Annotated in this window: 53 protein-coding genes and 3 tRNA genes (2 of these 56 running past the window's edge); 33 read left to right on the top strand and 23 right to left on the bottom strand. The window is 37.7% G+C overall.

All coding sequences use genetic code 11. From position 1 onward, the window contains the following. From IPP32_06890 to IPP32_06880, 3 genes are all read left to right on the top strand, one after another. Positions 1-111 carry the final stretch of a 2-oxoacid:acceptor oxidoreductase subunit alpha gene (locus tag IPP32_06890; protein MBL0047804.1) on the top strand. It extends 1,740 nt beyond the left edge of the window, so 111 of the gene's 1,851 nt are visible here — the last part of the coding sequence; the start codon falls outside the window, past its left edge; its stop codon occupies positions 109-111. 3 nt (positions 112-114) lie between these two features. Continuing rightward, positions 115-1,140 carry a 2-oxoacid:ferredoxin oxidoreductase subunit beta gene (locus IPP32_06885; protein ID MBL0047803.1) on the top strand — a complete coding sequence of 342 codons (1,026 nt, stop codon included), beginning with the start codon at positions 115-117 and terminating at the stop codon, positions 1,138-1,140. A gap of 67 nt (positions 1,141-1,207) precedes the next feature. Continuing rightward, a complete protein-coding gene (locus IPP32_06880; protein ID MBL0047802.1) occupies positions 1,208-1,597 on the top strand; it encodes a VOC family protein in 390 nt (129 codons plus the stop codon). A gap of 2 nt (positions 1,598-1,599) precedes the next feature. On the opposite strand, the gene IPP32_06875 is transcribed toward IPP32_06880, so the two are convergent. Beyond that, on the bottom strand, positions 1,600-2,217 hold the full coding sequence (locus IPP32_06875; protein MBL0047801.1) for an NUDIX domain-containing protein: 618 nt from the start codon (positions 2,215-2,217) through the stop codon (positions 1,600-1,602). A gap of 53 nt (positions 2,218-2,270) precedes the next feature. Between IPP32_06875 and IPP32_06870 the strand changes: the two genes are divergently transcribed. After that, the gene (locus tag IPP32_06870; GenBank protein ID MBL0047800.1) at positions 2,271-2,912 is read left to right on the top strand and encodes an orotate phosphoribosyltransferase; all 642 of its coding nucleotides are present in this window, start codon (positions 2,271-2,273) and stop codon (positions 2,910-2,912) included. A 47-nt stretch (positions 2,913-2,959) separates the two neighbouring features. Then, positions 2,960-3,364: an SRPBCC family protein gene (locus IPP32_06865; protein ID MBL0047799.1), complete on the top strand. Its 405-nt coding sequence runs from the start codon at positions 2,960-2,962 to the stop codon at positions 3,362-3,364. Between the two features lie 20 nt (positions 3,365-3,384). Here the strand turns inward: IPP32_06865 and IPP32_06860 are convergent, their stop codons facing one another. After that, the gene (locus IPP32_06860; protein ID MBL0047798.1) at positions 3,385-4,140 is read right to left on the bottom strand and encodes a biotin--[acetyl-CoA-carboxylase] ligase; all 756 of its coding nucleotides are present in this window, start codon (positions 4,138-4,140) and stop codon (positions 3,385-3,387) included. 142 nt (positions 4,141-4,282) lie between these two features. Between IPP32_06860 and rsfS the strand changes: the two genes are divergently transcribed. From rsfS to IPP32_06810, 10 genes are all read left to right on the top strand, one after another. Then, entirely contained in the window at positions 4,283-4,660 is a 378-nt protein-coding gene (rsfS, locus tag IPP32_06855; GenBank protein MBL0047797.1) for a ribosome silencing factor, read from the top strand. 32 nt (positions 4,661-4,692) lie between these two features. After that, on the top strand, positions 4,693-6,789 hold the full coding sequence (gene ftsH / locus IPP32_06850; protein MBL0047796.1) for an ATP-dependent zinc metalloprotease FtsH: 2,097 nt from the start codon (positions 4,693-4,695) through the stop codon (positions 6,787-6,789). 106 nt (positions 6,790-6,895) lie between these two features. Beyond that, positions 6,896-7,546 (top strand): LUD domain-containing protein, encoded by a 651-nt coding sequence (locus IPP32_06845; GenBank protein MBL0047795.1) that lies wholly within the window; start codon positions 6,896-6,898, stop codon positions 7,544-7,546. Then, positions 7,546-7,767 (top strand): DUF2007 domain-containing protein, encoded by a 222-nt coding sequence (locus tag IPP32_06840; protein ID MBL0047794.1) that lies wholly within the window; start codon positions 7,546-7,548, stop codon positions 7,765-7,767. Before IPP32_06845 ends, IPP32_06840 begins: the two co-directional genes overlap by 1 nt. Next, positions 7,754-8,578 carry a phosphatidate cytidylyltransferase gene (locus IPP32_06835; protein MBL0047793.1) on the top strand — a complete coding sequence of 275 codons (825 nt, stop codon included), beginning with the start codon at positions 7,754-7,756 and terminating at the stop codon, positions 8,576-8,578. The genes IPP32_06840 and IPP32_06835 overlap by 14 nt, the downstream gene beginning before the upstream one ends. Positions 8,579-8,642: 64 nt before the next feature. Then, a complete protein-coding gene (locus tag IPP32_06830) occupies positions 8,643-9,917 on the top strand; it encodes a Glu/Leu/Phe/Val dehydrogenase (protein ID MBL0047792.1) in 1,275 nt (424 codons plus the stop codon). Between the two features lie 84 nt (positions 9,918-10,001). Further along, on the top strand, positions 10,002-10,658 hold the full coding sequence (locus tag IPP32_06825) for a phosphatidylserine decarboxylase family protein (protein MBL0047791.1): 657 nt from the start codon (positions 10,002-10,004) through the stop codon (positions 10,656-10,658). A gap of 94 nt (positions 10,659-10,752) precedes the next feature. Continuing rightward, the gene (locus tag IPP32_06820) at positions 10,753-10,992 is read left to right on the top strand and encodes a hypothetical protein (GenBank protein MBL0047790.1); all 240 of its coding nucleotides are present in this window, start codon (positions 10,753-10,755) and stop codon (positions 10,990-10,992) included. 250 nt (positions 10,993-11,242) lie between these two features. Further along, entirely contained in the window at positions 11,243-11,593 is a 351-nt protein-coding gene (locus tag IPP32_06815) for a C40 family peptidase (protein ID MBL0047789.1), read from the top strand. A gap of 10 nt (positions 11,594-11,603) precedes the next feature. Further along, positions 11,604-12,104 carry a phosphoribosyltransferase gene (locus IPP32_06810; protein MBL0047788.1) on the top strand — a complete coding sequence of 167 codons (501 nt, stop codon included), beginning with the start codon at positions 11,604-11,606 and terminating at the stop codon, positions 12,102-12,104. Here IPP32_06810 and IPP32_06805 read toward each other — a convergent pair. Further along, positions 12,096-12,611 (bottom strand): shikimate kinase, encoded by a 516-nt coding sequence (locus IPP32_06805; protein MBL0047787.1) that lies wholly within the window; start codon positions 12,609-12,611, stop codon positions 12,096-12,098. The two genes, IPP32_06810 and IPP32_06805, sit on opposite strands and share 9 nt — an antisense overlap. Positions 12,612-12,775: 164 nt before the next feature. Between IPP32_06805 and IPP32_06800 the strand changes: the two genes are divergently transcribed. The 3 genes from IPP32_06800 (at position 12,776) to IPP32_06790 (ending at position 13,087) form a co-directional block, all read left to right on the top strand. Next, positions 12,776-12,848, top strand: a tRNA-Lys gene (locus tag IPP32_06800). 44 nt (positions 12,849-12,892) lie between these two features. Next, positions 12,893-12,972 (top strand) — tRNA-Leu (locus tag IPP32_06795). Between the two features lie 31 nt (positions 12,973-13,003). Continuing rightward, positions 13,004-13,087, top strand: a tRNA-Leu gene (locus IPP32_06790). 132 nt (positions 13,088-13,219) lie between these two features. Here IPP32_06790 and rlmD read toward each other — a convergent pair. Then, a complete protein-coding gene (gene rlmD / locus IPP32_06785; GenBank protein MBL0047786.1) occupies positions 13,220-14,626 on the bottom strand; it encodes a 23S rRNA (uracil(1939)-C(5))-methyltransferase RlmD in 1,407 nt (468 codons plus the stop codon). A 186-nt stretch (positions 14,627-14,812) separates the two neighbouring features. Between rlmD and rocD the strand changes: the two genes are divergently transcribed. Then, positions 14,813-16,003: an ornithine--oxo-acid transaminase gene (rocD, locus tag IPP32_06780; GenBank protein MBL0047785.1), complete on the top strand. Its 1,191-nt coding sequence runs from the start codon at positions 14,813-14,815 to the stop codon at positions 16,001-16,003. Positions 16,004-16,207: 204 nt separating this feature from the next. Here rocD and IPP32_06775 read toward each other — a convergent pair whose 3' ends face one another. Then, positions 16,208-16,453: a hypothetical protein gene (locus tag IPP32_06775; protein ID MBL0047784.1), complete on the bottom strand. Its 246-nt coding sequence runs from the start codon at positions 16,451-16,453 to the stop codon at positions 16,208-16,210. 46 nt (positions 16,454-16,499) lie between these two features. After that, positions 16,500-17,342, bottom strand: a complete 843-nt coding sequence (locus IPP32_06770) for an MBL fold metallo-hydrolase (GenBank protein MBL0047783.1) — start codon at positions 17,340-17,342, stop codon at positions 16,500-16,502. A gap of 98 nt (positions 17,343-17,440) precedes the next feature. On the opposite strand from IPP32_06770, the gene IPP32_06765 reads away from it, so the two are divergent. Continuing rightward, positions 17,441-18,805: a peptidoglycan synthetase gene (locus IPP32_06765; GenBank protein MBL0047782.1), complete on the top strand. Its 1,365-nt coding sequence runs from the start codon at positions 17,441-17,443 to the stop codon at positions 18,803-18,805. A gap of 234 nt (positions 18,806-19,039) precedes the next feature. On the opposite strand, the gene IPP32_06760 is transcribed toward IPP32_06765, so the two are convergent. Together IPP32_06760 and IPP32_06755 are read right to left on the bottom strand one after the other, a co-directional pair. Then, positions 19,040-20,605, bottom strand: a complete 1,566-nt coding sequence (locus IPP32_06760; protein MBL0047781.1) for a polysaccharide deacetylase family protein — start codon at positions 20,603-20,605, stop codon at positions 19,040-19,042. Between the two features lie 127 nt (positions 20,606-20,732). Continuing rightward, the gene (locus tag IPP32_06755) at positions 20,733-21,983 is read right to left on the bottom strand and encodes a glycosyltransferase (protein MBL0047780.1); all 1,251 of its coding nucleotides are present in this window, start codon (positions 21,981-21,983) and stop codon (positions 20,733-20,735) included. A 130-nt stretch (positions 21,984-22,113) separates the two neighbouring features. Between IPP32_06755 and IPP32_06750 the strand changes: the two genes are divergently transcribed. Next, a complete protein-coding gene (locus IPP32_06750) occupies positions 22,114-24,501 on the top strand; it encodes a glycoside hydrolase family 31 protein (GenBank protein MBL0047779.1) in 2,388 nt (795 codons plus the stop codon). A 160-nt stretch (positions 24,502-24,661) separates the two neighbouring features. Here IPP32_06750 and IPP32_06745 read toward each other — a convergent pair whose 3' ends face one another. From IPP32_06745 to IPP32_06720, 6 genes are all read right to left on the bottom strand, one after another. Further along, positions 24,662-25,273: a NeuD/PglB/VioB family sugar acetyltransferase gene (locus tag IPP32_06745; GenBank protein ID MBL0047778.1), complete on the bottom strand. Its 612-nt coding sequence runs from the start codon at positions 25,271-25,273 to the stop codon at positions 24,662-24,664. Further along, positions 25,270-26,373 (bottom strand): hypothetical protein, encoded by a 1,104-nt coding sequence (locus IPP32_06740; protein MBL0047777.1) that lies wholly within the window; start codon positions 26,371-26,373, stop codon positions 25,270-25,272. Before IPP32_06740 ends, IPP32_06745 begins: the two co-directional genes overlap by 4 nt. Positions 26,374-26,565: 192 nt before the next feature. Beyond that, the gene (locus IPP32_06735) at positions 26,566-27,642 is read right to left on the bottom strand and encodes a hypothetical protein (GenBank protein MBL0047776.1); all 1,077 of its coding nucleotides are present in this window, start codon (positions 27,640-27,642) and stop codon (positions 26,566-26,568) included. 4 nt (positions 27,643-27,646) lie between these two features. Then, a complete protein-coding gene (locus tag IPP32_06730; GenBank protein ID MBL0047775.1) occupies positions 27,647-28,390 on the bottom strand; it encodes a L,D-transpeptidase family protein in 744 nt (247 codons plus the stop codon). Continuing rightward, positions 28,384-29,349, bottom strand: coding sequence for a pirin family protein (locus IPP32_06725; GenBank protein MBL0047774.1), 966 nt, complete (start codon positions 29,347-29,349; stop codon positions 28,384-28,386). Before IPP32_06725 ends, IPP32_06730 begins: the two co-directional genes overlap by 7 nt. A 182-nt stretch (positions 29,350-29,531) precedes the next feature. After that, positions 29,532-31,316, bottom strand: coding sequence for a carboxypeptidase regulatory-like domain-containing protein (locus IPP32_06720; protein ID MBL0047773.1), 1,785 nt, complete (start codon positions 31,314-31,316; stop codon positions 29,532-29,534). A gap of 322 nt (positions 31,317-31,638) precedes the next feature. On the opposite strand from IPP32_06720, the gene IPP32_06715 reads away from it, so the two are divergent. After that, on the top strand, positions 31,639-32,016 hold the full coding sequence (locus IPP32_06715) for a VOC family protein (protein MBL0047772.1): 378 nt from the start codon (positions 31,639-31,641) through the stop codon (positions 32,014-32,016). 24 nt (positions 32,017-32,040) lie between these two features. Continuing rightward, a complete protein-coding gene (locus IPP32_06710; protein MBL0047771.1) occupies positions 32,041-32,757 on the top strand; it encodes a DNA alkylation repair protein in 717 nt (238 codons plus the stop codon). A gap of 16 nt (positions 32,758-32,773) precedes the next feature. Here the strand turns inward: IPP32_06710 and IPP32_06705 are convergent, their stop codons facing one another. From IPP32_06705 to IPP32_06695, 3 genes are read right to left on the bottom strand one after another with little or no spacing between them, the layout of a single operon-like run. After that, the gene (locus tag IPP32_06705; protein MBL0047770.1) at positions 32,774-33,655 is read right to left on the bottom strand and encodes a DMT family transporter; all 882 of its coding nucleotides are present in this window, start codon (positions 33,653-33,655) and stop codon (positions 32,774-32,776) included. Positions 33,656-33,663: 8 nt separating this feature from the next. Then, positions 33,664-34,365 (bottom strand): VIT1/CCC1 transporter family protein, encoded by a 702-nt coding sequence (locus tag IPP32_06700; protein MBL0047769.1) that lies wholly within the window; start codon positions 34,363-34,365, stop codon positions 33,664-33,666. A gap of 23 nt (positions 34,366-34,388) precedes the next feature. After that, positions 34,389-35,885 (bottom strand): SpoIIE family protein phosphatase, encoded by a 1,497-nt coding sequence (locus IPP32_06695; protein ID MBL0047768.1) that lies wholly within the window; start codon positions 35,883-35,885, stop codon positions 34,389-34,391. A gap of 172 nt (positions 35,886-36,057) precedes the next feature. On the opposite strand from IPP32_06695, the gene trmB reads away from it, so the two are divergent. The 3 genes from trmB (at position 36,058) to IPP32_06680 (ending at position 37,826) form a co-directional block, all read left to right on the top strand. Then, positions 36,058-36,753: a tRNA (guanosine(46)-N7)-methyltransferase TrmB gene (trmB, locus tag IPP32_06690; GenBank protein ID MBL0047767.1), complete on the top strand. Its 696-nt coding sequence runs from the start codon at positions 36,058-36,060 to the stop codon at positions 36,751-36,753. A 153-nt stretch (positions 36,754-36,906) separates the two neighbouring features. Then, positions 36,907-37,476, top strand: coding sequence for a pentapeptide repeat-containing protein (locus IPP32_06685; protein MBL0047766.1), 570 nt, complete (start codon positions 36,907-36,909; stop codon positions 37,474-37,476). Between the two features lie 11 nt (positions 37,477-37,487). Next, a complete protein-coding gene (locus IPP32_06680) occupies positions 37,488-37,826 on the top strand; it encodes an MGMT family protein (protein MBL0047765.1) in 339 nt (112 codons plus the stop codon). Positions 37,827-37,879: 53 nt separating this feature from the next. On the opposite strand, the gene IPP32_06675 is transcribed toward IPP32_06680, so the two are convergent. Then, entirely contained in the window at positions 37,880-38,254 is a 375-nt protein-coding gene (locus IPP32_06675) for a DUF1987 domain-containing protein (protein MBL0047764.1), read from the bottom strand. Between the two features lie 243 nt (positions 38,255-38,497). Here IPP32_06675 and IPP32_06670 point away from each other — a divergent pair, with 243 nt between their 5' ends. The 3 genes from IPP32_06670 (at position 38,498) to tsaB (ending at position 42,178) form a co-directional block, all read left to right on the top strand. Then, on the top strand, positions 38,498-39,928 hold the full coding sequence (locus IPP32_06670; GenBank protein ID MBL0047763.1) for a TolC family protein: 1,431 nt from the start codon (positions 38,498-38,500) through the stop codon (positions 39,926-39,928). 156 nt (positions 39,929-40,084) lie between these two features. Next, on the top strand, positions 40,085-41,476 hold the full coding sequence (locus IPP32_06665; protein MBL0047762.1) for an efflux RND transporter periplasmic adaptor subunit: 1,392 nt from the start codon (positions 40,085-40,087) through the stop codon (positions 41,474-41,476). A gap of 18 nt (positions 41,477-41,494) precedes the next feature. Next, positions 41,495-42,178, top strand: coding sequence for a tRNA (adenosine(37)-N6)-threonylcarbamoyltransferase complex dimerization subunit type 1 TsaB (gene tsaB, locus IPP32_06660; GenBank protein MBL0047761.1), 684 nt, complete (start codon positions 41,495-41,497; stop codon positions 42,176-42,178). Here tsaB and fabD read toward each other — a convergent pair whose 3' ends face one another. After that, positions 42,179-43,057: an ACP S-malonyltransferase gene (gene fabD, locus IPP32_06655; GenBank protein ID MBL0047760.1), complete on the bottom strand. Its 879-nt coding sequence runs from the start codon at positions 43,055-43,057 to the stop codon at positions 42,179-42,181. Between the two features lie 27 nt (positions 43,058-43,084). After that, positions 43,085-43,648, bottom strand: coding sequence for a ribosome recycling factor (gene frr / locus IPP32_06650; protein MBL0047759.1), 564 nt, complete (start codon positions 43,646-43,648; stop codon positions 43,085-43,087). A gap of 113 nt (positions 43,649-43,761) precedes the next feature. Between frr and IPP32_06645 the strand changes: the two genes are divergently transcribed. Next, complete coding sequence (locus tag IPP32_06645) at positions 43,762-44,100, top strand: hypothetical protein (protein MBL0047758.1); 339 nt, start codon at positions 43,762-43,764, stop codon at positions 44,098-44,100. Between the two features lies 1 nt (position 44,101). On the opposite strand, the gene nadB is transcribed toward IPP32_06645, so the two are convergent. Next, on the bottom strand, positions 44,102-45,667 hold the full coding sequence (nadB, locus tag IPP32_06640) for an L-aspartate oxidase (GenBank protein MBL0047757.1): 1,566 nt from the start codon (positions 45,665-45,667) through the stop codon (positions 44,102-44,104). Between the two features lie 98 nt (positions 45,668-45,765). After that, positions 45,766-47,211: a hypothetical protein gene (locus tag IPP32_06635; GenBank protein ID MBL0047756.1), complete on the bottom strand. Its 1,446-nt coding sequence runs from the start codon at positions 47,209-47,211 to the stop codon at positions 45,766-45,768. 324 nt (positions 47,212-47,535) lie between these two features. On the opposite strand from IPP32_06635, the gene IPP32_06630 reads away from it, so the two are divergent. The 3 genes from IPP32_06630 (at position 47,536) to IPP32_06620 (ending at position 57,050) form a co-directional block, all read left to right on the top strand. Beyond that, positions 47,536-51,933 (top strand): T9SS type A sorting domain-containing protein, encoded by a 4,398-nt coding sequence (locus tag IPP32_06630; GenBank protein MBL0047755.1) that lies wholly within the window; start codon positions 47,536-47,538, stop codon positions 51,931-51,933. 317 nt (positions 51,934-52,250) lie between these two features. Beyond that, positions 52,251-56,312 carry a T9SS type A sorting domain-containing protein gene (locus IPP32_06625; protein ID MBL0047754.1) on the top strand — a complete coding sequence of 1,354 codons (4,062 nt, stop codon included), beginning with the start codon at positions 52,251-52,253 and terminating at the stop codon, positions 56,310-56,312. A 228-nt stretch (positions 56,313-56,540) separates the two neighbouring features. After that, positions 56,541-57,050 carry an ankyrin repeat domain-containing protein gene (locus tag IPP32_06620; GenBank protein MBL0047753.1) on the top strand — a complete coding sequence of 170 codons (510 nt, stop codon included), beginning with the start codon at positions 56,541-56,543 and terminating at the stop codon, positions 57,048-57,050. 14 nt (positions 57,051-57,064) lie between these two features. On the opposite strand, the gene IPP32_06615 is transcribed toward IPP32_06620, so the two are convergent. Continuing rightward, positions 57,065-57,671, bottom strand: the 3' end of a protein-coding gene (locus tag IPP32_06615; protein ID MBL0047752.1) for a dipeptidase. Its footprint extends 767 nt past the window's final position; 607 of the gene's 1,374 nt are visible here — the last part of the coding sequence; its start codon lies off the right edge, out of view; the stop codon is at positions 57,065-57,067.

Raw genomic sequence — 57,671 nt, 5'->3', positions numbered from 1 at the left:
CTGGTGCGCGATAAATATTTAGTTCCTGCAATAGGATTTAATAAAGTAAAAGGAATGCCATTTACCAGCACTGAAATCAAAGAAAAAATTGTTGAACTTTTGAAAAAATAAATTATGGAAAGTACACTCGCTCCTTTAACTGCTAAAGATTTTGTAACCGACCAGGATGTGCGTTGGTGCCCGGGTTGTGGCGATTATTCAATACTTAAACAAGTTCAAACTGTATTACCCGAATTGGGTATTGCACGCGAAAATATTGTTTTCGTTTCAGGTATAGGTTGCTCCTCCCGCTTTCCGTATTACATGGAAACATTTGGAATGCATAGTATTCACGGTCGTGCGGCTGCTGTTGCCAGCGGATTAAAAGCTGCCCGCCCCGAATTAAGTGTATGGATTGTGAGTGGCGACGGTGACTCTATGAGCATTGGCGGAAATCACTTAATACATTTATTGCGTAGAAATTTTAATGTGAACCTGCTCATCTTCAACAATGAGATTTATGGTTTAACCAAGGGACAATATTCACCGGCCTCTCCTGCTGGAAAAATTACAAAGTCATCCCCCATGGGAAGTATTGATCATCCATTTAACCCGGCTGCTTTAGCTTTGGGTGCTGATGCTACTTTCTTTGCACGCAGCATGGACCGCGACCCGATTCACATGCGCGAAATTTTAAAAAGAAGTAATTCTCACAAAGGAAGTTCGGTAGTGGAGATTTATCAAAACTGCAATGTGTTTAATGACGGAGCATTTGAAGTGTTTACTGAAAAAGGCACTAAAAAAATGGAAACCCTTTTTGTAGAAACCGGAAAGCCATTAGTATTTGGCGATGGTGGAAACAAAGGCATCAAGCTGGATGGATTTACCCCAACAATAGTAGATTTAACAGCCGGAGCAAGTGCAAATGACCTATGGATTCACGATGAAACCGATAGAGTAAAAGCGCAAATTCTTTCCCGCTTTTTTGATGATCCAAAAATGGAAAATCATTTGCCGCGTCCATTCGGTGTGTTTTATGAAGAGAAGCGCTTTTGTTATGAAGATGCGATGCTGGCACAAATTGCTGAATCCATCAAAACAAAAGGCGATGGCGATTTAGATGCCCTTTTAAGAGGAAAAAATACTTGGAAGATTAATTAGTTTACTCACTTAACTACTAAAAAAGCGGCTTCCAAAGGAATGCCGCTTTTTTTATATAGCTCTCAATATGCTTTCATTCAATAAAATCCATCACATCTCTCTCATTTGCTCCGATTATCAAAAATCGAAAAGCTTTTATACTGAAGTGCTTGGATTAAGTATTGTACACGAAACCTACCGCAAAGAAAGGAATTCCTATAAACTAGATTTAGCATTGAATGGGGAGTATGTGCTTGAACTTTTTTCATTTCCAAATCCGCCAAAAAGAATTTCACAACCCGAAGCCTGCGGATTAAGGCATTTAGCTTTTGAAGTGACAAATTTAGAGGAAACTGTTCATAAACTTAGCGCTAAGCATATTGCTGTAGAACCTGTGCGCGTAGACGAATGGACGAAAAAAAAATTTACATTTTTTAGTGACCCGGATGGTTTGCCAATTGAATTGTATGAAAAGTAAGTCTAATTTTCAGCAGCATACAGTTTCATCACTTCAAAAATAGATGAAAAAGTATTTTTCATAGCCGCTTCTATCTCAGGCTTATTCATCCATCGCGCATCGGTAATTCCTTCTTCTAATTGAGGTATTAGCAGCATGGAATTGCCGCTGTATTTCATTTTGTACCAATGCGAAATTTTTAAGCAGGTTTCACCCTTCAAGTGATACGTATGGTAGGTAATAGTGAACTTCTCTTCCAAACTTAAATCACCAATCCCGCACTCCTCCTCTACTTCACGCAATGCTGCTTCTTTTTCCTTTTCGCCCTTTTCAATCTTTCCTTTCGGAAGATCCCATTTGCCATGTCTAAAAATAAAAAGGATTTTACCTTCCTTGTTTTTCACAATGCCGCCCGCAGCCTCAATTACCTTAAAGATTGAGAAAAGCGCCGTTTCCTTTTGCTTTTCAGTTTCGAATAAAATCCCCATACTTTTCAAGGTCTCATCCGCTTCAAATAAGGCGATTGATTTCTTTAATTCTTCTTTGGTGGAGTAAGCCGTAAAAAAATCGAAATCAGTTGCTTGACGGCTTTTATCGCAAAACAAATAGAGCGGGCGATCCATAATGAAAACTTTGTTCATCGTTTTTGAGAGTATATTGCGAAAGAAATGCGATTAAAAAATATATTTGCCGTATGAAGATGAATGATGATTCAGCCTTAAAAATAGCCGAGTTTCTGCTGCAAATTAAAGCAATAAAATTAAATCCTGCACATCCTTATACCTGGGCTTCGGGATGGAAATCGCCCATATACTGCGATAACCGCGTAACCCTTTCACATCCAAAGATTCGCACCTATATCCGCCAACAATTGGTGCAAAGCATTCAAACCAATTATGGCAATCCGGACGTAATTGCAGGTGTTGCAACAGGTGCAATTGCCCAAGGAGCACTGGTTGCCGAAGCAATGGGCTTACCCTTTGTTTATGTACGTTCTTCCGCCAAAGAGCATGGAATGGGAAATTTAATAGAAGGAAAAATTGAAAAAGGCCAATCGGTAGTGGTGGTTGAAGATTTAATTTCAACAGGAATGAGTAGCTTAAAAGCCGTAGATGCGCTGCGAGCAGCCGATTGTGATGTGAAAGGAATGGTTGCTATCTTTACCTATGGTTTTAAAAATGCAGCAGATAATTTTAAGAAATCAAAATGTAAAATACATACCTTAAGCGATTACGAAACGCTTATTAAACAAGCGCTGCAATCGAATTACATAAGTGAAAAAGATTTAAAATCATTAAAAGCCTGGAGAGAAAATCCGGCCGAATGGATGAAATAACAGTGGGAAGGAACCCATTAAACAACTTAATTTAATAGCAACAGCTTATGACTCGAATTGAAAGTGATACCGTAGAAGTGAACAAAACAGCTGAAGGAATTTTTTCTTACCTCAGCAATTTCAACAATTTTAAATCGTTGATGCCACATCAAGTTACCGAATGGGAATCGAGCGAAAATGAATGCACATTTAACCTTAACGGGATGGCCAAAATTGGGATGCGCATTGTGGATAAAACACCCAATTCAAACATAAAAATTACATCCTTCGGTAAAGTTCCTTTCGAGTTTACTTTAAATGTAAATATTACCGAAACTGCTTCCAATGCGTGTAAAGGACAACTTGTTTTTGAAAGTGATATTAATCCGTTTATGAAAATGATGGTGGAAAAACCACTTACGCATTTCTTCAATGGATTGGCGCAAAAAATGAAAGATATTCCAGTTGAGTAATGCCTAATATGGAATTGAAATCACAAATTAAATTTCACTTCTTTTAAATCCAGCTCCAACACATTAAAATCTTCTTTTAGGGCGAGCAAGAGTTTGCCTTCCTTGTTTACTCCGATAATTTTTCCTTCTGCCTGCTTATTATAAATCGTATAGTGATGATATTGATTTAAACGATACAACTTCATGTGGTAATCGGCTTTAATTGCGGCAAAATTGCTGCTTTTAAGTTGAAGGTAGCGGGCTTCAATACACGAACACAGCTGTGTAAAAAGCTCATTCAAATTGTAGTCTATTTGTGTTTCAATTTTTAAAGAAGTAGCATGCAAAAGTTCAAACGTCTCCTGATTCACATTCAAGCCAATGCCAACTATACTGGAGCTAATACTATTGTTGCGCCAAGCATTTTCAATGAGCACACCTGCAATTTTTTTATCGTTTACAAAAATGTCGTTCGGCCATTTTATTTTTACCGAATGCTGCACAGCCAGCACCTGCTCAATGCATTCTGCAATTCCAAGCGATACGAGTTGGGTGAGTATAAATTGATTTTCACTTCCAATGCTAGGAGGGTATAAAATTAAACTAAAGGTGAGGTTCTTTCCCGCTTCACTCAACCAAGTATTTCCCCTTTGTCCGCGACCCAATGATTGTTGATCGGTAATTACAATGGTACCTTCGGGAGCAGTACTATCCTTCAATAACTCTTGGGCATAAGTATTCGTACTTTCAACAATTGGCAACCTTATTGTGTTAGTACCTATAAACAGCGTTGACATGTTTAATTTTTTGAAAAGCAAAGAAACGCTAAAATGCTTGATTAATAGGAATTGTGTCCAACTATTTTTATACTTTTGTTACACATCCGCGTGAATCGAACTAAAAAATGCCTAAGGGCAATAACAACAAAACACGAACATTTTGGCAAGAAAGAAAAAAGTAACTGACACTTCTGCACAATTGGCAGAAATAATTATTGAAGCTATCAAAGAAAAAAAGGGCAATGAAATAGTTCAATTGAATTTAAAAAATGTTGCCAATTCAGTGTGTGAGTACTTTATTGTTTGCAGCGGAGACTCCTCCACACAAGTAGCAGCAATAGCAAACTCAATAGATGCAGAGGTTAAGAAAAAACTAAATGAAGATGCTTGGCACAAAGAAGGATTCCAAAACTCGGAATGGATATTGTTGGATTATGTAACCGTTGTGGTACACATCTTTCAACCCGAAGCACGAAACTTTTACCGCATCGAAAAATTATGGTCAGATGCTGAAATCAAAGTGGTTTCAGCAGTTTAAAATCAGCATACAAAAAATCAAATTCAAAAACCGTGAATCAATTAAATTTCGCAGAAGAAAATCCTAAAAATTTAGGAAAAGAAAAAAAGCCGGTCGATAAACTTAAAGACAAGCTTCCCAAAAAAGGAAAACTCCCTAAAAATTCATTTAATTTTTATTGGGTGTATGCCATCATACTTGTATTGTTTTTGGCTATGTCGTTCTTCGATTTTAATACCAGCAGCACCAAAACCAATTGGCAAGAATTCGAAACCAAAATGTTGCACAGTGGCGATGTTGAAAAACTGGTGGTGGTAAATAAAGAAAATGCTGAAGTATATATTAAGCAAACAGCATTAAGTAAAGCACAATACAAAGATGTGCCTAAAAAATCGTGGGGTAGCAACAAAAATTTAGGCCCGCACTACACTTTCGAAATTGGACCACCTGAGGCATTCGAAAAAAAACTGCAAGATGCTCAAGTAGGCGTTGCCGATGGGGACCGAATAAGTGCCGAATACATTACACAAAAAAATTGGGGCGGTGATATTTTAGGTTGGATACTTCCAATTGTAGTGATGATTGCCATTTGGGTATTTATTATGCGCCGTATGACCGGCGGTTCGGGAGGTGGCAATGCTATTTTCAATATTGGTAAATCACGTGCAGCCTTGTTTGATCCTGAAGATAAAATCAAGATTACCTTTGCCGATGTAGCCGGTTTGGAAGAAGCAAAAGAAGAAGTGATGGAGATTGTTGACTTCCTTAAAAATCCACAAAAATTTACAACTCTAGGTGGTAAAATCCCCAAAGGTGCTTTATTGGTAGGCCCTCCGGGAACTGGTAAAACTCTATTGGCAAAAGCCGTTGCAGGCGAAGCAGGAGTTCCATTTTTCTCTCTTTCCGGTTCCGATTTCGTTGAAATGTTTGTGGGTGTTGGTGCTGCGCGTGTGCGTGACTTATTTAACCAAGCCAAACAAAAAGCGCCTTCCATTATTTTTATTGATGAAATTGATGCCATTGGCCGCAGCCGCAGCCGCAACCAATTGCAAGGCGGAAACGATGAGCGTGAAAATACTTTGAATTCATTACTCGTGGAAATGGATGGTTTTGGAACCAACTCAGGAGTCATCATTTTAGCTGCAACCAACCGTCCTGATGTGCTGGATTCAGCCTTGATGCGTCCGGGTCGTTTCGACCGTCAAATCAGTATCGACAAACCGGATATTATTGGACGCGAGGCCATCTTTAAAGTGCATTTAAAACCACTTACAAAGATAGATGCTGATGTAAACCCACATAAACTTGCTTTGCAAACTCCCGGATTTGCGGGTGCCGAAATTGCCAACGTGTGTAATGAAGCTGCATTAATTGCCGCACGTAAAAACAAAACGATGGTAGACATGCAAGATTTTCACGATGCCATTGACCGTGTGATTGGCGGATTGGAAAAGAAAAATAAAATCATCAACGAAGACGAGAAAAAAATTGTTGCCTATCATGAAGCGGGACATGCCGTTGCGGGTTGGTTTCTCGAACACTCCCATCCGCTAGTAAAAGTGAGTATCGTACCACGAGGTATTGCCGCTTTGGGTTATGCACAATATTTACCTAAAGAACAATTTTTATATACCACCGAGCAATTGATGGATGATATTTGTATGACCCTTGGCGGGAGAGTTGCAGAAGATATAACCTTTAATAGAATTTCGACCGGTGCATTAAGCGATTTAGAGCGTACTACAAAAGTGGCCTACAACATGGTAACCGTGTATGGTATGAACGATAAAATTGGTAACATTTCATTTTATGACCGTGGACAAGGAGATTATGGAAGCGGGTTTACAAAACCTTATTCCGATACTACGGCTAAAATTATTGATGAAGAAGTAAAAAAGATAATTGACTCTGCTTACTATACCACTAAAAATTTGTTGCTCGAAAAACGTGTGCAGCTGGAAGCAGTGGCCCAAGAATTATTAAAAAAGGAAGTGTTGTTTCAATCAGATTTAGAACGTTTAATTGGTAAGCGTCCATTTAACAAAGATGTTCCGGTAATTGAATTGAACCAACAAAAAACGGAACTTGCACCAACAACGGATAATACCAGTACAACCGGTAATCCGCCTGCCGCAAATACCGCTAATTAATTGAATCTTTAACTAAAAAAGCAGCCACGTGTATATTCATGTGGCTGTTTTTTTTAGCAGACTTTCAATTCATTTTATTTTAACTTTGCCGTAATAAAAAGCAGGAATGGAAGAGAGTACCTCCAAAGAAAAAGTTTTAAAACGCATACGTAAAGCCTTAATAAATAAATCAACTGAAGCAATTGCCAATGTTGATTTTGAAAGCCCCATTTATGCTACCAACGGGGAATCTTTGGAAATAAATTTTGCTCAAAACTTTAGCGAAGTAGGTGGAAAATTTGTGTTTTGCTTGGATTACAATGAGTGTATTGACAACCTCCAATATTTGGCCAAAGAAAATAACTGGACCGAAATTTTTTGTTTGGAAGAACCCTTGCAAGAATTGCTCGATATTGGTCAATTGCCGCATTCGGCAAAACCTGAGGATATTGATCGCTTGCAAGCATGTATCACTACTTGTGAGTTTTTAATTGCTCAAACGGGCGGGGTGGTTATTTCTTCAAAGCAAAGCTCCGGAAGAAAAACGCCATTCGCATTTCCTTTGCATTTAGTAGTTGCTTTCACTTCCCAATTAATGGGCGAAACAAAAGAAGCATTAAAAAATATGAAGGTGAAATATCCGACACAATTCCCCTCCTTCATCAGCATTATTACAGGCCCAAGTAAAACAATCGGAATCGACAATACAACTGTTATTGGTGCACTCGGCCCAAAAGAAATATATGTGTTTTTAATCGACGACTTACAAGCAGAATAATGGATGAAAATTGGGTAAAAGTTTTTAGCAGTTCTTTTCTGGCACAAGCCGAAATCAACAAAGCTATGCTTATTGAAAATGATGTTGCTGCAGTGGTGTTGAATAAACTCGATTCATCCTACTTAGCTTTCGGTCAAGCCGAGATATATGTGCATCCCGATAATGAACTACGTGCCAAACAGCTTTTAGAACAAGAAGTATCACTCGATGACGAACTTTAGCAAACGCGCTTTAACCGCACTTTTTTTTGTGCTGGCATTGATTGGAAGCATCGCTTTTAATCACCTTACATTTTCAATTTTGTTTTTATTCTTTACTGTAGTTGGTTTATGGGAATTTTATACCATTTCACATCTCGGACAAAATAACCCACAAAAGTACTTTGGTATTTTGCTTGGAGCGGCAGTATTTATTGCCTTTTCGCTTATTTCGATGGGAAAACAAAACGGCATGATCCTATTGCTTTTTTTACCCCTTGTATATTTCATTTTTGTGCTCGAATTATTTCGAAAAAAGGCGAACCCTTTTCGCAACATTGGCTTCACTCTCTTGGGAATAATTTACATTGCTGTTCCTTTTGGTTTGCTTAATTTTATTTCAATAAGTTACCTCACAAACGAGTATGAACCCCGCATTTTAATTGGCATTTTACTCATTTTATGGGCCAGCGATACAGGCGCTTACTTGGTTGGTTCCCGTATTGGGAAACGAAAATTATTCGAACGTATTTCTCCCAAAAAATCTTGGGAAGGCAGCTTTGGTGGTGCTTTACTTAGTCTTATTGCAGCTTATATTGATTCCAAATTATTTGATGTATTGCCGCTTGGGCATTGGTTTGCAATTGCATTTATTATTGTTGTGATGGGAACCTTAGGCGACTTGGTAGAATCGCTATACAAACGGAGCAAAAACGTGAAAGATAGCGGAACCCTTCTTCCCGGCCACGGTGGTATTTTGGATCGTTTTGATAGCCTGCTTTTGGCGGCACCCTTTATTTATACTTACCTCGAATGGACTAAAAATTTTTCATAAGCTACAGAATTTGCCATCCGACTATCTTTTTCTAATTTCGCAACCCGTATCATTAATCTAAACTATGTCAAAAACAAAAGAAATTACAAAGGACTCTCACAATCCTTTTGAAGCAATGCTGGCGCGCTTTGATCAAGCCGCTAAAATTTTAAATTTAGATGACGAAACCTATAACATTTTAAAAAACCCGCAACGTCAGGTAATCGTGAGTTTGCCGGTGCACATGGACAATGGAAAGGTGAAAGTATTTGAAGGATTTAGAATTGTACACTCTACTGTACTTGGACCTTCAAAAGGTGGAATTCGTTATTCGATGGATGTGAATGTGGATGAAGTAAAAGCACTTGCATCTTGGATGACCTGGAAATGTGCCATTGCTGATATTCCTTATGGAGGAGCCAAAGGTGGAATTACCTGTGACCCAAGTACCATGAGCAAAGCCGAATTGGAGCGTTTAACCCGTGCGTATACTAAATCGATGGTGAATGTATTTGGCGTAGACCGCGATATTCCTGCACCCGATATGAACACAGGGCCACAAGAAATGGCTTGGATTGTGGATGAATATTCCAAATTAAAAGGAGAATTTACTCCGGGTGTGGTTACCGGTAAACCCTTATTGTTAGGCGGTTCCCTTGGTCGCGCAGAAGCTACCGGTTTAGGCGTAATGGTATCGGCAATGGAGGCAATGAAAAAAATGAAAATTGATCCTTCAAAATCAACTGCCGCCGTGCAGGGTTTTGGAAATGTGGGTTCAATTACGGCAAAACAATTAAACAGCAAAGGCGTTAAAATTGTAGCCATATCCGACCATACCGGAGCTTATTATAATGCCGATGGTTTTGACGTTATGGATGCCATTGCTTTCCGTGACAATTCCGAAAAAAGAGTGTTAGAAGGATACACCAAAGGCAAAAAAATTACGAATGAGGAATTATTAACCTTAGCGGTGGATGTGCTTGCGCCTTGCGCCATGGAAAATCAAATAACCGGTGATAATGCCAACGATATTAAAGCGAAACTGATTGTGGAAGGTGCAAACGGGCCGACTACTGCCGGTGCAGATGAAATTTTAAATAACAAAGGCATTATTGTGGTACCGGATGTATTGGCAAATGGTGGTGGTGTTACAGTTTCTTATTTTGAGTGGGTACAAAACCGTTTTGGCTTTTACTGGACCGAAGAAGATGTGAATACCAAAGCTGAACAATACATGAAAAAAGCATTTGAGCACATTTGGAAAGTTGCTGAAAAATATAAGATTTCATTACGTATTGCTGCGTATGTGTTTGCGATGAACAAATTATCGAAAACCATTAAATACCGCGGAAATCAATAAGTTTGTTTTGTTTATTTTTAAAAGTGAGATGCATACCTGTCATCTCACTTTTTTTTTGACCTTTGCAGGGCTAAATTTTAAACTATGAAGTTTCACAAAGAAGGAATCCCCTCCCTTATTTTAACACTTATTTTTATTGCGCTGATAAATGCGATTGGCCATTATTTTTTTCCGGAATATGCTTTGGTTAAATGGTTCATTTATTTGTTGTCGGCTTTTGTGTTGATTACCATTCTGCAATTTTTCAGAAACCCGGTCCGCACACTTGTTATTGACGACAACAAAATTATTGCTCCTGCGGATGGAAAAGTGGTAGTGATTGAAGAGGTGATGGAAAGCGAGTATTTTAAAGACAAGCGCCGACAAATTTCTATTTTTATGTCGCCCATTAATGTGCACATTAATCGCTTTCCTATTACCGGTATAGTGAAATATGTAAAATACCATCCGGGATTATTTTTAGTGGCCTGGCATCCCAAATCCAGTACCGATAACGAGCGTACAACGGTTGTAGTGGAACATAAAAACAAGGAGCAAGTTTTATTTCGTCAAATTGCAGGAGCCATGGCCCGCCGTATTGTTTACTACTGCAAAGAAAATGATAGTGCACAACAGGGTAACGAATTTGGTTTTATTAAGTTTGGTTCGCGTGTAGATATCTTCCTTCCCTTGTCGTGTAAGGTTCACGTGAAGTTAAATGAAGTAACTGTTGGTGGGCAAAGTGTGATTGCAGAGTTTTAACAAATTTTGCCGGCAAGTTGTTAAGTATCAATTCCTTTTTTGGTACATTTGTTGAACAATTAAAGAAAGTACTAATTCAAAAAAAAATAAAACAATGAAAAAATTAATGTTATTGGTTGCTGTTGCATCCTTTGCAATTGGAACTGCTGCTTATGCAGGTGGAGAAAAAGCTGAGAAAAAATCTTGCTGCAAAGGTGGAGGAGCAAAAGCTTGTGCTAAAACAAGTGAATCAAAAGCTTGCCATGGTAAAGATGACAAAGCAGATGCAAAATCAACAAATACAGATGCAAAAGCTGAGAAGTCAACAACAACCAAATCAGAAAGCGCTAAGTAATTTTTGAAGGATTGAATAAAAACCCGTTCTATAACAGGACGGGTTTTTGTTTTTATACAGGAGTAGATCATTTATGTTGAAACATATCATTTTTCTTACGTTCATTCTTTTAACTAACTGTTGTTTCGCGCAAATCGACAGCAGTAGCCGCGCTATATATGATCCGCAAGTCGTACATTTTTTTGAGCAGCATCAATTGTGCATTGACACCTGTGTTTCGCCTGTTTTGTATAAAATTAGCTACGATTGGATGGGTACACATTACAAATATTCCGGCAAATCAGCCAAAGGAATTGATTGTTCCGGCTTTGCAAAAATTATATACAGAGAAGCGTTTCACGATACTTTATCAGGAGGCTCTGCAGATATTGCGAAACGTGTTACCTTAATTCCAAAAGATAATTTAAAAACCGGGGACTTAGTGTTTTTTAAAATTAAAAGAAAACGTGTTTCACATGTTGGGGTTTATTTAGGAAATAATAAATTTGTTCATGCGGCAGTAAAAGGGGGAGTACAAATTAATGATTTGAATGAAGCCTATTACAAACGTTACTTTTACAAAGGTGGCCGAAGTTTGTTAGAACGAAAGGGAGGTCAATAATTTTTAGCACATGAAAAAAACACTCATACTCAATCACCTTCAAATAGCGCAAAAAATCAATCGCATTGCGCATGAAATATATGAATACAACTTTGAAGAAAAAGAAATTGTAATTGCAGGAATTGCCGATAGAGGTTATGTTTTAGCCATGCGTATCGATGAAGTATTGAAAAGTATTTCGCCCTTAAAAACGAAATTGGTTGAATTAAAAATAAATAAAGACGATTTAAAAAATGAGCGGGTAAGCCTCTCGCTTAGCGCAGATGAATTAAAAAACAAAGTAGTGTTATTGGTGGACGATGTGTTGAATACCGGCAAAACTTTGATATATGCTTTGCACCCCTTTTTAGAATATGAAGTAAAAAAAATTGCCACGATTGTTTTAGTTGATCGCAATCACAATTTATTTCCGGTACGCGCCGATTATGTTGGTCTATCAATGGCCACAACGCTGCAAGAACATGTTTCAGTAGAATTTAAGGATGGGAATGATGCAGCTTATTTATGCTGATTTTTTCGCTTCCAAAACAATATCAAATAACTCCTTGGTGCGCAAGCCTAGTGCTTCAACAGTGTAAGTGGCCTTCTGATACACAGTCGCACGCTCAGTTAATTTCGCTTCAATAAAACGCAGTAGTTCTTCGGCATTCAAATTCTCAATCAAGGGCCTTTTCTTCTTTGATTCAAGCAAACGTTCGCGTAAAAATGCAGGACTTCCTTTGAGGTAAATGCTAATGCCATTTTCGTTCATTTTATCTATAGCATTAAAATAGCAGGGACTTCCTCCACCGGTAGAAACGACCACATTCGATTTTTGCGAAATTTTAAGCAAGGCTTCGAATTCGAGTGTTCGAAAATAATCCTCCCCCATTTCCTGAAAAATTTGCGGAATACTTTTGCCGGCCTGCTTCTCCACCCATTCGTCCATATCCACAAATTCGAATCCCAACTGTGTAGCGAGTTTGCGGCCCTTTTTGCTTTTGCCGCTTCCCATAAATCCAATTAAAAACACTCTCATGGAGTAAAAATAAACTATTTCATTTTGATTTGAATTCACAACTTGTAAACAGCTGCTAAATAAAGCATTAGCGACAGATATTAAATATTATTCGAAAAAAATAAAATTCGGTTTGCATTACTAAAATTAGATACTATCTTTGCACCCTCAAATTTTAAAAGTAAGATTCCGTAGCTCAGCTGGTAGAGCATAACACTTTTAATGTTAGGGTCCTGGGTTCGAATCCCAGCGGGATCACAAGTGGGGCGGTAATTATTTACCGCCTTTCTTTTTTTAAGAATGCCCAGGTGGCGAAATTGGCAGACGCACCATCTTGAGGGGGTGGCGAGCAATCGTGTGAGTTCGAATCTCATCCTGGGCACTTTTTAACTTCTTTCAAAAGCTTTCCCAATGCCCGGATGGCGAAATTGGTAAACGTTGCGGTCTCAGAAGCCGTTGGATTCAGTTCCTTGAGAGTTCGAGTCTCTCTTCGGGCACTTCGCGATTAAACACATCTACTGCAATCTAATTTTGCTTATAGAACGCTGATGACGCGGATTATTATGATTTGCGCTGATTTGTTGCCGTTAAAAACGTACTCCCTTTTAAATAAAAACGCTTGCTTAATTTTATTTTAATTCAAGTAAAACAACATTCTCCACATGGTGGGTATGAGGGAACATATCTACAGGCTGCACTTTAGTGACTTTGTATTTACTATCCATTAAAGCAAGGTCGCGCGCCTGGGTGGCGGCGTTGCAACTTACATACACAATTTTTGACGCTTCGAGTTGCAGCAACTTTTCCACTACATCGGGGCTCATTCCTGCACGTGGTGGATCGGTGATTATACAATCAGGATTCCCGTTTTCGGCTATGAATGCATCATTAAGCACTTTACTCATATCGCCGGCATAAAAAACAGTGTTGCTAATGTTATTCAAACTTGAATTTACTTTAGCATCTTCAATTGCTTCCGGTACGTACTCTATGCCAACCACTTTCTTTACTTTATTTGCAATAAAATTTGCAATGGTTCCTGTTCCGGTATACAAATCATAAACAAGCTCATGGCCTTTAAAATCTGCAAACTCACGTGCTATTTTATACAGCTCATAGGCTTGCGCAGAATTGGTTTGGTAAAATGATTTAGGTCCTATGCGAAAACTCAGTTCTTCCATTTGTTCCGTAATAAACGGCGCACCATAAAAGCAAATCACTTCTTGGTCTTGAATGGTATCGTTTCCTTTAGAGTTTATAACATACATCAAAGAAGTTACTTGTGGAAAGTGCGATTTCACAAAATTCAATAATGCAATTCTAGACTCTTCCTCCTCTCTAAAAAAAGTAAGGATCACCATGAGTTCCCCGTTTGAACTGCTTCGAATGATTAGGGTGCGTAAAAATCCTTGTTGGGATTTCAAATCAAAGAAACTAAGATTCCTTTCAATTGCATAATCACGAATAGCATTTCTAATATCATTTGAAGGTGCAGCTTGAAGATGACAATGTTCAATATCCAAAATTTTATCAAAACGCTGCGGAATATGAAATCCCAAAGCATTCATGTCTATGCCTTCATCATTTTCATTTAAATTGGTTAACCATTTTTTATTTGAAAATGTATATTCCAATTTGTTGCGGTAATATTGCGTTTGAGCAGAAGGAAGAATTGGTGTAATGGTTGGAAGTTCAATCTTACCAATGCGTGTAAGGTTATCAGTAACTTGCTTTTGCTTATAAAACAGTTGCCATTCATAACTCATGTTTTGCCATTTACAACCACCACATAATCCAAAATGTTGGCATATTGGTACAACACGCTTTTCAGAATAGTGGTGAAATTTTACAGCCCTTGCTTCTGCAAAATTTTTCTTTTTCATCACTAGTTGCAAGTCAGCCACATCACCGGGAACTGCATTTTGAACAAAGACAACCAATTCATCAATTTTTGCTACTGCTTTACCTTCAGAACCGGCATCGGTAATTGAAACATTTTCGATTAAGGGCAATTGCTTTTTTACAAATCTTCTCATGGGGTAAAGTTAGAATTTATTGTGTGAAGCACTATCGGGGAATATTGCCAATTCCCTGCAAAGGCTGATACTTGGGCGATACAGCCATTTTGAATTATGCTTTCTGGACCAAAAGTAGTACATTTGCACATTAATTTTTTTATTATGCCAACATCAATAAATGTGAATACCCTCTCCAATCGTGCTATGCAATTGGAAGAACGCTATGGGGCGCATAACTATCATTCGATTCCTGTGGTAATTGAACGGGGAGAAGGCGTATTTTTATGGGATGTAGAGGGAAAAAGATATTATGATTTTCTTTCTGCGTATTCAGCCGTAAATCAAGGACACTGCCACCCTAAAATAATTGCTGCATTGGTAAAGCAAGCGCATAAAGTTACGCTCACTTCGCGTGCCTTTTACAACGATTGCTTAGGCGAATATGAAAAATATATCACAACCTATTTTGGCTACGACAAAGTATTGCCTATGAATACCGGAGTGGAAGGTGGCGAAACCGCGGTGAAGCTTTGCCGTAAATGGGGTTACACTGTAAAAGGAATTCCGGAAAATCAGGCAAAAATAATTTTTGTAGCAGGAAATTTTTGGGGGCGCACGTTGGCAGCCATTTCTTCGTCTGTTGATCCCTCCAGTACCAATGGATTTGGGCCATTTATGCCGGGCTTTGAAATTATTCCTTACAACGATTTAGCTGCTTTGGAAAAAGCGGTTCAAGATAAAAATGTTGCCGGGTTTATGTTGGAACCCATTCAAGGTGAAGCAGGAGTGGTGATTCCGGATGAAGGCTATTTGAAAAAGGCATTTGAAATTTGTAGAGCAAACCGCGTTTTATTTATTGCAGATGAAGTTCAAACAGGACTTTGTCGCACCGGTAAAATGTTGGCTTGTGATCACGAAGGAGTGAAACCGGATATCTTAATTTTAGGCAAAGCATTATCGGGAGGAGTTTTACCTGTTGCTGCTGTTTTGTGTAGAGATGAAGTTATGCTAACTATAAAGCCGGGTGAACACGGAAGCACTTACGGGGGAAACCCATTAGCGTGTCGTGTTGCCATTGCTGCATTGGAAGTATTGAAAGAGGAAAAGATGGCCGAAAATGCGGATCGTTTGGGTAAAATTTTACGCGATGAATTATCGAAAATAAAATCAGATAGAATTACAGCTATTCGAGGGAAAGGATTGTTAAATGCAATTGTTATAGAACCACGAAATGGAAAGGATGCTTGGGATGTATGCATTGCACTAAAAGACAATGGGCTTTTGGCAAAACCTACTCATGGAGACATTATTCGATTTGCCCCTCCTCTTACGATTACCGAAGAGCAGATAATGGAATGTGTAGGAATTATTAAAAAAACCTTGGAGGAATTTTAATACTGCTTGAGTGTTAGCTAGCCCTTTGAAGCCGATGCTATTATTTAATACTGAAATGCACATATTTGCTAAGTACATTCTGCAGTTCGGTGTTCTTTAAAATAAGCCAATATTTTTATTTGTGTTGAGAAAGAGAACACGGATGACGCGGATGATTATGATTTTGGCGGATTTGATTTCGTTATGCTAAATCAATCTCTCTTATTAAAATTCTTTTAAGGCTGATTTTATATCCAACTCCATCTGCGTAAAGCGCAATAAAACGGAGGTGATGAAAGAATCGTTTATTACTTTTTTAATGTCTTCTATTCCGGTGATGACATAATCGAGTTCACTGATTTTATAGCTTTGCTCGCAATTGCCTTTTTCGAATTTTACGATGTATTTTTGGTTCATGTAAAAGACAGATATTTTGCAGGCTGGGTGTGGAACTTCGGCTATGATGCGCATTTTTTAGTACAAAGATTTTAGTAGTAAGTACAAAGACGAACTTGAATTATAGAATTTCTTTTAAGGAAAAGCATTCTTTAAGCCTCACTCCTTTTTCAGTTTGTTGCACGGTGCAGCATTCATTGTAATTATCATGCTCTAAGAAGAGCACATAATTTTTTTCGGCTGCTTCATTCATAAATTTTTCCTTTTCGCTGAGTGTTATAAGCGGACGCGTGTCATATCCCATCACGTAAGCCAAGGGAATATGTCCGGTGCTGGGTAATAAATCGGCCATAAAAACAATTGTTCTATCCTTATACTGAATATGCGGAATCATCATGGCATCCGTATGTCCGCGTGTATACATTACTTTTAAAAAAGGAAATAATTCAGCTCCCTCTGCGGTAAATTTCAATTGACCGGATTCCTGAATAGGCAAAATATTTTCTTTTAAAAAAGATGCCTTTTCACGCGGATTAGGTTTTGTGGCCCATTCCCAATGTTCAGCATTACTCCAATACGTTGCATTTTTAAAAGCCGGCACGAAGCCGCTTTTATCTGAATTAAATTTTATGCTGCCTCCACAATGATCGAAATGCAAATGTGTAAGAAACATATCTGTTATATCATCACTAGAAAACCCTAATTGATTTAAAGATTTTTCAAGACTATCCTCACCATGCAAATCAAAATGGCTAAAGAATTTTACATCTTGTTTGTTGCCAATTCCGTTATCGATTAAAATCAATTTATTGCCTTCTTCGATGAGCAAACAGCGCATAGCCCAGGAGCATAAATTTTTATCATCCGCAGGGTTGGTTTTGTTCCAGATACTTTTAGGAACCACGCCAAACATGGCACCTCCGTCGAGTTTAAAATTTCCGGTATTGATGGTATGAAGTTTCATATTTTTTAATTCACTTAAAAGTGTTCTTAACTCTGCAAGTTTTGCACTGAGTCACAAATTTAAAATTATACTTTTGAAAACAGTTTTTATTTTAACATATGAAAGTACATTTTATAGCCATTGGCGGCAGTGCGATGCATAACCTAGCCATTGCCCTGCACAAAAAAGGTTTTGCCGTGAGCGGCTCAGATGACGAAATTTTGGAACCCTCTAAAAGCAGGTTAGAAAAGTACAACTTATTACCAACCGAAATAGGCTGGTTTCCCGGTAAACTGAACGATTCGATGGAAGCCATTATCCTTGGAATGCATGCGCGTGCCGATAATCCTGAATTGTTGCGCGCTCAAGAATTAGGGCTCAAAATTTTTTCGTATCCGGAATATATTTACGAGCAAACAAAAGATAAAACACGCATTGTTATTGGAGGTAGTCACGGCAAAACGACTATCACCTCCATGATTTTACATGTGTTGAACTTTCATCAAATTGACTGCGATTACATGGTGGGCGCTCAGCTCGAAGGATTCGAAACCATGGTAAAATTGAGCAAAGAAGTTAAAATTGCAGTGATTGAAGGGGATGAATATCTGTCATCGCCCATCGACAGAAGGCCAAAATTTCATTTGTATTTCCCTGACATTGCAATCATCAGCGGAATAGCTTGGGACCACATCAATGTTTTTCCCACATTTGAAATGTATGTGGAGCAATTTAAAATTTTCACCGATTTTATTTCGAAAAATGGTTCGCTCATTTATTGTGAAAATGATGCTGAGGTAAATAAAATAGGCCTTTCAGCACGAAGCGACATTCAGAAACATGCATACAGCATTCCGGAATATAAAATTGAAAATGGTACCACGACACTTATTTGTAAAGCACCACTTGCCGATTGCAAATTGAAAATTTTTGGAGAGCACAACCTCTTGAATTTAACTGCTGCACGTTTGGCATGCAATGAAGTGGGTGTTAACGATGCAAAATTCTATGAAGCCATTTCTTCCTTTAAAGGTGCAAGCAAGCGGCTAGAACTAGTAGCTCAAAATGAAAACACAGTCGTTTATAAAGATTTTGCACATTCGCCATCTAAATTAAAAGCAACTACAGCCGCCGTTAAACAGCAGTTTCCTAATCGCGATTTAATTGCATGCATGGAATTGCACACCTTTAGCAGTTTGAATGAAGATTTTTTAAAGCAATATGATGGAGCCATGCATGCGGCAGACAAAGCCTTTGTGTATTTTAATCCGCACACTATTGCGCATAAAAAATTAAAACCCATTTCGATTGAGCAAGTGCATGCTGCCTTTGGTGGCAACAACATTAAAGTGTATACCAATTCCCTTGAACTATTAAAGGATTTAAAAGCCATAAACTGGAAAAATAAAAATTTGCTGATGATGAGTTCAGGGAATTTTGACGGGATTGATTTTAAGGTTTTAGGGGAGGAATTGGTGAAATAAAAACTTAATGTATTTGTAAATAGTTGGGTGTATTTACATACTCGCAGAGTGTAATTATTTTCGTTTCAAAATTATAAGCATAAGCGCAATTGCAAACTATGCTTAGTGTCGGAAAAGAGCATATAAAATAGTGAATTGAACATTGTTTTGAGAGTTGCAAACAATACTGAGGAATTTTCAGACACAAAAAAAGCTGTGAGTTTTTCACAGCTTTTTTTGATATAGAATTAATGCTTAAGCCTTTTTCTTTGGTGCTACCTTCGCTGACTTCTTTTTTTCAATCACCGCAATCTTTGTTTTAGCCACTTTCGCCTTCGCAGTGGATTTTGCTATGGGTTTCTTAATGGGTGCTTTCTTTGTTGATTTTGGTTTTGTTGCAACCATTTTTTTAGCGAGTGATTTAACCTTTTTCAAAACGTCTTCCTTAATGGTAGACGGATTGTTGCTTGGTTCTATTGCAGCTAAAATATCCTTTGACAGTGAAGGTTTTTTAGTGACTTCTACTTGTAACTTGGTGGAAAGCTTCTCTTTGTTTACGGGGGTGGCTGTAAGTGCATTAATTTCCAGTTCCTGCACTGAAATTGATTTTGCTTTTTGTGTGGACTTAGGAAGTTTATTAATTTCATTTAAAACATATTCCATATCGGTTAATGCATTCATGTAAAATATGTACGCATCATAAGGAGACTGATAGGGACTAAAATATTTATGTACATCGCCATCTGCCCAGTATTTAGTAGACATGTAATAAAAATGATCGCTGGTTAAAAGTTTTGCCCAAGTATCAATTATATCTTGACGACCGGTTGCAAATACTTTTTCTTTGAAGGAATAAATGCGCTCGATGGATTCATTTTGTAAAGAATTTCCTAACCAAGCAGATAAATCTCTTTCTGTATCGGCCCATGAAATTAGGTGGTGCGCATCGTAATCATCACGAATCGGATAGGTTGCTGCCACTTCACTTGGTGTTTTAAAATTAAAATCCTTATGCTTTAAAATTTCGTCCGGAAGGTGTTTCAAAAAATCAAAAATACCCGATGAAGCCCATTGATGTTCACCAAAGGTTTCGTAATCCATAAATAAATTAATTACCTCTCCAACTCCGGCAACCGAGTGAACCCAATCCGCAAATTTAGGAGCAGTTAAAGGTTGTTCTGACCAATTGGGATCACTGAATCGAAATGCAATATCATCACTGAGTCGGTAATTTTTTAGTAAGGATTTTATTTTGTGACAATTGGGAGCCCTGTAAATAAAATTAGGAGAGCGATCTTTTAAGAGGCGGTCCACACCTTCGCACAAGATAGCGGTGTAACCCATATCCTCAATAGTTTTAGCTATTTCATTGTTATATATTAATTCGGTATTACGGAAAACTTTTGGGGTCTGATTAAAATATTTCTTAATCAATTCACGGTGTTTTTCGACTTGTCTTTTGAACTCCACTTTATCGTAAATATAGCTGAGCGAGTGATAATAAGTTTCGCTAAGAAATTCAACGCAACCTGTTTTAGACAGTTCCACAAATGATTTCAGCACATCCGGCCGATATTTTTCGAATTGCTCCATTGCAGTACCGCTGATGGAATAGGAAATCCGAAACTTTCCTTTGTGCTTTTTAATGAGTTCCAACATCATGGTATTTGTTGGGATGTAGCATTTATCAGCCACTTTATTCATTACCTCTCGATTGAGTTTTTCATCCTCATAATAATGGTCATGTCCGATATCAAAGAAAGTATATTCTCTTAAACGAAAGGGCTGGTGAACCTGGAAATAAAAGCAAATTGAAGGCATATTTTTAGTATTGAGAGATGATTATTGAGTATTGAGATATTAGATGTTAGACGTTAGACGTTAGTTGTTAGATATTAGATGTTAGATTTTTGATTTTTGATGCTCTTTGGTTTTAATAGCTTAGAAATTATTTTAATAATTGATTGTACACCTTTAACACTTGTTTTGCGGTGGTGGTCCAGCTGATTTTTTTAAGATCAATAAATGCTTCGTCTACTAATTCCTTGCGCAAGGTGGGATACTCCAGTAAAGAAATAATATAACTTGCCAATTTATCAACTTCCCAAAAATCCATTTTTAAAGAGCCATGAATCACTTCAGATGCACCGGATTGCTTGCTCATGATGGTTGGTACTCCATACTGAACAGCTTCCACTACACTTAGTCCAAAGGGCTCAGAAACGCTGGGCATGCAATATACATCGGCCACTGCTAGTAAATCGTTTACTTTATCCTTTGTTAAAAATCCGGTGGTATGAAATTTATTACCGATACGCGCTTCTGCAGCTCTTTCCATAATTCCACGCATTAACTCACCGGTGCCGGCCATTACAAATCGTACGTTTGGATAGTGTTTTAAAACTTTCTTTGCAGCCTCAAAATAATATTCAGGACCCTTTTGCATAGTCAGTCTTCCAAAGAAAATTACAATCTTTTCGGAAGTAATGCGCTTTAATTTTGAATGATTTACTGCTTCAATACCATTGTGTACAGGAAATATTTTATCTCTTGAGATTCCGTAATTATTTTCAATTATGGAACCGGTGTAGCGACTTACAGGAATTATTGCATCAGCATATTCCATAGCTCTTTTCTCGAGTTGATATACCCAACTTTTGTTTTCCGGTCCACTGCGGTCGTATTCGAGCGAGTGCACATGCAATACCAATGGCTTACCGGTTGCGGCTTTTATTTCCATGCCAGGTAAAAAGGTCATCCAATCATGCGCATGAATAATATCGAATTCTTTGGTTGCTGCGAGCTTTACACTAATTTTAGAAAACTCCAGTACTTTACGAATTACGTCTCCACCATACAGCTCATCGATTTCGAAATTTTGCAAATCGCTGTTGTGCACTTCATATTGAATTTTATTAATGGCTTCCTCACCGGCAAAATTAATATAGGGAGTGAGTGAAATATTGAAATAATTTGGCTTTGAAAAGCGTTTGTAATATTTCCTTTTGCTTTCCTTTTTGAGTTTGTTGATGTCGATGGAATTTAATCCGATTAGCTCCATGTAATTTACATCATAATCGGGGGTGCTTTTTGGTATTACCATTTTGAGGTTAACCATGGGAGCCATGGCTTTGCAGAGGCCGAGACAGGCAACACCCAGTCCGCCATTTATTACCGGAGGAAATTCCCATCCGAACATTAATACCTTCGGTTTTGTTTTCAATTGTGTTATCTTGTACGAGTAAGTTTGATATCTAATATAAAAAATTATTTTTGCAGGCTTGCTTTCATTAATTTCCACAAATTTAAAAATTAATTTCTGATTTTAAATGCAACCTAAAACCGACAAATATTCTATAAAGTACTTTCCGGATATAATCAAAAACCATCGCAAACACGGTAATTATTTTTATTTTGATACTACCGAAACCATTTTGGAAATCAGAGTTCAATCCGACAAAATAATTAGATTCCGTTATGCTGCGGATGGATTCTTTGAAAAAGATTTTTCTTATGCCGTTCAAGAAAACATTCAAGATAACATCATAAGCCTTGATTTTGTAGAGTATGAGGACTGTTTTGAAATCATAACATCGTGCATTACTTGTCAGATAAATAAAAGTGATTGCAAAATAAAAATGTTTGACAACGACAGCAATTTAATTTTGGATGATGAGCTTGGATTCCACTGGCAGCATTATTTGTGGAAGGGTGGAAAAATTGTGTATTGCAGTAAAAAAATTCAAGAAGGAGAAAGTTTTTATGGCATGGGCGATAAACCAACCGAGTTTAACCTTCGCGGAAAGCGCCTCGAAAATTATGGTGCAGATGTGTATGGTTTTAAAAAAGATCAGGACCCTCTTTATAAGAATGTGCCATTTTACATGGGATTGCACCATGGTATAGGCTATGGAATATTTTTTGATAATTCGTATCGGACAATATTTGATTTCGGAAAAGAACAAAATGAAACGGTGAGTTTTTGGTCGCGTGGGGGGGAAATGAATTACTATTTTATTTACGGACCGGAGTTGATGGAAGTGGTAAAAAATTATGCTTCCCTTACCGGAAAACCTGAATTACCGCCACTTTGGTCTCTAGGCTATCATCAATGCAAATGGAGCTATTTTCCCGAAAGCAAAGTGAAAGAAATTACTCAGGAATTTCGTACACGCAAAATTCCATGCGATGCCATTTATCTCGACATAGATTACATGGATGGCTTTCGCTGTTTTACTTGGAATAAAAATTATTTTCCGGATCCAAAACGCATGGTGAAAGAGCTTGCAGACGAGGGTTTCAAGACCATTGTAATAATTGATCCGGGCATAAAAGTCGACAATGATTATCCGGTATATCAACAAGCAATTGCGAAAGATTTTTTTTGCAAGCGTGCTGATGGAGCTTTAATGATTGGAGATGTTTGGCCGGGCAAATGTGCTTTTCCCGATTTCACTAAACCCGCTGTGCGCGAATGGTGGGCCGAACTTTTTGAAGGTCTTGTTGAATCAGGTGTGCGAGGTGTGTGGAACGATATGAATGAACCTGCGGTATTTGAAATTGGAACCTTTCCGGAAGACGTACGTCACGATTATGATGGAAATCCTTGCAGCCATCGTAAAGCGCATAATGTATATGGAATGCAGATGGCACGTGCCACACATGCGGGAATTAAAAAATTTCTGATGCCGCATCGTCCGTTTGTAATTACACGGTCATTGTTTAGCGGAGCACAGCGCTATTCATCTGTTTGGACAGGTGATAACCAGGCTACTTGGGAACATTTGTGGATTGCGAATGTGCAAATGCAGCGATTAAGTGTTTCAGGAATTTCTTTTGCAGGATCGGATATTGGCGGATTTATTGGTGAGCCGGATGCGGAGTTGTATACGCGTTGGATTCAGCTTGCTGTTTTTCATCCTTTTTTCAGAACCCATTCGGCCGGTAATGAAACGACTTTTGAGCAGGCGCCCTGGGTGTTTGGTTCAAAATATGAATTCATAAACCGCAAATTTATTCAACTGCGTTATCATTTACTGCCCTACATTTATACTACCTTTTGGCAACATGCAACCGAAGGCACGCCGATGATTCGTCCCTTGTGCTATTTAGATCAGCACGATGTGCATACACATAATCGCATGGATGAATTTGGATTTGGCGACCACTTATTGGTATGCCCGGTGTTGGAGCAATTTGCCGATAAACGAAAAGTATATCTGCCAAAAGGAACCTGGTATTATCAATGGGACGATACTGTGTATCATGGCGGCAAGGAAATTACCGCAAAGGCGCCAATCGACAAGATGCCTATATTTATTAAGGCCGGTGCGGTAATTCCCAATTACCCAAAAATGCAATATGTGGGTGAATTTGAACTTTCGGAACTTACGCTGCATGTTTATTTTTCTCCTGAATTAACGGAGAGTGTGTTGTACGAAGATGCCGGCGATAACTATGGTTACAAACATGGAAAATATTCTGTTACCAAGTTCATGATAAATGGAAGTCGAAATAATTTGGTGTTTCGTCAAACCATAAGCGGAGATTTCTCGACCACCTACTCGCATTACAAAATAATTTTTCACGGATTACCTTTTCACTGCAGCGGCTTTATGATTGATGGGCGTTTTCATAAATTAAGCAAGAAAAATTTTGCAGTGGGTGTGGTAAAAATACGGGTGGATAAGAATTTTGATGAAATAATACTAGGCTAATTTTTAAATTAAAGGAAGCTTGGTCTGAGGCTAAAAATCAGTTGATTCAATTGGTTTAAATTTGCTGTATTATCGTTTTCTATAGCTTTTATTAAAATATAATTCTACTTTTTTTACCGCTGAGGACGCCAAGAAGACGCAAAGGACGCGGAGAATTATTTTACTCTATTCGCTTCACAATTCTTGCCGGATTCCCTCCTACCATTACATTTTCAGGAACATCTTTGTAAACAATACTTCCTGCCATGATTATTGAATTATCACCTACATTAATATTGGGAATGGTAGCACTTTTAATTCCGAAAAAACAATTTTTCCCAACGCGGGTATTTCCACCAAATGTAACACCGGCGGTTACCTGACTGTGTTCTCCCAAAAAGCAATCGTGATCGACACTCGATAAAGTATTTACTATGGTATTATTTTCTAACACTGCTTTTGAAGCAATTACAGCTCCCGGGCACACCACAACACCGTTTCCGACATGTGCATCGTGTGCAACAAAAACACTATCAGCAATGCAAGTAGCAGGAACAATGTTAAACTCTTGTAACCTTTGAAATAGTTTTGTTCGGATTTGATTACTGCCAATGCCTAAGAAAATATCTTCCCTTTTATACTTTTCTATTTGATTAAAAAAATCTAATTCCTGGATCAAATTTCCAGCAGTTGGGAAGAGATCAACAAAATATATTTCGTCGTATCTCTTTTTTAGTATTGATGCAATTACATTTCCATGCCCGCTGGCGCCAAAGATAAATGCCTTCTTCATGCTTTCCTTTTTTTGATGGTGAATATTTTTGCGAGCAAGGTATTATCGCTTTTTCTATAAAGTGCACTGCTTAAGATACATATAGTGTTATCGATATGTTTGACGTCTTGTAATTGGTACAAAATTGTATCCTGCAAGTTACAATTTGCAAAGTAAAAGATATCTCTAGAGATGGTAAAATAATTCAGCTCCCATCTTTCAGCATCATTCTGCAAATTAAAATATGCTGCTTCACCTGTATCATTAATTATTGGAAAAGATGCAAAATATAATAAGCCAACGCCATTTAAATCGTAGTATGGATTTAAGGAATAACTGTATTCAAACAGGGATGTATTCACTACTTTAAATTCCGTTTCACTCAACATCAAGTTGAATATCTCTCCCTTTTTCATTTCGCGGTATTCGTTAGCAAACAAAGGATTGGCAGGTAATTCAGGAATATTATTATCGAAACTTATGACTTGACTTTTTGTGAGTTGTGTGTTGTCTGCATGATTACGAAACGAAAAACTAGTCATTAAGTCTGCATTAATTCCTGCGGAGTCGGAACCCATTTGAATGGCACTAAAATACATGCTGTTTCCAAATCTATTTAGTGTTGCATTTATAGATAGCTTTTGATTTTCCTTAAATGTATTTAGTGCTGCAGAAGATTGAATTCGGATTCTAACAAAAGTAGCATACAAACGATTTCCAAGCTCATCCTTTAAATCGGAAGAGGCTGTGTTTAAACCCTTGCAAAGCATCTGCCAATGCATATTTCCTAATTCTTTGAAGAGCCAATTTTCAGAAAGTGCTTCAATGGCCATTTGAGGCATTTCGATGTACATTTCTTTTTGAATTTCGATGCCGAGTTTACTTTCCAACTTTTTGTGTTTAGGAATTCTCTCCTTCTCACAGTATAAAAGTATGTCCTGAAAAGATCTAAAATCCAGCCAATGGGAATCAGGAATGGAGGCTCCCAATTCGTGCTCCAACTCAACCCGCAGTGTAACTAAATCCATGCTATCTATACCAATAGAATCCAGTGAATCATTAAATTGCGTTTGATTTATTTGGGGAAATATATCTTGAATTAGTTTGCTGTAACTGTTCATTAGAATTATTTGTTCAAAGTAAGTGAATAATATAATAATGGAACACAGATTTAGAGGATTATGCTGACATGCGCGGATTTAATTACAAAATAATTTTTCTAAAGAAAATACTTTCGCATTTTATTCACCTTATTAAGATTTAACTCTTAAAATGATTTTCACTCCAAACGCTTCATTTAGCTTGCAAAATCACTACTTGTCTATTTCCAATTTATATACATTACTTCCAATAGCATACCCGCATATTTTTTTACCGGACTTTAGTATTCTGATTTTGTTTACTGCTTTTCCCATTTCGGTTTCCTTCCAGCTTAATCCACCATCCTGGGTTTCATAGCCTGTTTTGCGTGCTCCCACCCATCCCAATTTTTCATCTGCGAAAGCCACACCAAACTCAGTGCATTTAAAATCATTCACCAAAGGAATCTCTTGCCAATGCAATCCACCATCGAAGGATTTTACTACATAGCGTTGTGTGATAGTACTATCCGGATTATAATTTTGTAGGGTGGCATAAGCTACTTTTCGGCTGGCAAAAGTACCTTTCCACATTAATTCATAAGGACGATTCGATTGATATACTGCTTTCCAATTCTTTCCTCCATCAACTGTGTAAAGAATTTTGCCATTGCTTTTTTCGACTTCAGCATCGCTTCCAGCGAAAACAAAACCGGTATCGGCTGAAACAAATTTAATGTCTAAAATCATGTTACAATACGCACTCATATCTTGAGAAAACCAAGTTTTTCCTAAGTCGTTTGATTTCATTAAAAATGCCGGTCCTCCCACTCTTCCGCCGGCATAAATTATAGGTTTGTAATCGAGGACTCCGGCGTTGATAAATTTTTTATACACGATTTCGATGGCGCACAATCCCTTTACTTGAGGCCCTTTTACATTTTGAATTGCATTCCAAGTTGTACCACCATCCTTCGTTTGATAAAGTGGAAGGGTATCGGTAACGCCCGGAAAGTAATCGGTTCCAATATTTCCGGCGAAGCCATTTAAAGAATCCGAAAAACCAATGCAGCGAAAATAGGTACCGGGCTTATTTATTTTTTCTGCCCATGATTCACCACCATCATAGGTTTTATAAATTTTGCCCGCTCCATTAACATACCAACCCAGGGTATCGTTAAGAAAAAAAATATCGTCTTGCTTTCCTTTATAGGTGGGAGCGTTCTCAAGTTTTTTCCATGTATTTTGAGCAAATACGGTAGTGCAGAAAACTAGACAGGACACCCACAAAAAAGAAATTTTTGATTTCATTCGCTTATTGAAAAATATAATACCCATCCATTCGGACAAACACTTTTGGTAATTCCCTTTTACTTTCAAAATACTCATATCCCAATTTTAAATTTTCCCAAAAGCGAATGTTATCCGGTTTCAATTTGAATTGTACCCTAAGCGAATCCAGCGATTCTTTTGTTAATTTACAGGGAAAAATATGAACCGGAATATTGATTTGGCCAGCGTCCTGTGCGAGCACACACAACGTATAAAGTTCCTTTATTTTATCGTCGGTGATAGGCATACAACCAATGGTAACACAAGAGCCGTGTATAAAAATATCTCCACCCAAATCTGCAGCGTGACTAAATTTACGATCCGATGCATTTGGATAACTGAGGCCAAGCGAGAGGTAAAAATTACTCATTGGATTGAATCGCTCAATGAAATAAAACCCTTCAGGAACTTGCTCGTCCCCTGCCCTTCTTTTAGGTCCTAGCGTTCCGGAATTTGCACAGATGGCGTACTCTGTAATTTTGACAAACTTATTTGTATTCCAATTTTTTGCCCAAGCTTCAATCCTTTTCTCTCTTTTAAAAACCCTTAAAAATATTTTTAGCCTTTTGGTTTGAACTCCTTTGGATTCAAGCTTTTGAAGGAGCATACTTTCCTTTTCAGTAAAGGCAACTTTTACTCTTGCATTTTTTAATTGGGAAGTTTTAAATCCCACACCCGGATGAATAAGAATGAGCAACAGAAAAGGAAAATAAAATTTTTTCACCATGAGTCCACCAATTCGGGATTACCCATTTTACCGGAATTGTAATCGTTGATGCATTGCATAATTTGTTCTTGGGTATTCATTACAAAAGGACCGTAACTGTATACTACTTCATTTAAAGGCTGTCCACCCAATATTAAAATTTCAGCTTCGTCTTTACTAAACAGTTTCAGCAAGCTATTGCCGCGTTCATATAAAGCTACTTGATTGGTTTTAATTTCCCTTCGACCTTGTGCTTCCAGATTTCCTTTAATGACATATACAAAAGCATTGTGTTGTGGATTTGTGGGGATATCCAAACGGCAATTGGCTTTTAATTTTAAGTGAAAATAAAATGCCGGTGAAAGCATTTCGATTCCAGATTTTGTACCAAATAATTCGCCTAAAACAACTTTAGCGGAGTAAGTAGGCTTTTCAATTATACCCATCTTATCTTCGCGATATACATTGGTGCTGGGGGCAATTAACTTATATTTTGAAGGCATGTTCAGCCAGATTTGAAATCCATGATATAATCCGCCATCAGTATACAAGCCTTTACCGGTTTCCTCCATGTGAATGGCACCTCTTCCGGAACTAAACATCATAAAATCGCCTTTGCCAATTTGAAAATCGTAATTGAGACTGTCTTTGTGATGCCCGTTTCCAGACAAAAAATAAGTAGTTGGAATTACGCCTGCATGTGGATGCGCATTTACTTTGAGTGGAGTGGCATTTGGACTTATGTTAACCGGTCCGAACTCATCAAAAAATACATACGGCGAGACATAATCGTTGTTATCGCCGGCAAATGCACGTAACACCGGTAAGGTACCTACCATGGTCTTGTTGGCAGTTAAAACAGTATGGATTTTACGCTCATCGTTTGCCGCGTAAACACCGGAATCATCTTTCAAAATTAGAGGGGAAACAAGTGATGCCCCGACGATGGCGGAACCTTTGATAAATTTTCTTCTTTGCATGTGCGTAATTTTAATTCCTAATCTTTACAAACCTCGATATAAAGATAATTGTTTTGGGAATTAAATAAATACAGCAGAAGGAAGAATTTTGAGCTAATAAAATAGATTCGTAAAAAAATAAAGGAGGGCTTGCCTCACTACAAGCAGCCCTCCTTCGTCACTCACTTAAACTAAACAAACTATTATTCAGATTTTACAAATCGTGTGCTGGTGCGATTTTCGTTGGTGGTTACAGAAATAGAGTATACACCTTTTGATAATGAAAGCAAGGATTCAGTAATGTTGTTGTTACCGGCAGTTAATTTATACGTAGTGCTTTTTACAACTTGTCCTAATTCATTTTCAATTGTCACTGTTACCGGAGATGCATCTTTTAATTCCATTGATACAGTTAAGAAATCGCGCGTTGGGTTTGGATAAATTCCAAATGCTGCTGCTTCTTGTTTTGCATCAATATTGCGCACAAACAAGATGTTACCGCTGTTCACTTCTAAGTCCACATTATTAACTGTTGGGTTAGCAGCGTTAATGGTAACTGTAGAAGGAACAGTGGTTTTTCCGGCAACCTCGGCATATATTTTATATGTGCCATAAGCGATTCCGGGGAAGCTATAGCTTCCGCTTGCATCTGTAACGGTGGAGGCAACGGGGTTGTTATTTGCGTCTAATAAGAGAATGCTGATTCCAACTATAGGATCGCCGGGAGAAGCCATGCGGTTAGCACCTTGCAACACGCTACCACCAATAAATCCGGGACCACCTGGATTGCTACCTGCAATCATATTGATGTTGGCATTTCCAACATTTGTGTTTAAAAGTAATACATCGCTAGCGGTAGTCCAGAACAAGCTACTGGTGTGGTAAGTTGGTAAGTAATTAGCAAAAAATGCTGAGTTAGAATTTAAAGCCGCTTTCACCAAATACGCGCCAGCCGGAACTCCTGAGAAGAAGAAATATCCTCCAGAGTCGATGCTAGTAGTATCGATAGCTGTTAAATAAAGGCTATCGTGGCGAATTAAATATACGGTTCCATAATCAGCAGGGGTTAAAAAGCCCATACCAGGCAAGTTCACTTGACCATACAACCAGAAGCTGGTTTGTGCAGCCTGAATCGATACATTATAGCATTGTGTATCGCTGCATCCCGTAATAGGATTATTTACAGTTAAACAAACAGTGTAAACACCGGCATTTGCATATACATGACCCGGATATTGGCCTGTTCCGCTGGAACCATCACCAAAAGTCCAAGCGTATTGGTAGTTTGCACCGTACAAGGCATTAAAATAGCTGGTAGATCCTGCTTGACCTGCTTGGTAGCCGAATTGTGCATTACATGCATTCCCACCATTAACAGTAATAGTAATGCAGGAACTGCTAGTGCATCCGCCGGTGGTAGTTGTGAGTAGGCACACCGTATAAACGCCTGGAGAGGTATATGTATGTTGCGGAGAAGCTTGTGAAGAGTTAGCTGAGCTGTCGCCAAAAGACCAATTGTAGGATGATGCATTTACCATATTCCCATTTTGCATGGGGTAACCAACAAAGTAATAATTATTAGGGTTTACTGTAGAATCAGGAATACCGTATAACACAGTAGAACAGGTTAAGACATTGCTGCAAACTGTAAAGCCAACTGAATCTGAACAAGTAGTGCCCTGATTATTTTGCACTTGTTGTTGTAGCATGGTTCCACAAGAATAGGTTGCAACATTAAAAACTACGTTGGGTCCGGGTGTGCATCCATTTGGAATCGAAAATGCAAATGAACCTTGTGCATCTGTAAAAGCCGAGCTATTGTAAATGAATGAAGTTTGCGATGAGTCAGTATAGACCCACACCATTTGATTTTGAACTGCGGCACCATTACCATCGTGCACTATGCCCGAGATCGTATAGTTGCCTTGCGCCAATGCTCCAAAAGCAAAGAAGCACATAAGTGTAAACGTTGTAATTAATTTTTTCATGTTGTGTTTGGGTTTTTTGTTAAACATTAAATCGTTAATACTCTTTTGATGATACAAATGTGATCTCTTTTATTTGGCTGCGCAACCTAAATTGTGCAATTTCTTACTTGTTCAAATCATATAACTTTCATCTTAACCTACATCTTTATTGAGATTAATGAGTATTTATTGTTAATTGTTCAAGGATAAATAAATGCATCGATTTTGCTCTAAATTTTCATTTCTATAGCTATAAAACTCTAATGGGTACCCCATTTTTTGAGTTTTGATTTATTTTTCGGAATTTTATTCACTAGCTCAATTTTCATTCAACCTTATATCCATGAATACAATTGCCTATTTTGAGATACAGGCCAGTGAGCCAAGCAAATTAATCGCATTTTACAAAAGTGTTTTCGGTTGGAATTTTATAAAAGAAGAGTTTGTTCCCATAGAGTATTACCGTATTGAAACGGCGGGTATGTATGGTGGACTGCTCAAACGTCCCGCAAAGGTTCCACCACCTGAGTTTGGCACCAATTCATTTACTTGCTCTATACAGGTTAAGAATTTTGACCATACAGCTGAATTAATTTTGAAGCAGGGCGGTCAAGTATCTCTTCCCAAATTCGCCATACAAGGCAGGTGTTGGCAAGGGTATTTTACGGATTTAGATCGGAATGTTTTTGGCATTTTTGAGGCGGATGAAACTGCTAAATAAACCCTTCTTGACAAAATGAAAAAGCTGCCTATTTTGAGTGCCAAAAGCTTTACAGATCGTTTAAACGCTTTACAATCTGATGCCGAATTGGTTAAAATAAAACGCTATTTTAAGTCCGAAACTATTGAGCATGGAGCGGCAGATAAATTTATCGGCGTGAAGATGGGCGACTTGTTTACTTTGGCAAAAGAGTTTGAAGAAATGCCCATTTCTGAAATTGAAAAACTGTTGGAAAGTAACATTCATGAATTGCGTGCAGGTGCAGTGAGCATTATGGATAAAGCTTCCCGCTCTAAGAAAATTACTGCTCCACGCTTAAAAGATTTTTATGATTTATACATGCGACGTCACGACCGTATTAATAATTGGGACTTAGTGGATTTAGGTTGTTTGCACATGACCGGAAGTTATTTGTTCGACAAACCACGCAAGCAGCTTTATAAGTTGGCAAAATCAAAAAATAAATGGGAACGCAGAACAGCCATTTTAAGTACCTGCTATTTTATCCGTAAAGACGATTTAGAAGACACCTATAAACTTTCAGAAATATTGCTGTATGATTCTGAAGAATTAGTACAAAAGGCGATTGGTTGGATGCTGCGTTTTGCGGGCGATAAAGACAAGAGTAAACTGCTCAGCTTTTTAGATAATCATGCGGCAAATATGTCGCGAATTGCACTCCGCAATTCGATTGAAAAATTTGATCCTAAAGAGCGTGTATACTACTTGAAACTTAAATGAAAAGCCGAGCGGCGAATTACTTTTTTTTACTTTTAAGGTAGGCATTTGCAAAAAGAATGAGCACTATAAAAACTGAGCCTACATAAAATTGCACATTCATTTTTTCTTTCTCACCAAAAATAAAATAGGCTAAAATAATGGTATAGATGGGTTCGAGGTTGGTAGAAATTACTACTGTGTAGGGACTCAATTGTTTCATTACAACTACACTTCCTACAAATGCAAAAGCAGTGCACACAATTCCTAAAATCAGTAAATAAATTAAATCAGAAGAGCCAATTGTAAAAAGCTCGATGGTAAATGCTGATGCTGCTAAAAAATAAATAGATATTCCTAGAAATCCACCTAATAGTTCGTAAAGTGACAGCGATACTGCGTTGTAGCTTTTTGCAAGCTTTCCGTTTAAAACAGTGAATAAAGCTGACAAGGAAGCTGAAATAATTCCATACAGAATTCCGGTGGAATAGCCTTGTTGAAAGTTAAAAATATAGAGTAGTCCAATAACCACCAGGATTCCAAAAACCAATTCGTAAGGATATATTCTTCTCTTAAAGAAAAAAGGCTCGATGAGGGCCGAAAAAAAAGTTGCAAAACTGAGGCATATCACAGCAATTGAAACAGTGGAGGATTTAATGGATTGATAAAAAAATATCCAATGTAATGCAATCACAAGGCCCACGCCCATTGCCAAAGCTAATTGATAAGGAGTTACTATAAGTTTAATTTTGGCCAGTATACCATAAATCAAAACACCCAGCACTGCAATGAGCATGCGATACCAAACGAGTGAAACTGCTGAAATGCTGATTAGTCCACCCAGGATTCCGGTAAAGCCCCAAATAAAAATTATGAAATGGAGAAGTAAAAAGTAGCGGTACTTATTGAGAAACGGGTTCATTACCAAAGTTAGTTTCCAACGAGCTTTGCTATAAAGAAAGCAGCGGATGCCGCAGTAACACCGATTAAGGTGGTTTTAAGCGCACCGGAAATTGCATTTTGTCCGGTAAGTTTGCTTTTAAAATATCCGAAAACAAATAAACAAATTACCGTTATGATTGCTGAATAAATTAATCCTGTAGCGGGATCTGACGAAATAAAATAGCCGCTCAACGGAATAATCCCACCAACTACATAGGATAAGCCAATATTCAGTGCACTTTTACTTGCGCGCTTTTCGTCGGGCTTTTCTAAACCCAATTCATAGCGCATCATAAACTCTACCCATTTATGTTCATCCTTCGCCATTTCGTCCACAATCAAATTTTGTGATTGTGGCGATAATCCGTATTCCGCAAAAATCTCCCGCACCTCTCTTTTCTCGGTTTCATAATGCGTCACGATTTCATCGTATTCGCGTTTTAATTCAGAATTATAATGTTCAATTTCTGTTCTACCGGCAAGGTAGCCACCTAATCCCATTGCAATGGAACCGGCACAAATTTCAGCAATACCAGCAGTGATAATAATGGCATTAGAATCAACGACACCGCTTAATCCGGCAGCCAATGCAAAAGGAACAGTAAGTCCATCTGCCATACCAATCACGATATCCTTGATAAGATCTGATTGCTCAAAATGTTCTTCCTTGTGATGATGATGTTCTGCCATTTTTTATTTCGAAGATAATTAATTTACTGCAATCTAACTCCAATTACAAGCACATCATCCACTTGCTCTTCCTTGCCTTTCCATTCGTAAAATTCTTGAATAATTTTCTTGCGTTGCTCCTCAGCCGGTAGGTGGTGATGTTGTACAAATAACTCTTGCATGCGTTTGTACAAATATTTTTTTCCTTTAGGTCCACCAAACTGATCGGCAAAACCATCGCTAAAAATATAAAATGAATCGCCACTTTTTATATCAATAACATGTTTTGTAAATTCCTTATTTATGGTGTAGGTATGGTTTCCAATTGGCATTGGATCGGCTTTTACAATTCTTAATTTTCCATCTGAAATTAAATACAAGGGATTATTAGAGCCTGAAAAATAGAGTTTGTTTGTACTGAAATCAACACAACAAAGGGCTAATTCAATTCCATCTTTGAAAGCACCATTTTTTTCATATCGAAATAAATTAATGAGACGCATTTTTAATATTTCGAGAATAAAATTTGGACGAAGTGCGTTGTTTACATTTACAATTTCATTCAACAACGATACACCAATCATACTCAACATTGCACCCGGAACGCCATGACCTGTGCAATCGGCAGCCACAATACAAGCAAAATTATCTTTTTGCCAGGTCCAACAAAAATCACCACTTACAATGTCTTTTGGTTTAAGGAAAACAAAACTATCCGGAAAATTTTGTTTGATGATTTGCTGCCCCGGAACAATTGCCTTTTGAATGTAACGAGCGTAATTGATGCTATCAGTTAATTCGATGTTTTTTCGGTACACCTCGTTATTGGCTTCATTCAAACTTATATTGATGCGTTCAATTTCTATTTGTTTGGTTTGAAGGGCACTGTTTTTATTTTCAATTTCGATTTCATTTGCGCGTAACTCATTAAAGATTTTTTGCAGTTCGGAACGTGCACTTTCAGTAGCCTTTTCGGAAGCCCTTGCCTTGTGTAATTGGCGCCGATATGCTTCCGACATCCATGAAATATAAAATCCTGTTGGAACAAATATGATGACATAAAAAAGTTGTTCTGAAAACACGCCTTTTTGTCCCAAAAAATTGATACAGATGTAAGAGATAATGGTGTAGGTAATGGCAAAGAAAACAGTAATGGCAATAGAAGTAATAAAATTGCTGTGAGAGAGCATAAATACCAGCACGATAATCGAAAAGAACAAGGACACCATTCGAATTTCATCCAGAAAAAAAATAGTGTACCAAAAAATTGCCAGCCAATTAATAAATTCCAAAATAGTAATAACGTTACTGGCGGGCGCACTGATTTGCTTTTGCCCCCTAATCCAAAGAACGAATAATCCTACGGAAGCTAAAATCCAAACAAAATCGAATATTAATTTATCGTAAGTAAAACTTGCAATACCAAACCATTTTGCAAAAAACAGCATACTTATAGTGATGCCATATCCATACAAGGACTGCTTGGTGTATTTATACAAAAAATTTCGTCGGAGAATTTGTTTCTCTGGGGATTCGGTCATAGATGGTTTAACTCCTAATGTAGAACAAGTGTAGCAATAAATAAATGTAGTAGATTTAAAAACAAATAATTAAGTAAAGTTTTTTAGACTAATCGCATTATTTTAAAGATGATTCTTTTATTCGCAGTATTTTTGGCTGGCCAAGTAAAATTGTAATTAACTAATTTAAAAAATGACCAAACATAAGTTGCGGCAATTTGCAGAGATTGAAAGCTTTAAGAATGTATTTCACCATGTGCAACATGCTGAAACAATTGATAATTTTTCGCTTTTAGGAAAATGGAATGAAACGTATTTTAAAAATGCGCATCCACTTATTTTAGAATTAGGCTGTGGAAAAGGGGAGTACACAATTGGCTTAGCAGAAAATCATCCAAACAAAAATTTTATTGGTACTGACTTAAAAGGTAACAGGATTTGGAGAGGTGCAAAAACTGCATTAGAAAACAACCAAACAAATGTTGCATTTTTACGCACACGCATTGAGAATATTGCGACTTGTTTTGGTAAAAATGAGGTGGACGAAATTTGGATTACCTTTCCGGATCCACAGCCTCAAAAGGCGCGAATTAAAAAGCGGTTGACTTCTCCACAGTTTATTGAGCGCTATAAAAAAATTGTAAAAGAAAAAGGTATCATTCATCTTAAAACCGACAATTTACCTTTGTATGAATACACGCTCGAAGTAATAAAGGAATTGAACTTAAAACTAGTGGAAAGTACGAATGATTTATATGCCTTGTTGCATTCTTCTATTGAATTAGACCTTTTAAATTTTCCTCCTGAAACATTTGGTATACAAACTTTCTATGAAAAAAAATTTTCGGAGAAAGGTTTTAAGATATGCTATTTGAGGTTTGAGATTTAGCCCATTGATTAAGGATTAAGGAGTTAGGATTTAGGAATTAGGAATTAGGAATTAGGAATTAGGATTTGGGATTTTGGGATTTAGGATTGGGATTTAGGATTTAAGTTTGGGAATTATAAATTTGGAGTTAGGTGTTGTTTTTAAATAAATCTGATGCAGCAAATAATAGAAGATAAAAACTTTAGTGGCGTTAATTTTGAACGGGATGGCTTGGTAGCCGGAGAATATGAAAATTGTAATTTCGAAAATTGTAATTTAATGCAATTGGATGCAAGTAAATTTAGCTTTGTGGACTGTAGCTTTACAGGATGTGACCTTAGCTTATTGAAATTCAAAAATACCGGTTTAAAGGGCGTAGATTTTAGCAACTGCAAATTAATGGGCGTCGATTTCAGTGTGTGCAATCCTTTTCTCTTAGCGCTCAATTTTGAAAACTGTATGGTGAATTTAGCCTCCTTTTACAAGTTGAAATTAAAGGCGACCAAGTTTATTGGCTGCAACTTAAAGGAAGCAGATTTTACTGAATGTGATTTAACCCTTGCAGTCTTCGAAGGTTGTGATTTGATGCAGGCTACTTTCGAAAATACCATTCTTGAAAAAGCAGATTTTAGAACCAGTATCAATTTTTCGATTGACCCAGAGTTAAACAGATTAAAAAAAGCAAAGTTCTCAAGGACTAGTCTGGAAGGACTTCTGCATCGTTATGATATCCAAGTAGAATAAAATAACAGCTCATGAAAGCGGATGCCAATTTTTTTGACTTAGTATATCAGGTTGCACGACTTGTTCCCAAAGGCCGTGTTACAAGTTATGGTGCTATTGCCAGGTACTTGGGTGTTGCTCGATCAGCGCGCATGGTGGGTTGGGCAATGAATGCAGCCCATCAGCAAAAACCAAAAGTACCGGCACATCGGGTGGTGAATAGCAGTGGCTTGTTAACCGGGAAACATCATTTTGGCGCTCCGGATGTGATGCAAAAGCTACTCGAAAAAGAAGGTGTTGTTGTATTAAATGATAAAGTGCTTGATTTTAAAACTAAATTTTGGGATCCGCAGATAGCGCTTCAGTTGTAATGCAAACAATTAATTTGGTAAGCAGCACTTAACACATTATATCATTCGGGCGTTTAATATTCTTTAAACTCAAAAGGCAATTCAAAAATATAATCAAATTCCTTTCCGATGTCGCGCATATCGTCATCGTCGTGTTGATAAATCCAAACTACTTTTGTTTTATACCCGTTTTTAAACATCTTATCCAAAAGTTTAAATAAATCGGCAATGTATTTTTGTGAGGAGGTATTAAAGTATTCGAGTTTAAATTCAAAGGCAGTTGTTTCATTTGGATTAAGCGAGTACTCACGAAACCATTCAATTACAGGAATATAAAATTTTGAAGTATCGTGAGGAATAGACCGACCGGTTATCATGAAAATTCCGGCATCCTTATCCAAAATAATTCCGGGAAAATCAGTGTCTTCTTCAAGGATCAATTTCTCCATGTGTTGTGTAATATGATTTTTTGCTAAACCTATTGAAAAAAAATAATTTTCAAATGTATACTTTTTTATTGGAGCAGTAGTGTTTGGTGACGGGACCACAAATAAAGTCTTCAGATTAATGTTTAGTTTAGTAATAACTCACTGTTTTTCAACCTTCGTTAAGTGCATTTGGTTCGTTTTTAATCTTTATTAACGATGCTATCCAATGGAATATTTTAAATTTGCTGCTCTTTCATCTGAACTATGTATACAACCATCCTAAAAAAAACAATTGCATTTGCAATTTGCATTGTAGCAGGCTTCTCTACTTTTGCACAAGATACATGGAGCTTACAACAGTGTGTGGATTATGCTATAAAAAATAACATCCAAATAAAGCAAACTCTATTAAATACAGAGCTTTCAAAAACAAATCTCACACAAAGTGAAGCGAGTGTCTTGCCCAATTTAAATGCAAATGCATCCAATTATTACAATTACGGAAAAACAATTGACCAGTTTACAAATAGTTTTGCAACCGAAAAGGTACGCTCCGACCGTTATAGTTTGCAAGCTAATGTTACGCTCTTTAATGGCCTCCAAGCTTATAATACGATCAAACAAAACCAACTAAATTTATCGGCAAGTAAGTACGATGTTGAAAAAATGGTGAGTGATATTTCGCTCTACGTTGCTTCTGCTTATTTAAGAATTTTGTTTGATATGGAATTGTTGGACATTGCCAACCAACAAGTATTGTTAACCAAAGCACAAGTGGAACGTACAAAAAAATTAGTGGATGCGGGAAGTGTTGCAAAGGGAAATTTACTCAACATTGAAGCACAAGCTGCCAATGAAGAGCTTCAGGTAGTAAATGCACAAAATAATTTAGACATCGATTACCTTAGCCTCACCCAGTTATTAGAATTAACAGATGCTAAAAATTTTAAAATTTCCCGCCCTGCAGTTCCCGAATTATTAAATGCCGAAATTAAAGAGGAAGTGGGTGCCATCTATCAAAATGCTTTAGCGAATAGACCTGAAATTAAAAGCGCTGAAATTAAAGTAAGAAGTGCTCAAAAAGGAATTTCGATTGCAAAAGGTGCTTATAGTCCACAGTTGACTATGGGCGGTTCTTATGGCTCGGGATACTCCGGATTAAGTAAACGTTTAGTTGGAGAGCCCACTTATGGTATAGCACCCACCGGCTATTTTACAAGCAGCAATGAGCCGGTGCTTGGACCGGTATTGCTAAATAGTTTTGAAAAAACACCCTATTCCAAACAAATAAATGACAACATAAATAAGTCGTTTGGTTTTAATTTGAGTATTCCCATTTTTAATGGCTTTCAGGTAAAAAGCGCAGTTAGTAGAGCAAAGATTAATACTGCTAATGCCCAATTGAATTTAGAATCAGCGCAAAAACAGTTGTATAAATCCATTCAACAAAGCTATGCGGATGCACAAGCAGCTTTAAAAAAATATGCTGCTACGCAAATAGCAGTAAGCTCCTTACGTGAATCGTTTCAATACAGCGAACAACGTTTTACGTTAGGAATGTTGAATCCATTGGAATACAATGATGCAAAGAATAAGCTTACCAAAGCAGAATCAGATTTAGTTCAAGCCAAATATGACTTTGTATTCAAGCAAAATATCCTGAATTTTTATCAAGGAAAACCCATTTCATTTTAATCAGAAAATTTGAATAATTAAATACAACATAGATATCAAAGATGTTGTATATCTTAGCACTTGATTAAGAATTAAGGAAGGTGTTTTTGATTGAAATAATGGAGCAAAATTATTTCAAAACACATATTGTTATCATTTTTAAGGCGCATAAACAAAATGAAAAAATTAAACTTTAAAGCAATTTTAATTGGAGTTATTGTATTGATTTTGCTTTTGGTAATTGCAAAAAAGGCGGGTTGGATTGGCGACAATGATAAAACAGCTGTTGCTGTTGAGAAAGCTGAGAAACGTAAAATTGTTGAAACGGTTGCTGCCAGCGGAAAAGTACAACCTGAAATTGAAGTAAAGATAAGCCCTGATGTTTCAGGTCAAATTGTGGATTTACGTGTTAAAGAAGGTGACGAAGTAAAAAAAGGAGATATTCTTTGTAAAATAAATCCGGATATTTATTTGTCCAACCTCGAGAAAATGGAGGCTGCAGTGAATACTTCCAAAGCAAATGTTGCCAATAGCCGTGCACGCCTTGCACAAGTGAAATCATCCTTTACCAACACAGAACTAATTTACAACCGCACTAAAAAACTTTTTGAGCAAAGTGCTATTTCACAAGCCGAATTTGATGCGGCAACTGCAGCTTATGAAAGTGCGAAAGCCGATGTTGATGCGGCCTTGCAAACAGTTTCGGCAAGTGAATTCAATGTAAAGAATGCGTATGCATCACAAAAAGAAGCAACAGATAATTTAACCCGTACCACAATTATTTCGCCGGTGAACGGTAAAGTTTCGAAATTAAATGTGGAGTTGGGTGAGCGTGTGGTGGGTACATCACAAATGGCAGGAACTGAGATAATGCGCATTGCCGATTTGAACGAAATGGAAGTGAATGTGGAGGTAAACGAAAATGATATTGTACGTTTAACATTGGGCGATACTTCCGACATTGAAGTGGATGCATACCTCGACAGAAAATTTAAAGGAGTGGTTACTGAAGTAGCCAATTCGGCTAATATTACCGGCACATCTGCTGACCAGGTTACCAACTTCACGGTTAAAATTCGAATTCTTCAAGAAAGTTACAAGGATTTAATTCCTCCCGATCAAAAGAATTATTCCCCCTTTCGCCCTGGAATGTCAGCAACCGTTGATATACATACTCAAACGGTGGATAATGTAGTATCTGTTTCTATTCAAGCTGTTACCACACGTGAGGATACTATTTCTTTTGGTGCAAAAACCAAAAAGAAAAAGAGCTTTGGTGCTGAAGATTCATCCGAAGATGCAGCTAACCAAAGTACAACTACCAAAGAGAAAAAAGAAGAAAAAGCTAAGGAATATGTATTTTTACTTAAAGACGGAAAAGCCCTTTTGCAAGAGGTTGTAACAGGTGTTCAAGACAATAATTACATTGAAATAAAAAAAGGAGTTAAGGCGGGTGATGATATAATATATGCACCTTACAGCGCAGTTTCAAAATTGCTAAAAAATAAAACGCCGGTGAAAAAGGTTGAAAAAGAAGAGCTATTCAACCAAAAAAATTCAGATAAATAATTTTAGTAAGCACCCCTCGTGTCGCTGATACTTCACCTCGAAACATCAACAACTGTTTGCTCTGTTGCCCTTTCAAAAAATGGCAAATTAAATGCATTGAAAGAATTAAATGCCGGTTATTCTCATGCCGAAAATTTAACTGACTTCTGCTCCGAAGTATTAACGCAATCAAAATTTACTTTTAAGGATTTATCCGCCGTTGCAGTGAGTAAAGGGCCCGGATCTTATACCGGTTTAAGAATTGGTGTTTCGGCTGCAAAGGGATTTTGTTACGCATTAGATATTCCCTTAATCAGCATTAATACTTTGCAACATCTGGCGCTACAAGTTTCTACAAAAAACAAGCTTAAAGATATGTTGTATTGTGCCATGCTCGATGCCCGTAGAATGGAGGTTTATTGTGCCTTGTTTGATGCGCAAAACAATGAGGTAAGTGCAACGGAGGCTAAAATTATTGATGCTACCTCCTTCGCAGAAATATTGCGACATCAAAAAATTATTTTTTTTGGGGATGGCGCCGCGAAGTGTAAAACCTTGCTTGAACCCAATCCCAATGCTTTATTTTTGGATGACGTATTTCCATCAGCACAAGACATGATTTCGCTTGCTGAAAAAAAGTTTGCAGCTCAGGAGTTTGAAAACACTGCTTACTTTGAACCTTTCTATTTAAAAGATTTTTTGGTGGGTGGAAAACAGAACTGATTAAGCGCTTTGTGCCTCCATATCCTTGTTCACTTTCTTCACCAAACCTTGCAATACCTTGCCCGGTCCAACTTCGGTAAAAGAGTTAGCGCTATCTGCCATCATTTTTATCATAGTTTGAGTCCAACGCACCGGAGCTGTAAGTTGTACCAGTAAATTTTTCTTAATCTCATCTGGATTTGTTACAGCACTTGCGGTTACATTTTGATATACTGCACAAATTGGCGTATTAAACTGTGTGGCATTGATTGCAATTTCAAGTTCTTGCTGAGCCGGCTGCATAAGTGGTGAGTGGAAAGCCCCTCCTACCGGCAATATTAAAGCACGCTTTGCTCCTGCTGCTTTAAGTTTTTCACAAGCAATATTTACGCCTTCTAAAGTACCTGATATAACTAATTGACCGGGGCAGTTGTAATTGGCAGCAACTACGATTTCAGTGGTGATGGAAGCACAAATATCTTCTACAATTTTATCCTCCAAATTTAAAATCGCAGCCATAGTGGATGGTCTGATTTCACAGGCCTTTTGCATTGCCAGGGCGCGCTTAGAAACCAAAAGCAAGGCATCCTCAAAACTTAATGTTTGATTTGCAACTAGTGCCGAAAATTCACCCAAGGAGTGACCCGCTACCATGTCGGGTTTAAAAGCATCTCCCAAGGTTTTTGCCAAAATAACGGAGTGCAAAAAAATGGCAGGTTGAGTTACTTTTGTTTGCTTTAATTCCTCATCGGTTCCGGAAAACATAATGTCGGTGATACGAAAACCAAGTAGGGAATTTGCTTTTTCAAAAAGATCTTTTGCCAAGGCAGAATTATCGTACAGGTCTTTGCCCATACCAATAAACTGTGAACCTTGACCGGGGAATACATATGCTTTCATGCTATTAAATTATAGGTTTTATTACTGTTAAACCGTCATTATTTCTTTTTCCTTTATTTCGATATGCTTTTCAGCTTTAGCGCTGTAGGTATCGGTTAAGGTTTGAACGCGCGTTTCCGCTAATTTTCCTTGATCTTCGGGCAAGCCATCTTTTACCAATTTTTTCATTGCGTCATTAGCTTCCTTGCGGATATTTCTCAGCGTTACTTTACAGTGTTCAGCCTCTGCTTTTGCTCTCTTTACCAGATCCTTTCTTCTTTCCTCCGTTAATGGCGGAACAGAAATGCGTATGATGGTTCCATCATTTTGAGGATTAAATCCAAGATTGGCTGCCATAATCGCTTTTTCGATAGGCACTAACATTGCTTTTTCAAAAGGTTGCACCACCAAGGTTCTTGGATCGGGCGTACTGATTCCGGAAACATTATTTAAAGGTGCATTTGTGCCATAATATTCCACGTGCACACCTTCTAGCATTTGAGCATTTGCTCTACCTGCTCGGATTTTTATCAATTCAGTTTCTAAGTGCGAGATTGCTTTTTGCATTTGCTCTTCCGCTTCATCCAAATAAAATTGTACTTCTTCGTTCATAATTTCCTGTTTTTTGCTCTGCAAGTTTAGCAATTTGAATCAAATTTGAACGATAAAAAATTAAAATCCCTTCTCATTTTACATATCTTTGGACAGTAGTGTAAAGCCATACAGTGGAAAAAAAAACGCGTCCGGTACTTGTTACAATTATTTGTGTAATTGGATTCATAGGTGTAATACTTAGTTTTCCAAGTATTTTTTCACCTTTTGTAAAAAAGATGGGTGATTTTTATCCAGCTCTTTTCGGTTGCTTAATCGCTGCCAATTTTATAGCAGTTGTGGGGGTTTGGAATATGAAACGCTGGGGATTTACGCTTTTTCTGATAAGCAGTTTAATTAATCAGATAACAAAATTACTGGCCAACAATTGGTCTATCACCGATGTGATTCTTCCAACGCTCTTTTTAGGTGTAACAGCTTTTTTTTATTTTCGTATGGATGATAACCTATGACCTATGCGGTCTTCGGATAATCTGAATTATAATGTAATCCGATACTTTCTTTACGCAAAGAAGCGTACTTCAAAATAATATATCCTACCTTAATCATGTTCCGCAATTCGCACAGTTCGGTCGAAACGGTTGTACTTTCATAAAGTGTTTCGGTTTCGTTGTGCAATATAAGCAGTCGGTCGAGTGCTCGTTTGAGTCGCAAATTGGAGCGCACAATACCAACATAATTACTCATAATGGCCTGCACTTCCTTTAAACTTTGTGTGATTAAAATCATTTCTTCAGGTCGAGCTGTACCTTCTGCATTCCAAGCCGGAACACCATTGCAATACACATTCGATTTTACCTGTTCGATGGAATCAAGGGCTGCACGGTGCGCAAAAACAACGGCTTCTAAGAGTGAATTGGAAGCCAATCGATTGGCACCATGCAAACCTGTGCTGGCACATTCACCCACTGCATACAAATTTCGTATGGAGCTTTTTCCTTGCTTATCTACTTTTATTCCCCCGCACTGGTAATGCGCAGCAGGCAACACCGGAATTAAATCCTTTCGCATATCAATTCCCAAACTCAAACATTTTTCATGTATAGTTGGGAAGTGCGCAACTAATGCAGCTGTTTCCAAATGCCGACAATCCAAATACACAAATTCATCGCCATGTATTTTCATTTCACTATCGATGGCTCTGGCAACTATATCCCTTGGTGCCAATGATTTTCGCACATCGTACTTTTGCATAAACTCCTCCCCCGCTTTGGTTTTTAAAATACCACCAAATCCGCGCACTGCTTCAGATATTAGGAATGAAGGGTGGTGACCCGGGTTGTAAAGTGAAGTAGGATGAAACTGTATAAATTCCATATTTTCTACTTTTCCTTTTGCACGATACACCATTGCAACCCCATCGCCGGTTGCAATAACCGGATTGGTTGTTGTTTCGTAAATGTGGCCACATCCACCGGTTGCCATTAAAATGGATTTAGCCAATATGGTTTCCACATCACCCGTTCGCGTATTAAGTGCATAAATCCCATAACACTCAATACCCGGAGTTTTACTATTAACTGTAACTCCCAAATGATGCTGGGTTATAATATCCAAAGCAAAATAATGATCACGCACTTCAATATTTTGATGCGAATTCACTGCTTGTAACAACGCTCGCTCTATTTCAAATCCGGTATTGTCTTTATGATGTAAAATGCGGTGATCGCTGTGCCCGCCTTCTTTTGCCAAGTCGTATTCCCCACTTTGTGTTTTGTCGAATTCGGTTCCCCAATCAATTAATTCCTGTATGCGTTCAGGTGCTTCGCGTACCACAATTTCAACCGTTTCGCGATCGCAAATAAAATCTCCTGCAATTAAAGTATCCTGCACATGTTTTTCAAACGAATCGGTATCAGTGGTTACCGCAGCAATTCCACCTTGTGCGTATTTGGTATTGGATTCATCTTTATTGGCTTTAGTGAGCATCAGTACTTTTCCGGCATTGGCCACTTTTAAAGCATAGCTCAGTCCGGCTATTCCGGAACCCACGATTAAAAAATCAACTTTTTGAGTCATTATTCAAGCTTCTTATTATGATACCGTCAATCCGGATTGAACCGATTTTACCGGGAAAGCAAAGGTGCAAAGAAAATGCAACCTTAGCGGTATAAAATTCAATTTTCAAATTCCTTTATTTTCTCATTCAGCCAAACAATATTAGCTATGTTTTTGTTGTGGATGACTTTATTCTTAATCGTTGCTAACTTTCTGTTAAAGATAAATTTTGAGTAATCGTTGTACTTCAAATCAAAACACTTTTTAGCCAAATTAATCAAGTTCAAATGATTGGTAAACTGGGATTGACTGATTTTTTTATTTCTCCGGAGATAAACCCTGAAGGTACTTATTAAAGAATAAAATGACTCGGCAGCATCCATTTCATAATACGCTTTTAACAATAAAGATTTCGAACCGAGATGATAAAATACATCTGTAAATTCAACTGTTTGAAGTAACTTTAACGCTTCCTTATATTTTTCAACTGCATAGTAATAAGTTGACATATTATACGCATAAGCATTTTCGCGAAATTCAGGAGCGATGCTTTCTTTAAATTGTTGAATAAAGTTTTTAGTCCATTCGAATTCTTCTTCCCGTAAGGCAATGGTAACAATGTTTTTATAATCCCATTGAGAGAGATAATTCCCTTCAAAAATTATTTTGTTTTCGAGTAACTTTTTGTAAAGTTTTAATATTTCCTTTCCATACCCCACATTCCCGCTATTTATCTTTTTAATGCAATAATTTTGTGCGAAATCATACATCTGCCGTGCCTCTTCCGGACTAAAGTACCCATGGTTCTTGTCCAATAATTTTATCAATTGCTTATAGTGCTCTTCCTGCTCACTTTCGGTAAGTGTCATCAATATGCGATAATATATGGTGATGGCAGGCACTTGCTTAAATTGGTCGAGATTTGAATTTAAATAATGGAGTACATCATCTAACATTCGGAGATTGTAATCAGCAGCTACAATATTTTTCCTGCTCATCATTTCGCAACAGGTTTTTAATTTAGCCGAGAGGTAAAACAGGTCTAGGTTATCAGCTTTACGCTGAATACTCTCGTGAAATTTTCGATTTTCATTTCGAATAAAAAAGGCATCACTTTCCGATTCGAATAAATACCTATGGTAATGGAAATTATGATCGCGCAATTTACTTGTGTCCAGTTGATGCGTGAATTCCTTTGAAACCATTTGAAACACAGAATTGTTGCTTCGCTCCTTCAGTTCCTCCAATAAAAATTGCTTGCGCAATAAAGTATGGTTCATAAATCGGGAACATGAAATAAAATCTTCTAGCAATTTACTCAGGTAACTCATTACATCGCTTAACTGTTGCGGTCGGTAAGGCTTATTCTTAAAAACCGCCTTGGCAGCTTTTTCCTTATTTAAATTAGGGTTTTCATAATCGTTTACATACTTGCAAATAAATTCACAGAGCCGCACCACATTTTCATGTTTGTTAAAATAAGGGGAGCGCACAAATTCAACAAAACGCTTTGTTTCACTTGCCGATAGCGATGCTAAGAGCTTTATAAGTTTACTATTGTTCATGTGTACAGGGGCTATTTACCTAGTCTATAAAAACATTTCTTGTGTCAAACTACTCACATAAAATCCAAAGATACACATTTTTGTATTTTTTTGTAACAAGCTGTAATAATTGAAAATACTGAAATAAATTAATATAATACTCCTGAAAGTGCCATTTTAAATGGAATCAGTTTACTCCAAACATAAGTATAATGTTTTTTTTTATTAAGCAATGTATCTCAACTTTTGTATCGTGGAAATGAATGGCTCTTGAGTGTAAAATTTCATCCACCGAAAATAAACGAATGAATTAAACTGAATTACTAAATTTAAAAACCAAATATTATGAAAACAAAAAATGCCACCCAATTAACAAAGGCTTCGCGCTGCTTGCGGCTTCTTGTCTTTGCATTACTGCTTTTTACCTCCGCGCAAGCTACAAATTATTATTGGGTTGGCGGTTCCGGAAATTGGAGCGATTATGCCAATCACTGGGCTACATCTAGTGGCGGGAACGTTTATCATGTGCAAATCCCAAGCCCTATCGACGATGTATTTATTGATGCCAATTCGTTTCTGGCAACAAATGATACACTCACCATGGATACCACTTTGTTACAATGCCGCAGCATGGATTGGTCGGGAGTTTTGAATAGTCCGCATCTAAAATTGGTAAACAATGTTTTCTCTGTTTATGGTTCATTTATTCTTGCAGATTCAATGACCATGAGATTGGATAGTGCTGCTATTTATTTTAAAAGTGCTAATCAAGGAAACGCTATTTACACGGGCGCTCATGAGTTTAATACGTGTAACCTAATTTTTGAGGGAAATGGTGGTTGGTCTTTTGTGAGCGACTTTAAGGGGACATATTTAGCTTTTCAAAAAGGGAATTTAAGTTTGGGCGGACACCATTTTAATGTTAGCAATTTCACCGCCAGCGCCACTTCCCCAAATGCTTCTTTGGATATCAGCGGAGCTACCATCACTTGTATGATTTGGCACAATTATGCAATAACCAGTTCAATGTTTTTTTCGGCTGCATCCACCATACATTTTTACTCTGAATTTTGGGGTGGAAAAAATATGCATTACAATTCTGTCGTTGTCGATTCGCTTTACCTTTCGATGCTTTCAATTAAATTGGATAGCACTACCATTGATCAATTGCTGATAAAGAATGATGTTTCACTTGGTGTAGATGGAAACTTTTCAAGCTATTCTTATATAGGATTGCTGCAATTTCGCAAACCTGGACTTTCACTTGAACTTCAAGCCTCCTTAAAACTCGAACTTGGCAATGCGGTAGCAATCGGAACTTGCACTAATCCAATTAATATACATTCAGCTACCGGGGGAGTGCAAGCAACACTTTATAAAACCAGTGGAAGCATCAATTTTGATCGGGTTATTTTAAAAGATATTAAAGCTACAGGAGGCGCCAGTTTCACCGCAAACAACAGTTACAATTTAGGAAATGTTAGCGGATGGGTAATAAGCACTCCATCACCACGAAATTTATTTTGGGTGGGAGGAAGCGGCAATTGGAGCGATGCTTCACATTGGTCGCTTAGCAGCGGAGGTGCAGGAAGTGGTTGTATCCCTGGGCCAACAGACAATGTAATGTTTGATTTAAATTCTTTCAGCCTTGCAGGTTCAGAAATAGTAAACCTTGATCTGCAAACAGCCTATTGCAATAATTTTGTGAGTTCCGGAACTTCTTCCAATAATGTGCTCTATAATATTTCAAATAATTCATTCAATATTTATGGCACACTTCAACTCGATACAGCTGCTCCACAAATCCCATTAAGCTTACACTTTTTATCTTCCGGAAGCAACACCATAACTTCATCTGGTAAATTAGTAGCTTCAAATATTACCTTTAATGGTAGCGGTAGTTGGACCCTTCAAGACAGTTTAAGTTGCAGTTCCATTCAACTTAACTATGGTAGTTTTATTACGAATAATTTTGGATTAAGCTGCCTTGGATTCTATTCCGCAAATGTGAATCAATCACCCCGAACAATTGATTTAGGAAGTTCTAATGTATTTGCCGGTTCCTGGACATTATTTGAACAAAATTCACTCACCGTGCATGCTGACGCCAGCAGTATTACTACAAGCTATAATTTTATGGGGGGTAGGAACGAACATTACCATATCCTAAAATTTGTTTCTGATTCTTCCCTTATTTCGCTTGGCGATGCGCATATATATTACTACGGAATAAATGATGCGAGTGATAGTTTAATCATCGATAAATTATACCTGTATAGCAACACGCGCATCACCGGCAGCAATATATTTGATTCTATCTTCGTGAATTACTCCACAGGTTATCTCGGTTTTGAGGAAGGTAAAAAGCAAATAATAAATGGGGGCATCATCAGCAATAGTGCTTGCACTTCCTCGGTATTTATTTCATCTTTTTCAACAACTGGACCAACCAGCAATATTTATTTCGAAAACCGACGCAAACCTGCTTATTTATTCAAACCATCCGGAACAATGGTTGTTTCAAATGCGGTTATCAAAAGCATTGAGGCAAGCGGAGGAGCGAGCTTTTCGGCAATCAATAGTTTTGATGCTGGTTTTAATAGCGGCTGGAATTTCACCACTGCCCCCGCAAGAAATCTATATTGGGTTGGTGGTTCAGGAAGGTGGAATGATCCTTCGCATTGGGCATTATTTAGTGGATTTCCGGGAGGAGAGTGTATTCCGAATCCGGCCGACAACGTACATTTTGATGTTAATTCTTTCAGTTCAATTAATGATTCGGTTGTGATGGGAGCGCACAGTTCCTATTGCAACAATATGGATTGGAGTGCAGCAACGCTTTCACCTGTATTGAAAGGAAGATTGAATTATGGTTTAAGGATTTACGGCTCCTTAACCCTTAACTCTAATATGACCTTTAATCCGAATGGAGAATTAAATTTTGAGTCGAATGTCAATGGAAATACCATCAACACACAAGGAACAAAAATCGAAACCAGCAGTTTAAACTTTGTTGGCAGTGGAGCATGGAAACAAACTGCAGCACTTGAAACCGACAAGATTCTTTTATTTGATGGTACATTTAATACAAATAACCAAAGCTTAAAAGTAAATTTTATGGAGGCGCAAGGAGCCCACGCAAAATTTAACTTAGGCACTTCCCGTATTGAATGCAGCACACTTTCGATCTTTGATTCTGTTAAGGTAGATGCAGATAGCAGTACCATTTTTTTGAAAAAAAATACATTAATGAATGGTGGAATAAATTCTACTACAACCCCAGATGTTCATTATCACCACCTCATTTTTGATCAAGAAAGTTCGTTCATGGCCGGAAAAGTGGATAAAGCGATTTTTAATACCAATGCAGCAATTTTTAGCATAGAAAATCGATCGGAGTATGATACGCTAATATTTAACAATCCCGGTAACAGTATCTATTTATATGGGGTGCAGCCAAAAATAAAAGTAAATAATTTACTTCTTTTTAAAACATTGCCCGGCTTTCCTACACAAATGCAAGGTCAAATTGTTACTCGCCCGGGAGGTATTGATACCACAGGCTTTGAAATGCCAGGAGGTACAGTTTGCGCCGATTATTTATACCTAACCAACACTGTAGCAAGAGGTGGCGCCAGCTATTATGCAGGAATTCACAGCAGCGATTTAGGAGGAAATACGGGTTGGAATTTTACAAGCTGCACACCACAGCTCAGTGATGTTTGGCCGGGTGATGCCAATTCCGATATGGTTGCAAACAATTTAGATTTGCTGAATATTGGGCTTGCTTATGGCGATACCGGTTATGTTCGTCAAAGCGCCAGTTTAAGCTGGGTGGCTCAACCTGCCACGGATTGGTTTTGGCAATTCATCAGTACAGTAAACGTAAAACATACCGATTGTGATGGAAATGGAATTGTAAATGCAGACGACACCAGTGCAATTCTTTTAAATTATGGCTTAACACATCCACGTGGAGTGCCTGCGCAAATTACTGCAAGTCCAATTGACCCATCTTTATATTTTACATTAAATACAGATACTGCTGCTGCAGGTTCATCTGCGCTCATACCATTGGGTTTGGGAACTCCAAGTGTTCCGGCAACAGATATTTATGGCATTGCATTTACAGTGAACTATGACAAAAATTTGGTGGACAGTGGCTCGGTAAAAATTGATTTCAGTTCATGTTGGCTCGGCATTGTGGATAGCAACATTATAGTGCTTCAAAAAGATTTATACAGCAATGGAAAAATTGAAGCAGCTATTGTGGGAATTGACCATTTGAATCGCAGTGGATATGGAAATATTGGTGTTTTAAGTGTAGATATGAAAGACGATATCTCGGGGAGAGATTATATCTACAAATTGCTCAACCTGAATTTCAGCAATGTGCATCTAATCCGCAACGATGAAATTGAACTACCGCTGAATGTGGTTAATGATTCGCTTGTGGTGGTGGGAGACATTACCGGAATTGAACAACAATCAACTGAAAATAGTGACGTAATTCTGGTGCCCAATCCTGCAAAAGACAATTTGGTTATACACCTTGGAAAGAAAAGAGGGGAAGTATTAAGCTATAGTATTTACAATGCTTTTGGAGAATTAATGATAGAAAATAAAATCCAAAATCAACAAACCGCTGCTGTGAATACTCAAATTTTTGCAGCCGGAGTGTATGTCATTAAAATTAAAACCAAGGAAGGAATACTTACAAAAAAGCTTACAGTCATTAAATAAATACAATAAGGCCGGGCGGAGATTTTCGTCCGGCTTTTCTTTCGCTCATCGATTAGCATTTTTCAATATTTAGAATTTAAAGTCCAAGATATCATACAATCTGAATAAATTGAATAAGATTATAATGCTATATTTTACTATACTTTCAAATGAATTATATCATTATTATGAATCGATTAATTCTATATATCGAATCCAAAGAGCCTAAATAATGTTTTTTTTTCTTGGATTTGAACAGTTCATATTTGTAGCGTGAAATAATCTCGATGGATTCGTTAAGAAGCATCGATAATTTCTTAATTTTAAAACGCTGCGATATGAAAACCAAAACAACAATTTTCCAAGTAAATAAGTATACCAAAATACTTAAGTCAATAATCATTCTGGCATCTATTATACTAATAAATAAACCCGTGTATTCCTTCAATTATTATTGGGTAGGAGGTCCCGGAAACTGGAATGATTTTGCCAACCATTGGGCCACCACCAGCGGAGGCAACACCTTCCATACACAAGCTCCGGACTCTACGAATGATGTATATTTTGATGCTAATTCCTTTTCACAAAATGCCTCGATTGGCTTTACTCCTTTTATTCCCAACCTTTGCCATAGCTTAAATTTTAGTGGCATTTCACATCCTGTAACATTCGCATCCACAAGTATAAATGTATTTGGTAATTTAATACTTTCATCTCAACTAGTTTTTAACTCAGGATTCAATTTCACTCTTTCCGGTTCCGGCAATTGCCTGTTGAAATGTAATGGCGCAACTATTCCTCTACTTACAAAAGAAAGTTCAGGTACACTTTATTTAGCTGATGCCTATCAAGGAAATAACATATTTATCCATAAAGGAAATTTGAATACAAATAGCTATACGGTTAATCTTGGAACTACCGGAATTTTTTCGACAGAACATGCTTATCGAGGAAGTGGGGCATTCAATTTCAGGAGCTCAACGGTGTATTGCGATTCTTTGTTGTTGGATTTAAGGACAGGTAATCCGGGTATGTTTACGTATTTGTATGGCGATTCAGCAACTGTCCATGCCAATGGCTTTATCCAATGTATAAATGGGTCGGGGCGCTTTAAGGAAATAATTTCACCTTCCTTTGAAGCAGATGATATTTTTATTGAACATATCACCACGTCAAAATATATAATAACAAACCATAGTCAAGTTTTTTACTTTAACATGATTCCCAATTCGAACGTTGCGGGCTGTGGAACTATTACCGGGCAAAATAATTTTTATGTTGCATCCTTTAGGGATACAACAATACTTATTAAAAGTGATATAACCATTGACAGTGCTATCTTTTACAATTGTGAAGGCTTATTGATGGATGCAGGTAAAACCTTTTTCAGCAACTATTCATTTGAAGTAAAAAATCAAGGAGCATCTAAATTCAACATAAATTCTGCTGACTCGAACTCTACCGTTTATCTCGGTTTGGGTAATCATCCCATTTGCGTTGACAATACTTCCATCCAAAATTTACACGTTGGAGGATTTTATGCTTTTTATGCCGGTGCTAATAGCGTCGATGGCGGGAATAATAAAAATGTAAATTTTACAGCTAGCGGCACCACTCCTCATGTACTTTACGGAACGAATGGAGGCAATCCATTTAACGGCATAAGTGGGGTCATATTTGAATTAGATTTGCTCAATGGGAAAGTAAATCGTGTGCACGATTTTAATCCGGCTAATAATGTACAAGGCATAAATCCAAATACCGGATTGGTTCAGGCTTATGATTCTTACTTGTACGGAACCACCGCACTTGGAATAAAAAGCCTGTATCGCTTTAAGCCACTTACCCGTGAATATACTGACATGATTCCGCAAGTTGGAAGCGATGTTAATGGAACAATGGCCAGATCAAAAGATGGAAAGAAATTATATGGCACAAATGGAACCGGCATATTTGAATACCTAGTTGACAGTAATATTTTTAGAGTAATTTATCCTTTTACTGTTGCATCCGGCTTGGGTGGACAAGGAACATTGTGTGTTGCCGACTCCGGTAAAATTTACGGCATCACTGCGCAAGGGGCTGCAAATGGGTTAGGCGGAATATTCGAATTTGATAGTGATACAAAAATGTATACCATCCTATATAACTTCATTGCAGCGGATGGTGGACTCCCGCTATGTGGCGTGATAAAAGCATCGAACGACAAATTATATGGCTCCATGTCGATTGGCGGAACACAAAACAAAGGCACATTATTCGAATTTGATTTAAAAAACAATTCGTTCCAAAAATTCTACGATTTTGATATTGCCGATAATAAAGGAAGTCGTAACGGTGAACTAACTGAAGCAGTGAATGGAAAAATTTATGGCATCACAACCTTCGGTGGCAACAGCAATTACGGCACTATTTACGAAATTGACACTACCAGTCATGCAGTGAATATAGTTGCCAATTTTGACAGTCTGAATTTTTGCGCCCATCCGACCGGCTCCTTGCTTCAAGTTTCAAATGGCCATTTGATGGGCTATACTTATTCGGGGGGCAATTATCATTATGGGACTATTTTTGAATTTGATCCTTACACTCATGTCCTTCAAAATAATTACCACCTGAGTGGCAGTTATCAATATCCTGTTTCTCGTCTATTGGAAATTGATCCAATCCCAACTACTATCCTTTCACAACCACAAGACGATGACTTTTGTATAGGCGGTACTGCTTCTTTTCAGTTTTTGATAAATGGCTCTGGCAACCGCACTTATTTATGGCAAGACAGTTCCGCACAGCACAGTTGGCAGGGCATTGCGAATTCCAATTTAAATGCACTTTATTTATTCAACTTAAAGTTGACTGATAACCATACAAAATATCGTTGCATCATCACCACCAGTATGGATACTGTCGTTACACAAACTGCTCAACTTAATTTAAATCAATCCGGCTTTAGAGTGAGCTTGCCTTCCTATATTCCCGATTGTGACAATTTAAATCAGATATGTCCAAGTTTCGTGGGCAATTTTCCGGACACTTATTTTTGGAACGATGAACTCACATTTTGTCGCAACTTTTTAAATTCAGGGGTATATGTTTTTACTGCTAAAGATATTGATGGATGCATTGATACCGCTATGACTACCGTTGGTTCAGGTTCACCCATAATTTTATCGGGTGTAGTTAACAATGCAACTTGCGGCATGTGCGACGGTACAGTTGCTTTGATTGCCACTGGAGCTACAGCGCCTTATCTGATTACTTCCGCAACACAGCCTCCCCCTAATTTAACCGCTTTGTGCGAAGGTGATCAGGGACATTTTATTTGCACCGATCAACATTCCTGTGTTGGAACATTTGATTTTATTATACCTGCAGCCTGCTCTAATGATGTGTGGCCGGGAGATGCCAATTCCGATTTCACGGCTAATAATTTTGATTTGCTTAACATTGGCTTATCCTATGGGGAAACAGGTCCGCTCCGCACAAACGCTAGTCTTGCCTGGGTAGCTCAACCTGCCACTGATTGGTTGGATACAATTGGAGTAAATAATAAACATGTGGATTGCAATGGAGATGGAATCATCAACAGCAGCGACACACTTGCCATACTTTTAAATTATGGACTCACCCACCCGAAGCTGCAACCGCATGTTATGACACCCAATGCTCCTACCTTGTATTTGCAATTTAGTATAGATACAGCGCAAGTAGGAGACAGCCTCACTTTTGCAATAGGCTTAGGAACAGCAGCAGTTCCGGCCGATAGCGTTTATGGAATTGCATTTAGTATTAATTATGAAAACACTGTGGTGGATTCAGCATCTGTTTTTGCGCGCTTTAACAGCAGTTGGTTCGGGACCAAAAATGTAGACATGATTAGCTTGCAAAAAGATAATTACACGAGCGGAAAAATTGATATCGCCCTTAGCGGCATTGACCATTTAAACCGCCAGGGATATGGAACTATCGGGGTATTGAGTGTAGACATGAAAGATGATTTATCCGGAAGGGATTCTATTTTTAAAACGCTGCATTTGAGCTTTAGCAATTTCTTGCTGATTGATGTAGATGGAAATATTCGACCTTTAAACAGTATTAGCGACAGTGTGGTGGTGGGTCAAGATGTAACTGCTATAAATAACATTTCGTTGGATGAAAATGCAATTATCCTCTCCCCTAATCCTGCAAAAGATGTTGTACAAATTGATTTTTCAAACGCTGCAGGCATTGTATCAAGCATCAGCATTTACAACGCTTTTGGGCAAGAAGTTTTAGAAAGAAAAATTATAAATGAAACTAAAATACAAGTCCATACATCGCAACTTTCAGCAGGAATTTATTATGTAAAAGTAAAAGGGACAAGAGGACTTGTTGTCAAAAAATTAGTTGTGACCAAATAGAAATTTTTGTTTTTTAACCGTTGGAAGCGCCTCATTGATATTGATCAATGGGGCGTTTTTCATTTGGGGCTATGCGTTATTCATTGGCATTAATGCGCTTTCGAATGGCAGTTGAATTATGTTGCACTTTGTTGTTTTAACTTTGAGGATAGCTTTGATAAAAGCGAAATACATAAGTGCTTTTGTTTAAAAAATAGAATTGCAATTTTTAATTTTTCCACTTCCCTAATGAATAGAAAAGAATTTCTTCAATCGGGCATCTATACTGCCACAGGAATAACACTCTTGCCTAACTTGCTCTTTGCGCAAAACAAGATGGAACCGCCTCCTCAATTAAAGGCGGACTTGGTTAAAGAATTTGTGGGAGCCGGTCACAACAATTTGCCACGTGTAAAAGAACTTTTACTTGACAATCCCAATCTTATTTACAGTCGTTACGATTGGGGAAAAGGTGATTTTGAAGAAGCTATTGAAGGTGCCGGTCATGTGGGCGATAAGGACATTGCCAACTATTTAATTGAACAAGGTGCACGTGTAAACTTATTTGTGCTCACCATGCTCGGTAAAACCGAATTGGTAAAACCTGTATTGGAAGCCTATCCAAAACTAGTGTTTGCCAAAGGAGCCCATGGCTTTACCTTATTGCATCACGCCAAGCGTGGTGGCGAGGAAGCACTTGCTTTGCTCGACTACTTGGAACAAAAAGGATTAAAAGACACCCAGCTAAAAATAAAGTGAGTGAAGCGTTGAAGCTATTTTTTACTCAACTCAGCAAAATATTTATAAAACAAAGGAATTGTTTCGATGCCTTTGTAATAGTTGAATAAACCATAATGTTCATTGGGCGAATGTATGGCATCACTATCCAAACCAAAGCCGAACAATACCGTTTTTAAACCTAAAATATTTTCAAAAAGCGCTACAATCGGAATACTTCCACCACTGCGAACAGGGATAGGTTTTTTACCAAAAGTTTGTTCCATTGCCTTGCTTGCCGCAGCATAGGCAACGCTATTGGTAGGCGTAACAACCGGCTCGCCACCATGATGTGGAATTACACGCACGGTAACACTTGGCGGGGCAATGGCTTTGAAATGTTTCTCAAATAAGGCAGTAATTTTTTCATTGCTTTGATGCGGTACTAAACGCATCGAAATTTTAGCAAAGGCTTTTGAAGCAATTACTGTTTTGGCTCCTTCACCAATGTATCCACCCCAAATTCCATTAACATCCAAGGTTGGTCGAATGGAGGTACGCTCCGGAGTGGTATATCCCTTTTCCCCTTTTATATCGTAAAGGTTAATCGATTTCTTAAACACTTCCACATCAAAGGGAGCCTTTGCCATCTCTGCTCTTTCC

It is taken from the genome of Bacteroidota bacterium (genome assembly GCA_016721765.1).
Taxonomy (GTDB): domain Bacteria; phylum Bacteroidota; class Bacteroidia; order UBA4408; family UBA4408; genus UBA4408.
Note: the sequence above shows the minus strand (reverse complement) of the source record. Positions and strands in the feature narration are given on the sequence as shown.

Coding starts and splice junctions, on each gene's coding strand:
- IPP32_06765 (MBL0047782.1), top strand. CDS start 17,441: ATGAAAGTACATTTTATAGCCATTGGCGGCAGTGCGATGCATAACCTA.
- IPP32_06805 (MBL0047787.1), bottom strand. CDS start 12,611: ATGAGAGTGTTTTTAATTGGATTTATGGGAAGCGGCAAAAGCAAAAAG.
- rlmD (MBL0047786.1), bottom strand. CDS start 14,626: ATGAGAAGATTTGTAAAAAAGCAATTGCCCTTAATCGAAAATGTTTCA.
- IPP32_06760 (MBL0047781.1), bottom strand. CDS start 20,605: ATGCCTTCAATTTGCTTTTATTTCCAGGTTCACCAGCCCTTTCGTTTA.
- IPP32_06740 (MBL0047777.1), bottom strand. CDS start 26,373: ATGAACAGTTACAGCAAACTAATTCAAGATATATTTCCCCAAATAAAT.
- IPP32_06835 (MBL0047793.1), top strand. CDS start 7,754: ATGACGAACTTTAGCAAACGCGCTTTAACCGCACTTTTTTTTGTGCTG.
- frr (MBL0047759.1), bottom strand. CDS start 43,648: ATGAACGAAGAAGTACAATTTTATTTGGATGAAGCGGAAGAGCAAATG.
- IPP32_06755 (MBL0047780.1), bottom strand. CDS start 21,983: ATGTTCGGATGGGAATTTCCTCCGGTAATAAATGGCGGACTGGGTGTT.
- IPP32_06885 (MBL0047803.1), top strand. CDS start 115: ATGGAAAGTACACTCGCTCCTTTAACTGCTAAAGATTTTGTAACCGAC.
- IPP32_06830 (MBL0047792.1), top strand. CDS start 8,643: ATGTCAAAAACAAAAGAAATTACAAAGGACTCTCACAATCCTTTTGAA.
- IPP32_06860 (MBL0047798.1), bottom strand. CDS start 4,140: ATGTCAACGCTGTTTATAGGTACTAACACAATAAGGTTGCCAATTGTT.
- nadB (MBL0047757.1), bottom strand. CDS start 45,667: ATGACTCAAAAAGTTGATTTTTTAATCGTGGGTTCCGGAATAGCCGGA.
- IPP32_06665 (MBL0047762.1), top strand. CDS start 40,085: ATGAAAAAATTAAACTTTAAAGCAATTTTAATTGGAGTTATTGTATTG.
- IPP32_06700 (MBL0047769.1), bottom strand. CDS start 34,365: ATGGCAGAACATCATCATCACAAGGAAGAACATTTTGAGCAATCAGAT.
- IPP32_06865 (MBL0047799.1), top strand. CDS start 2,960: ATGACTCGAATTGAAAGTGATACCGTAGAAGTGAACAAAACAGCTGAA.
- IPP32_06840 (MBL0047794.1), top strand. CDS start 7,546: ATGGATGAAAATTGGGTAAAAGTTTTTAGCAGTTCTTTTCTGGCACAA.
- IPP32_06825 (MBL0047791.1), top strand. CDS start 10,002: ATGAAGTTTCACAAAGAAGGAATCCCCTCCCTTATTTTAACACTTATT.
- IPP32_06875 (MBL0047801.1), bottom strand. CDS start 2,217: ATGAACAAAGTTTTCATTATGGATCGCCCGCTCTATTTGTTTTGCGAT.
- IPP32_06635 (MBL0047756.1), bottom strand. CDS start 47,211: ATGAACAATAGTAAACTTATAAAGCTCTTAGCATCGCTATCGGCAAGT.
- IPP32_06745 (MBL0047778.1), bottom strand. CDS start 25,273: ATGAAGAAGGCATTTATCTTTGGCGCCAGCGGGCATGGAAATGTAATT.
- IPP32_06675 (MBL0047764.1), bottom strand. CDS start 38,254: ATGGAGAAATTGATCCTTGAAGAAGACACTGATTTTCCCGGAATTATT.
- IPP32_06820 (MBL0047790.1), top strand. CDS start 10,753: ATGAAAAAATTAATGTTATTGGTTGCTGTTGCATCCTTTGCAATTGGA.
- fabD (MBL0047760.1), bottom strand. CDS start 43,057: ATGAAAGCATATGTATTCCCCGGTCAAGGTTCACAGTTTATTGGTATG.
- IPP32_06880 (MBL0047802.1), top strand. CDS start 1,208: ATGCTTTCATTCAATAAAATCCATCACATCTCTCTCATTTGCTCCGAT.
- IPP32_06845 (MBL0047795.1), top strand. CDS start 6,896: ATGGAAGAGAGTACCTCCAAAGAAAAAGTTTTAAAACGCATACGTAAA.
- IPP32_06680 (MBL0047765.1), top strand. CDS start 37,488: ATGAAAGCGGATGCCAATTTTTTTGACTTAGTATATCAGGTTGCACGA.
- IPP32_06870 (MBL0047800.1), top strand. CDS start 2,271: ATGAAGATGAATGATGATTCAGCCTTAAAAATAGCCGAGTTTCTGCTG.
- IPP32_06815 (MBL0047789.1), top strand. CDS start 11,243: ATGGGTACACATTACAAATATTCCGGCAAATCAGCCAAAGGAATTGAT.
- rocD (MBL0047785.1), top strand. CDS start 14,813: ATGCAATTGGAAGAACGCTATGGGGCGCATAACTATCATTCGATTCCT.
- trmB (MBL0047767.1), top strand. CDS start 36,058: ATGACCAAACATAAGTTGCGGCAATTTGCAGAGATTGAAAGCTTTAAG.
- IPP32_06620 (MBL0047753.1), top strand. CDS start 56,541: ATGAATAGAAAAGAATTTCTTCAATCGGGCATCTATACTGCCACAGGA.
- IPP32_06750 (MBL0047779.1), top strand. CDS start 22,114: ATGCAACCTAAAACCGACAAATATTCTATAAAGTACTTTCCGGATATA.
- IPP32_06775 (MBL0047784.1), bottom strand. CDS start 16,453: ATGCGCATCATAGCCGAAGTTCCACACCCAGCCTGCAAAATATCTGTC.
- IPP32_06715 (MBL0047772.1), top strand. CDS start 31,639: ATGAATACAATTGCCTATTTTGAGATACAGGCCAGTGAGCCAAGCAAA.
- IPP32_06630 (MBL0047755.1), top strand. CDS start 47,536: ATGAAAACAAAAAATGCCACCCAATTAACAAAGGCTTCGCGCTGCTTG.
- IPP32_06695 (MBL0047768.1), bottom strand. CDS start 35,885: ATGACCGAATCCCCAGAGAAACAAATTCTCCGACGAAATTTTTTGTAT.
- IPP32_06705 (MBL0047770.1), bottom strand. CDS start 33,655: ATGAACCCGTTTCTCAATAAGTACCGCTACTTTTTACTTCTCCATTTC.
- IPP32_06720 (MBL0047773.1), bottom strand. CDS start 31,316: ATGAAAAAATTAATTACAACGTTTACACTTATGTGCTTCTTTGCTTTT.
- IPP32_06625 (MBL0047754.1), top strand. CDS start 52,251: ATGAAAACCAAAACAACAATTTTCCAAGTAAATAAGTATACCAAAATA.
- IPP32_06735 (MBL0047776.1), bottom strand. CDS start 27,642: ATGAAATCAAAAATTTCTTTTTTGTGGGTGTCCTGTCTAGTTTTCTGC.
- IPP32_06810 (MBL0047788.1), top strand. CDS start 11,604: ATGAAAAAAACACTCATACTCAATCACCTTCAAATAGCGCAAAAAATC.
- IPP32_06770 (MBL0047783.1), bottom strand. CDS start 17,342: ATGAAACTTCATACCATCAATACCGGAAATTTTAAACTCGACGGAGGT.
- IPP32_06730 (MBL0047775.1), bottom strand. CDS start 28,390: ATGGTGAAAAAATTTTATTTTCCTTTTCTGTTGCTCATTCTTATTCAT.
- IPP32_06685 (MBL0047766.1), top strand. CDS start 36,907: ATGCAGCAAATAATAGAAGATAAAAACTTTAGTGGCGTTAATTTTGAA.
- IPP32_06725 (MBL0047774.1), bottom strand. CDS start 29,349: ATGCAAAGAAGAAAATTTATCAAAGGTTCCGCCATCGTCGGGGCATCA.
- IPP32_06670 (MBL0047763.1), top strand. CDS start 38,498: ATGTATACAACCATCCTAAAAAAAACAATTGCATTTGCAATTTGCATT.